The following is a 51,396-nucleotide window of genomic DNA, read 5'->3' as shown; positions in this document are numbered from 1 at the left end:
GGCGCACCCACGTTTGTCTCCGACCACCGCCCGTCCTCGCTGACCCCGGCTTTCAGCCACTTGCGGATCAGCCGCAGCACGCGGCGGTCACCGATCCTGTGCTCCAGAAACCTGATCATCCAGTCATGGTCGATCATGTCAAAGAAACCTTCGATGTCGGCGTCCAATATCCAGTTCACCCGTTTGCTGGTGATCCCAACAGTCAGCGCATCAAGCGCGTCATGCTGGTTCTTGCCAGACCGGAAGCCATAGCTGAATCCAAGAAAATCCTCCTCGTAGATTTGCTGCAACACCTCCGACACCGCAGCCTGAACAATCTTGTCCTCCAGCGATGCGATTCCCAGCGGTCGTTTCCGGCCGTCGGGCTTTGGTATCCAGCTTCTACGCGATGGTTTCGCCCGGTAGCTTCCCCGGTGTATCCGACCATGGAGGTCCTTCAAATTCGCCTCCAGATCGCGCTCGTATTCAAACCACGTCACCCCGTCCACTCCGACCGCCGCCGTCTTCTTCAACTTGAAGAAAGAGCGGTTCAGCAAGTCTTCATCGATATGATGCAACAAGGCCGTGAACTTGAGCTTGCTGTCCTTGCGGGCAGCTCCACGCACACCTTCCAGCCCCTTTGACCCGCCATAGATCCGGCTCTGCGTCCGGGGCATGGCAGGCTGGTTGGTGTTCCTCTCGACTGGGTCCCTTTTCTCCGCCCGCTCCGCCAGTGCTTCAGACACACCTTTGTTCGCGGACTTCGTCGATACTACGGACCCATCTGACTTCCTGACAGCGTGCGTCTGGTCATTCCCGTCTGAGACGTTGAACCAGCGGTCCGTTTTGAAGCCTCTTTGCGGAGGCAGATCATTGCGGACACCATCAGGATCTCCCGGTTCTCGCGCTTGGAATTTCGACACATGCCCAGGTTCTGCGACTCCGCCGTGTCCGCCCTCACCTTGCCTTGGCGGTGGGGACGATGTTGCCTTCCCCTTGTCAGTACAAGGTCGGCACACGGGAATCTGGATTTCGGAGCTCGATGGCTGGCCTGCGTCGCCACGCACCCATGCTACACCCGGAGCGTCACCGCTCCCAGCGTAGGGCTTGTGGCCAGAGCTACTGGCTAGGTTTTCTCTGTAAGACTCTTTCATTCTCTATTCCAAGCCGGTTTATCCCGGCGCTTTCACTGACCCCATTTCCTGTTTTCCATATCAAAAGTCGCGGTCAAAAAATCTCGAAAAAGCGGTCTGGAGAAAGTATTTCTCGTTTCTAAACTTTCATTTAAAATACTCATATATGGTAAAATCCCAGTATTTAGCGGTGTATTCTTTCCTTCAGCGTCTCAGTTTTCAGCCAAAGATCGCGGGGTCTCGGATGTTGATGGCGCTCAGGATGCTACTCACCATCGGATTATTTTTGGCCGTCACGGCAGATGCCGCCACACTGATGCCTTATTTTACCATTCGTAGTCTTGCTGATGTGCCGGCAGCTCATCAAAGGCCAGCGCTATCTGATCCTCGGCAACCAGCGGCAAGCAACTGCACTACAGCCGAACCCCGCAAGAAGCCACTCACTCCACCCGTAATCCCATGATGTTCCCGTCATTCACCCGGATCTTGAGCCTGATCCTTCTCACGCTTCTGCCGCAACCCGCATGGGCGCAGGACGCCGAAGTCCCCAAGCCCGGCGGCCACCTGTTCATCCTCTCCGGCCAGTCGAACATGACCGGCAATCTGAAGCAGGGCGAGTCCGACGCGATGCGCGACCTTGGCGCGGCCTACGAGCGCAGCTTCACGACGTTGGTCGGCAATCTGAAAAAGGAACTCGCCATCGGTGAGATGCGTTTCGTCATCGGCCGCATCAGCGACCACGGCCTCCACGGCGACCAGGCCGAGGGCTGGAAGAAGATCCGCGCGATCCAACAGAAGATCGCGGAAGACGATCCGCTGGGCGGCTGGATCGACACCGACGACCTCAACGGCGGCGACGAAACGAAGCCCCAGGGCGACATCCATTACCCGGGAGGGCAGGCGGTCATCCTCGGTGAACGATTCGCCCGCGCGGCGCTCAAGCAGCTGGGTGTCGCGGTGCCGGAATAGCCCCGATTGATGGGAATGGCTGCAAGTCCGCCAAGGGCACGGGGTGGCTGAGGAAGATCTCGCCCTCATCATCCGGAAAGAACTCTCATCGACTTTTTCATGCTTAGAGGCGGCCTTAAAATCGGAAAAGGAGCGCGTTCATGCTGAACGCTGAGTCTGGCGGACATACTGTCCGCCAGAATGGTCCCATGATTCCGATGCCGCCGATGCCGCCGACAGAATGTCGGCGGCCTGAAGTTTGGCCCCTGACTAGACAAGTTCACGGGGCGAGTTTGCCCAGCCCGGTCAATCGCTCAAATTTGCCAGGACATTAATCTAGTTATGTGAATAGATTTCCGCATGGGATTCCCAACAAAAGTCCAACTCATCAGCCGCAAGGCCAGCGAGCAGTATTACATCAACTTCCCTTCCGCCGTCGCCCAAGCCATGGAGCTCACCAAGGGCGAGACCGTCGAGTGGATCATCGCTGACAAGGGCCACCTCATCCTCGCCCGCAAGGACGTCCCGCCCAACCCCATCGACATTCAAAAAAAAACGCCACCCCGCTCCTGAACGAGCGCCTTCAACAACTCATCGGCTCCGCCAGCGACCTCGCCACCCCCACCGAAAGCTGCGCCGACAAGCTCGCCCGGCACATGCCCGGCACATTCACCGTCGCCGCCTACGCCCTGCTGCGGGTCGCGGCGCTGTTAGCCCGTGCGGAGAACCAGCCCCTCGCCTTCCTGCGCCCGCCGAAATGGCGCAAAGACCACCGCGAAACCGGCCGTCTTCCATCCACCGGCGACCTGCTCCGGTTGTTGCGCGCGGAAATCTGGGCCCGCGCGCTCAATCCGGGGGCTTTCGACCACTTCACGACCGCATCTCCCCCGGACGGGAGCGTCCAAAAACCCGCGCCAGATCTATCCGCCACTCTTTTCGCCGCCGCATAATCAACAACCGCCCGGACCTATCACGCACCTAACATTACATGTCGGGGCCAAACTTCAGCGGGCGGACAAAATGTCCGCCCCCCTTACGGCTGCGCCAGGCCGCCGCCCACCACTTGCGGTGCCCCCCAGCAACCCGTTCGCCGGCTTGATTCCGCCGCCGCGCGCCCTACACTCGCGACCATGTTCACCAAGCGCCACGGCCCGCCGGGATCGTCCCCCGCCACGCTCGTCCCCCATCTGGTCGATGGCAAGGGCCGCAAACCCGGAATCCAGATCATCGAATACGACAAGGACAGTCTCGATGAGCGCGAAATCACCGACCTCTCCGAGCTCGCCGCCCATCTCGACAACCGCAAGGTCACCTGGATCAACATCGACGGCCTCGGCGACGTGGAGGCCCTCGCAATCCTCGGTGAGAAATTCAACCTCCACCCGCTCGCCCTCGAAGACGTCCTCAACACCGGCCAGCGCCCGAAAGTCGAGCAGGCACCCGACTACCTCTTCGTCGTCGCCCAGATGGTCTATCAGGAAAACAGCCACACCATCTGCGGCGAGCAGGTGAGCTTGTTTCTCGGGAAAAACTTCATCATCACCGTGCAGGAGGAGGCCGATTACGACGTGTTCGATCCCGTCCGCGCCCGCATCCGCTCCGGCCGCGGCGCGATCCGCAAGCTCAAGGCGGACTACCTCGCCTACGCCCTGCTCGACTCGATCATCGACCACTACTACCCCGTGCTCGAAGACATCGGCGGAGCCATCGAGGAACTCGAGGACGAGCTGTTGGAAAGGCCGTCCCGCGAGATGGTCCACCTGCTGCACGAATACAAGCGGAGCCTCACCCAGATGCGGCGCTTCGTCTGGCCGCTGCGGGATGTCATCAACGGCCTTCTCCACGACTCCTCCGGCTACATCGCCTCCCCCACCAAGATCTTCCTGCGCGACTGCTACGACCACACCGTCCAGCTGATGGACCTGGTGGAAAGCTACAAGGAACTCACCGCCGGACTGATGGAGCTCTATCATTCCAGCGTCGGTCTCCGCACCAACGAGGTGATGCGCGTGCTTACCGTCATCACTTCCATTTTCATCCCGCTGACCTTCATCGTCGGCGTTTACGGCATGAACTTCGCCCCCGAATCCCCGGCCGGCGAAAAGCTCCCGCTCAACATGCCCGAGCTCTATCACCCGCACGGCTACGTCGGATTGATGGCCGTCATGGCCGCCATCGCCGTGATCCAGTTGATCATCTTCAAAAGAATGAAATGGCTGTGATCCACCGGGGATGAAAAACCACGGGCGTCGGATCCCTTGTTCCGACGCCCGTGGGCCCTTTGGGGGGCTGATGTGCTATCCCTTACGGAAACGAGAATGCCACAAACCGGCCATTCCGCCATACCGCGATCGCGTAGAAAACCCGCTCAGGCCGATTCGAGGATGATGTTGCCGTAAGGCGTCGGATCGCCGGTGCGGATCAGCCCGATGGCGTGCGGCACGCGCTTTTTGAAATCGACGTGCGCCTCGCGGGTCAGCGGGATTTCACCGAAGGATTTCGTGAAACGGGCCACGGCTTCCGGCGTGTTGGCCGCCACGAACTCGTCCGCCTGCCAGATCCGGCCGATTTTGAAAACGGGCGTCAGCAAATCGAGCACGTCGAGCACCGTCGGAATCCCGTGCGTCAGCGAAATATCGACCGTCTCGATTTCCGGCCAGAAGGGAAACGCCCAGTCCGCGATCACCAGCGTGTTGGTGTGGCGGACGCGGGCGAGGAGGTCGAGGAGATGCGGATTGAGAATGGCGGTTTGGAGCATGCGCGAGTTTCCCGCTCACGATCGTTTCGTCAATCCGCTTTTAAGACGTCCACTGCGGGTGCATCGACTGCCGGAAGCGCGACGGCGGGACGTGGTGGACGGATTTGAAAACGCGGGAGAAATGGAAGGCGTCCTTAAACCCGAGCATGGCGGCCACGGATTTCACCGAGGCGTCGCTTTCCAGCAGGATGCGCGAGGCGTGCTCCATCCGCAGGCGGGTTAGAAATTGATAGGGACTCTCGTCGTGAAAGCGGGCGAACAGGCGGCAGAGATAGGGCGCGTCCACTTCACAGGCTTTCGCAATTGCGTCCAGCGTGGTGTTTGTAAGGAAGTTCCGGCCGATGAACTCCCGGCAACGCGCGTAAGTCGCATATGCCGGAGTGTCGGTGCTGACCGGTTCGGCGGCGTCATCCCGGCACATCAACAGCAGTTGGCGGGTGATCGCGGCGCAGAGCGGGCGCGCCAGCTTGGACTTGCGGATGCCGCGGTCGATCAAGCTGTCGAAGGCCCGCCGGATCGGCTCGCCCTTGACGCAACGCGAGATGAATCCGGGCTGCAGGTCGTAACGCGCCAGAAACTCCCCGACCTCGGTGCCGGTGAATCCCACGAAATACTTGCCGAGCGGATTCTCCGGCGAGGTCTCGATCGTGTGGGGAACCGACGGCCCGTAAATGTAGAAACTCCCCGGTGCCAATTCCGCCTCAGCATCTCCCAACCGGAGCTTCCCCGAGCCGTGACTGACGAACTCCAGCGAATACCACGGGAAATCGCGCCGGTCGATCCGGTAATCCGCCGAGCACCGCTCGAAGCCGCCGAAGACCACCGCGAAAATCTCGTCCTCGATCGGATCGAGAAAAAACAACCGCGAGGACTCGACTTCGTGCGAGACGAAAGAAGTGGCGACCTGGGCGCTTTCCATGCCCGCGATTCATCTCAAATCCCCGGCCCGATTCAAGACAATAATCTACATTGGATCACAGAATCATCATGCGCGGAATCCGCGAGTCCCGGCGACACCCGGATTTCGTATTCATCGGAAATTTCAAGCTGACAAATCCTGCCACGCTGCCATATCTCCGCCCGATCGACCCATTCAAAAGCATTCTTATGAAGCCATCATCTTATCCAAAAATCGGCATTCGTCCGGCCATCGACGGCCGGCTCGGCGGCGTCCGCGAGTCACTTGAAGAACGCACCATGCAGCAGGCGCAGGCCGTCGCCACGCTGATCGCCGCCGAGCTGCGCTACCCGGACGGCACGCCCGTCGAGTGCGTCATCGCCGACACCTGCATCGGCGGCGTGAAGGAGGCCGCCGACTGCGCCGACAAATTCAAAGCCGCCAACGTCGGCGTCTCGCTAACCGTCACCCCCTGCTGGTGCTACGGCTCGGAGACGATGGACATGGACCCGCATTTGCCCAAGGCGGTCTGGGGCTTCAACGGCACCGAGCGCCCCGGCGCGGTCTATCTGGCCGCCGTGCTCGCCGGCCACACGCAGAAAGGGCTGCCCGCCTTCGGGATTTACGGCAAGGACGTGCAGTCCGCCACCGACACCGAGATCCCGGCGGACGTGCGCGGCAAGCTCCTGTCATTCGTCCAGTGCGGCCTCGCCGTCGCCCTGATGCGCGGCAAGAGCTATCTTTCGATGGGCGGCACCTCGATGGGTATCGCCGGCTCGGTCGTGGATACCGCGCTGTGGGAAAAATGGCTCGGCATGCGCGTGGAAGCCATCGACATGACCGAGTTCGTCGGCCGCATGAGCAAGGGCCAATACGACCCGGCCGAATACGAAAAAGCCCTCGCATGGGTGAAGAAGAACTGCCCGGAAGGAAAAGACTACAACTCCCCCACCACCACCCGCTCCCGCGAGCAGATCGACAAGGAATGGGAAGACAGCGTGAAAATGGCGCTCATCGCCCGCGACCTGATGGTCGGAAACCCCAAGCTCGCGGAAATGGGTCTCGGAGAGCAGGCGCACGGGCACAACGCCATCGCCTCCGGTTTCCAGGGCCAGCGCCAGTGGACCGACCACTTCCCTAACGGCGATTTCCTCGAAGCCATCCTCAACTCCTCCTTCGACTGGAACGGCAAGCGCGCACCTTACATCGTCGCCACCGAGAACGACGCGCTCAACGGCGCGGGCATGCTCTTCGGCCACCTCCTCACCAACACCGCGCAGATCTTCGCCGACCTCCGCACCTATTGGAGCCTTGAGGCGATCGAAACCGCAAGCGGCAAGAAAGTCAGCCACCCGCTCATCGGCGACGGCATCCTCCACCTCATCAACTCCGGCCCGGCCGCGCTCGACGGCACCGGCGAGCAGCAAACCAACGGCACCCCGACGATGAAACCGTTCTGGGAAATCACGGATGCCGAGGTTGAAAAATGCCTCAAGGCCACCACCTGGCACCCGTCCATCACCGAGTATTTCCCCGGCGGCGGACTCAGCACCCGCTACCGCACCCGCGGCGGCATGCCGGCCACGATGATCCGCCTCAACCTCGTCGGCGGCATCGGCCCCGCGCTGCAAGTGGCGGAAGGCTACACCGTGGATCTGCCGGAAGACGTGCATGACGCGCTCGACCAGCGGACCAACCCGACTTGGCCGACTACCTGGTTTGCACCGATCCTCACCGGCAAGGGCGCCTTCACCAGCGCCTACGAAGTCATGAACCACTGGGGAGCCAACCACTGCGTGATGACCTGCGGCCACGTGGGCCACCTCTATCTGACGCTCGCCTCGATGCTGCGCATCCCGGTTTACATGCACAACGTCGGCGAGGACCGCGTCTTCCGCCCGAGCGCGTGGACCTCCTTCGGCACCGCCGATCTCGAAGGCGCGGACTTCCGCGCCTGCGCGAACTACGGCCCACTCTACGGCAAGGCCTGATCCCGATCCAGGCTCTCCCCGTCATCATGAAGGCGCTTTACTTTCCAGCCAAAGCCCTTCCGTATTGACGGGGAAGCCCGCCTCCTCGCTTCCAAAAAATCCATATCCAAAAAACATCATGAGCAAACCCGGCATCTTCACGACTTCTGACGGAAAAAACCACCTCGTCACCTTCGCCCTCGTCAGTTCGCTGTTCCTCCTGTGGGGATTCTGCAACGGCATGATCGACGTGATGGACAAACACTTCCAACAGGAACTCCACCTCACGCTCGCCCAGTCCGCCTGGGTCCAGTTCGCCCACTACCTCGGTTATTTCCTGATGGCGATGCCCGCCGGTTGGCTCGCCAGCAAACTCGGCTACAAGGGCGGCATCATCGCCGGACTGCTCATGGTCGCGGTCGGCGGGTTCTGGTTCATTCCAGCCACCAAGATCGCCACCTTCCCCGCCTTCCTGCTGGGCGTCTGCGTGATTGCGTCCGGCCTGACCTTCCTGGAAACCGTCGCCAACCCCTACTCCACGGTTCTCGGCCCGAAGCGATACGCCGCCACCCGCATCAACCTCGCCCAGTCCTGCAACGGCATCGGCTGGATCTTCGGCCCCATCGCCGGCGCCGCCTTTTTCTACGGCAAGGACGCGAGCGGCCAGAGCACCGGATCGGAAACACTATGGATTCCCTACGCCGCCATCGGTGGGTTCGTGCTCGTCCTCGCGGTGATCTTCTCGTTTTGCAAACTGCCAGACATCAAGTCGGACGATGAATTCCACCTCGATGACGCCAGCCCCGCAGGCGATGCCCCGGTCGCCAACCGCGGCGTGGCCATGGGCTTGCTGTGGCTGAACATCGTCGTGCTTTCCGTCGCCATCGGCATGATTGTTTCCGCCGTCGTCGCCATTCCATCCGTTGGAAAATCGCTCGGCTTGACCGAATCCCAAGCGCTTTGGTCCGCCTCGGGCGTGCTGCTCGCCATCGGCACCGTGGTCTTCGCCATGAAGAACCGCGCCATCTCGAACCACAGCATCTGGAGCCACCCGCATTTCTCGGGAGCCACACTCACCCAGTTTTTCTACGTCGCCGCGCAGTGCGGGGTCTTCGCGTATTTCATCAACTACATGACCTCGCAGATTCCCGCCGTCCCGGACGCGTGGAGGGCCGGGGCATTCGGCAACTGGTTTGAAATTCACAAGAACGGCATCCTCGGCCTGAGCGACAAGGGCGCTTCCACCCTCGCCTCGGTGGGCTTCATCTTCTTCCTCGCCGGCCGTTTCATCGGTGCCGCCTTGCTGAGGAAATTCTCCGCTCACAAGGTGCTCGGCACCTTCGCCATCGCGGCCGCCCTTTGCAGCTTGATGGTTCTCCTCAAACTCGGCTGGGCTTCCGCCATCGCGCTGTTCCTGAGCTACTTCTTCATGTCCATCATGTTCCCCACGATCTTCTCGCTCGGCATCCACGGCCTCGGCAGTCGCGCGAAAAAGGCCTCGTCCTTCATCGTCATGGCCATCATGGGCGGCGCCATCATGCCCAAGCTGATGGGCCACATCGCCGACACCAGCAAGGACGGCATGTCCGCCGGATTCATCGTCCCGCTCGTCTGCTTTGTGTGGGTCGCCGCATACGGTCTGTCTTGGAGCAAACTCAGCGGTTCGGACGGCGTCCTCGGCGTGGATGCCACCAAGGGCCATTGATCCTCCTCACCTATCAAAAAGGGCGGGTCCACACGTGGACCCGCCCTTTTTGACACCTGATCAATTTGACCCGTCGCTCAGGGCCCCGTGGCGGCACCCAGCCAGTTTCTCGATGTGAGACGATAGAATTTCCGGGGGCCGCTGACGCTGACGGGCCATGAAAACAATAGGGTCTGCGAGTCGCCGCCGGTGGACTCTTCGGGTAGCACCGTACCGACCTGCGCCCACGTGATCAGGTCGTCACTCGCCTCGACGATGAACTCGGGCAACGAATCGAGCGCTGACGCGGGAAAGGACCAGTTCAATCCGGTCTGGCCCGAAGCGTTCGCGGAAATGCCCCCGTTCAACGGCAGCGGCGGCGGCGCGATTTTGACGACGAGTTCCGTCGAAAAGTCACTTTCGAGCCCGTTGCCGCCGATGCTCTTCACCGCGAAATAGTAGGTCTTCCCGAACTCCATGGCGGCAACAGAAAATTCGGGAGTCGTCCCCGCGTCGTAAATCTGGGTGTATTGCCGACTCGCCGTTCCAACGTAAACCTTGTAACCCTGTATCCCGGATTCAGGAACCGCATTCCATACCAGAGGGATCGTGTGAAATGTGGCTGCACCGGCCGCCGGGGCCATCCATTGCATCCCTGCCATCAAGGCGAAAAACCTGAGAATTCCTAATGGGTTCTTAAATGTCATGCCCAATTATCGTTATCGGCCCCCAAAGCAACAGGTGGGCAATTTCGGATTCTCAGGTAGTGCGGAACTCCGCCGCGGTGTCGGGCGTTATCCCTACAAGCCCCCTTCCGCCTTCTTCCGACTTGCCCTGACACCGGGGCGTTTAGCCGGGCAGCCTCGTTTCGGCCTTCACCAATTTCCACGCGCGGACCCAGTCCACCCGCATGGTGTTCCTGGCCGGGTCTTTCAAGGACTCGATGGTGGGCAGGCCGTCCCAGGTGAAAACCTCGGTGTCGAAAAACAAATACATCGTTTCAAGAAACTCGCCGCCGGTTTTCATCTCCGCCACCCTCGCGCCATTGTGATAGAACAGGAGGGTGTCCTTGTCCCTCCACCAGACGCCGTAAACGTGGAACTCGTCCGCCGCGCCCGTCGGCATCTTCCAGCGTTGCGGAGTCGCCTTGTCGTGATCCCACGTCGGCTTGAAGTAATGGCTGTTCATCAGCATCATGCGGCCCAGCTCCGGGTTTTTGACCGAGGCGCCCAACTGCTCCACCACATCGATCTCACTGTATTTCCCCTGAAACCAGAACGACGAGGTCATCGACAAGCGCGACGCCTTGATGCGGGCCTCGTAATAGCCATACGATGCCACCGGCTGTTTCGACGAAACGCAGGCCGAATTCACCCACACATCGGACTCGGGGTTCTTGACGTCCGCTAGATCCGCGACCTTCGGTGTGGAACGGAGCAGGAGATCCCCTCCGCTCACCGCGACATTCTTCGGCTCGAACTGACTCGGCTGGCGGCCCTTCCAGTAGGGCTGGTAAGGCAGCCATTTTTTCCCATCCAGTTCCTTGCCATCGAACTCGTCCGACAACTCGGGAACCGCCTGCCATTGGAATCCAGTCGGCGCGGGAGGCGGCGTTCCCGGAGGATTGGCCTCGGCCATCGCGCCCAGCGCGACGGACAGGATTGCGGCGGCATTTAAGAGATGCATCATGGTTTTCCTTTCGGCGGGGTGTTACGTCCGTTTTCCGAAAATGTTTCCACACCGGAAGAATTCCGGTGATTTCAAATGCCGGCATGCGCCAAAAAAGGTTTTTTCCTTTTGCCCGTGGCCGTTTGCAGGTGTTTTCTGGACGCGCTCATGAACATCGGCATCGCCCAAATCAACTCGGTCATCGGGGACTTCCCCGGCAACGTGAAACGCATCCTCGCCGCCTACCGGGAATGCCTCGAAGCCGGCGCGGACCTGGTGCTGACGCCCGAGCTGTCGCTGGTCGGCTACCCGCCGCGGGATCTGGTTTTCAAGTCGCAGTTCGTCCCGAAATGCCTGCAAGCGCTCGACTACCTCGCCGGCGAAATCCGCGAGGTCCCGCTGCTCGTCGGCTACGTGGACCACCACCATCCGTCGCGGCCGGGGAAACCGTTCCGCAACGCCGCGGCTTGGCTGGAGAACGGAAAAATCCAGCACCGCATCTGGAAAACCCTGCTGCCGACTTACGATGTCTTCGACGAGCGCCGCTACTTCGAACCCGGTGATGCCAGCGAACCGATCCTCTGGAATGGCCACCGCATCGGCGTGACGATCTGTGAGGACATCTGGACGGAAGACTACCTCCAGCGCCCGTTTTACGATCGCGATCCGGTCGATGAACTCTCGGCAAAAGGCATCGATCTGTTGCTCAATCTCAGCGCCTCGCCGTTCCATCTCGGCAAGCCTCTGCTGCGCCGCGCGATGATCGGCGGAATCGCCCGCAAGGCGAAAGTCCCGGTCGTCTATTGCAACGCGGTCGGCGCCAACGACCAGCTCGTCTTCGACGGCCACTCGCTGGTCACCGACGCCACCGGCGGCATCGCCACCCAGCTCGCGGGATTCGTCGAAACCTGCGTCGTGGTCGATCCGTTTTCTCCGGTGAAAAACGAAGCGTCGCTCGATTCCTGCGACGCGGAGGAACTCTATCAAGCCCTCGTCCTCGGCGTCCGCGACTACGTCACCAAGTGCGGATTCTCCAGCGTCTGCCTCGGCCTCAGCGGCGGGATCGACTCCGCCCTGACCGCCGTGATCGCCGCCGACGCGCTCGGCCCGGAGAACGTCCGCGGCCTCACGATGCCCAGCCCCTACTCGTCGCGCGGCAGCGTGGACGACTCCTTCGCGCTGGCGAAAAACCTCGGCATCCGCTGCGACGAGGTTCCTATCAAAAACGCCTTCGAAGCCGTCAAAGCCACGATGCAGCCGGTTTTCGAGGGCAAACCGGAAGACGTCACCGAGGAAAACATGCAGGCCCGCCTCCGCGGACTGATGCTCATGGCGCTTTCCAACAAGGAAAACCACCTGCTCCTAACGACCGGCAACAAGAGCGAGCTCGCCGTGGGCTACTGCACGATTTACGGCGACATGTGCGGCGGCCTCGCGGTCATTTCCGACCTGCCGAAATGCCGGGTTTACGAAGTCTCGCGCTGGATCAACCGCGAGCGGGAAATCATCCCGTGGAACACCATCGACAAGCCGCCGAGCGCCGAGCTCCGGCCCGACCAGAAGGACCAGGACACGCTGCCGCCCTACGAAATCCTCGACGCCATCCTCGAACTCTACGTGGAAAACCAGCTTTCCGCCGACGAGATCATTTCGCGAGGCTACGAGGAAGCCACCGTCCGCTGGGTGCAGCGCCGCGTGGACCTCAACGAGTGGAAACGCCACCAGGCCGCGCCCGGCCTGCGCGTGACCTCGAAGGCTTTCGGCATCGGCCGCCGGATGCCGATCGTGCAAAAATTCGTCGGCTGAAATCCCACACGCCATGAAGCTTCCGGATGCCCGCAAAATCCTCGGACTTGGTCCGGACGAGGATCCGCGCCCCCATCTCGCCGATTTCAAACAGGCCCGCGAGCACATCGCCGCGATGGTCCGCTCCGCGCCGAACGAAACCCTGGCGAATCGCTATCAGCAGGGACTCATCGAGTTCGACCAGGCGCTCGCCGCCGTCCAAGAGCATTTGGAAGCCGTCGGCCTCGCCGCTCCGCCGCTGCCTTCGAAAGTCATCGCTGAAATCCCCCCCGCCCCCGCCGCCAAGCGCGCCGCTTTCCACCTCGTCTGGCTCGTGGTTCTCCTAACCGGAATCGGCGGCGGGTGGATCTACCTGAAAAACGAGGAGGCCAAGGAACAACAACGCCAGGCGCGCATCGGATTCCTCGCAAACCAAGGCTCCATCATGGTCGAGAACCGCCGCTGGCAGGATGCGGCCGGCGCGTTTGCCGAGATCGAAGCGATCGATCCCGGCTCCGGTCTCGCGCAGCGCGGCCGCCGCAGCATCGAGGTCGGCATGGTGGAGGAGCAAACCCAGTTCATCGGCTACTGGACCGGCCAGGCCACCGCCGAGCTCGAGGCCGGACGTCTCGATGAAGCGGTCGCCGCCGCCCGCCAGGTGCTCGCGAAATTTCCCGCGGAAAAGGACGCCGCCGCCATTCTAGAACAAGTCGCCGCCGCCCGCGCCAATCAGTCGCGCACCGCCGCCATCGCTTCCGCCCGCCAGGCGCTCGACCAACGGCACTGGGACGACGCCATCGCCACGGCGCAAGGAATCCTCGCCAAGACGCCCGACGATCCGGACGCGAAATTGATCCTCGCCGACGCCACCGCCGCCGTGGAAAAGATCGCCGCGGACCAGGCGAAAGCCACCGAACTCCTGCAAATGGCCGTCGCCCGCGATCAAGGACAGTTCGACCAGCAGGCGCTCGACTGGCTCCGCGAAGCCAACTCGCTCACTCCCGGAAATCCCGAAATCGCCGCGCGGCTGGAAAAACTTTCCAGCTACGTTCGCAGCCTCCACGTCCCCGGCGATTTCGCCACGCCCGCGGAAGCACTCGCCAGCGCGCGCGACCGCGACCGCATCGTCCTCGGCATCGCGACCTGGAAAGGCCCGCTCGTCATCAACGCCGCGGTCGAACTGCAAGGCGCCGGATTCGCCGAAACCATCGTCGAGTGCGCGCCGGAAAGCGGCAGCGCGATTTCTATCGGCCCGGACGCCAAAGGCGCGCGGATCAGAGGCATCACCTTCCGCCACGAGTCGTTCGCCGCCGGCACCGACCGCTTTTCTGCCGCCCTGGTGCGCGGCGGGCAGGCCACTTTTGTCGATTGCCGCTTCACAGATGCCAGCGGCCACGGCCTCGCCGTGATCGAGGGCGGCCAAGCCCTTGTTAGTCGCAGCCGCTTCGCCAACAACGGCTGGAACGGCGTGGCCGCCATCGGCCAAGGCAGCACGCTTGAAGTCCGGGATTGCGAGTCGCTGGAAAATTTCGAGCATGGCATTGAGTCGTGGGACGGAGCCGCGGTCATCCTCGCCAACAACCGCTGCGAGGGAAACAGCCGCAACGGCATCCACGCCGACAACGGTCCCGCCTCCGCCACCATCGAGGGCAACCAGCTCATCGCCAACCGCGAGTTCGGGCTGGTTCTCGACTCTGCCGGCGGTGGCAAAATTTCCGGCAACACCGCCCGCGCCAATCTCCTCGGCGGCCTGGTGATCCGCTCCGCCGCAGCCGGCGTTCCGGTCACCTCGAACCAAGCCACGCTCAACCTCGGTCCCGGCCTGGTCTTGGAAAAAGGCCTCGTCGCCGCCTCCTACGCTGACAACTCCATCTCTCAAAACCACGGTCAGCAAACCTTCACGGACATCGATCTCGCCCCCGGTGAAAACCCCGCCCCGGAGGCCGAAAAAATCCCCCGAGCCTCGATCATCGCCGAGCCCGAACCCGCCCCATCACGCTGATTTCCCGCCCTCGCCCCGATTTGTTCGCCGATCCGCGTTGATCCGGCTTGCCCTAAGTCCTTAGCCGGGGCATGGAGGGGGGGTGAAGCGTGACCTATCAGCCAAACCGGCATGGCAGGAACAGGATCTGGGGCTGCCGCTTCCGGATTCTCCTCACGCGTGCTCGGTTTGCCTGCCGACCTGGGACTCCATCCTCGGCTACGAGGAAGGCCGCGAAAAAGTCCTTAAACGGATGCGCACCGGCTATCCCCGGTTTTTCAAACACCCGGTCGTGGAACGCCTGTTCGCCGCCGCGAAAGCCGAAGTCGCGGGCGAACACGAGGAAGTCATCGTCCTGCCCACCCGCGCCGCCGTGCAACGGGCGCACCGCTGGGTCGAGCGCCGCGCGGAAACCGCCGTGCGGATCGCCAGCTTCCACGGACTACAAGTGTTAGTCGTTCCAACCAAGGCCAAGCGCGAGGCCGACGAATACTGGCGCTTCGCCGGCGAGATCGTCAGCAGCAGGCAGGCACAGGATTTTCTGGACGGGAATTTGCGCGAAGGCTCGAAGTCGCATCTGATTTCCCGGTCGCTGGCCAAATTCAGCGGCGCCGCGCCGGAAGACACCTTTATTTTCACCAGTGGCATGGCCGCCATCACCGCCGTCCTGCGCGCCCTGCCGGGCATGCATGACGGCAAGAAGACCTTGCAGTTGGAATTCCCCTACGTGGACAGCCTGAAAGTGCAGGAACTCTTCGGCCACGGCGTGGTCTATCTGAACGACGCCACCGGGGAATCCTTCGACGAAGCCCTGATGCGCATCCGCCAGGGCGAGTTCGCCGGGGTTTTCACCGAGGTTCCCAGCAATCCCCTGCTCCGCACCATCGACCTGCATCGCGTGGCCAAAGCCTGCGAAGACAGCGGCACGCCATTCGTCATCGACGACTCCGCCGCCGGCCCGCTGAACGTCGATTCCCTGCGTTTCGCCGACGTGGTGACCGGCAGCCTGACCAAATGGGTTTCCGGCAAAGGCGACGTCATGGCCGGAATGGCGACCGTCCGCGCCGACTCGCCGGTCGCCAACGCCTTGCGCGAATCCCTAACCGCTGACTCGACCGAGAGCGCCCCGTTATACATCGGCGACGCCGAGGTTCTGCTCTCCAATCTCAAAGGCTACGCCAAGCGGATGGAGACCGTGAATGCCAGCGGCAAGGCACTCGCCGCATGGCTGGCCAATCATCCGGCCGTGGCGGAAGTCTGGCATCCCTCGCTGACCCTCAAGGCCAACTACGAGGCGGTCATGCACAAGGGCGCGGGCTACGGCGGCTTGCTTTCCTTCGTTTTAAAAAACCAAAAAAAGACCCCGAAGGTCTATGACGCCCTGCGCTTGAGCAAGGGCCCGAGCTTCGGCACGCCGTTCACCTTGGTTTGCGCCTACACCATGCTCGCCCACTACCACGAACTGGAGTGGGCCGAGGGCTGCGGAGTCTCGCCGAACCTGTTGCGCGTCTCCTGCGGCCTTGAGCCCATCGAGACGATCATCGCCGCGTTCGAGGAAGCGTTCACCCACGCCTGAGCCGCCGCTTCACAGCAATCCCGGAAAACCGGAATCGCTCGGCGGCCCCGCGAAGTTTTCCGCCAGAAACTTCCGCCAGACCTCGCGGCTTTGATCGGATAGACCCGCCGTCATCCTGCCGATGCACGGCTGGCAGACGAGCAGCGGCAGCGGTCCGGTGACGAGCGACCCGCCGGAATCGAACAACGCGGAAATCCCGAATCCCGCCAGCTCCTCCCGCGGCGTGCGGCAGGCGATGCACGCGGCGAAGCGCTCCGTCGGATCGTGCGAAAGCATGAATTCCCGCATCCGCGCCTCCCAGTCGATTTCCCGCTCCAAAAACCCACGCACCGCTTCCTTCGACACTTCCGAAAGCTTGTCCGTCACCCGGTCGCGGCACGGCTGGCAGATCGCGTATTCCAGCACGCATTCCCCGCGGGCGAACTCCTTGTTGACCAGCCACGGCTCGGCGATTTCCACCAGCGGCAGCTTGCAGCAAAGGCAGTGGGAAAACGGTTCCCCGGTCTCCTCCGATCCCAACCACTCGTCCATCGTCCGCATGCGGGAAGCGTAATCCGCTCCAACAGCCGGATGGAATCGCAAAAACAGCCTGTTTCAAACACCCGCGGCACGAACGCAAACAATCCCATGTCGCGGGTTGCGCGGTCAGCGCCCCCTGTTAAGATCGCGCGGTCCTCCCGTCCCTGCATGATCGGTCTCGCTCTCAAAATGCTCTTCGGCGACACGGCCAAGTACCTGATGCTCGTCGCAGGCTTGTTCTTCGCCACCTTCCTCATCGTCCAACAGGCCTCGGTCTTCTGCGGCCTGATGCGCTGGACCACGGCCACCCTGAAAAACGTCGGCGCTCCCATCTTCGTCGTCGAGGAGCGCGTCGAGCAGGTCAACGAAACCAACCCGATGCGCGACACCGACGTCGCCCGCATCCGCTCGGTGTCCGCCGTCCGCTGGGCCATGCCGCTCTACTCCGGCATCCAGCGCGTCCGCCTCGAAGACGGCAGTTTCAAAACCGTGCAGCTCATCGGCATTGACGCCGCCTCGCTCGCCGGCGCTCCCGGCCGGATGGTCGAGGGAAATCTCGAAGACCTCCGCCTGCCGAACACCGTCGTCATCGACGAACTCGCCACCACGCGCCTTTCCTCGAATCCGCGCGATCCCTCGAAGAAAATCAAGATCGGCGACCAGTTCGAAATCAACGACGTCGAAGCCCGCGTCGTCGGAATTTGCAAGGCGATGCGCTCCTTCACCGGCGGCCCGTACATTTGGACCACCTACGAGCGCGCGCTGCAATACACCCCGACTTCGCGGAAAATGTTAACCGCCGTGATCGCCGCGCCCATCGAAGGCATGACCACCGAACAAGCGGCCGCGGAAATCGAGAGAACCACCGGCCTGCGCGCCTACGTCAACCGCGACTTCGGCGACAATTCCAAGGATTTCAACACCGCGACCGTCTGGTGGTATGTGAAAAACACCGGCATCCCGATCTCCTTCGGCACCACGGTGGTCATCGGATTCATCGTCGGCGTAGCCATCGCCTGCCAGACGTTTTACGCCTTCGTGCTGGATAATTTGAAACACCTCGGCGCGCTCAAGGCGATGGGCATGTCGAATTTCCGCCTCAGCATGATGCTCCTTATCCAGGCGCTCACCGTCGGCTTCATCGGCTTCGGCCTTGGTTTGTTAGCCACCTCCGGATTCGCCATGGGAGCCATCAACAACGGCCAGCCGCCGTTCTACATGCCCTGGCAGATCCCGGTCGCCGCCTTTCTCGCCGTGCAGATCATCTGCATGCTCGCCGCGCTGATGGGCATCATCCGCCTCGGTCTTTACGAACCCGCCATGGTCTTCCGTGCCTGACAGAGGCAGTCAAAACTCCGATGGAAACTCGCAGGGAATCGTCCTTCGTCCCATGCGGCGGTAGGTGGAGAAGTCGTTGCGATCCACCGTCCAGATCCGGCATTTCGAGTGAAGCTCGCTCATGCGCACGAGGCAGGCATCCGCGAGGTCCATCGGGCGGTCGGCATATTTCGATGCCAGCGCGGCGAGATGGGATGCTTCGCTTGCGAGCGAGAAATCAGGGTCCACGATCAAGTCGCCGCGTGTGACCAGTTTGAGCACAGCCACTGGATCCGGACAGAAACTCGCGGCTTCGGCCAGCACCGCATCGCAGGTGAGGAAAGGCGCCTGTTTGTGAAAGGCCTCAAGTGCCCAGCTGTGGAACGGGTCGTTGCGGAACAGCAATGCCACAATCACCCCGAACAGCAATGCCACAATCACCCCGGTATCCGCGATTTCCTTCATGGCTTCCGGCGCATGCGCGCGCGGGTTTCGGAATTGGTCGCTGCTTTGCCAGTGCCTTCATACATCCCCGCCAAATCAGACGATGCGAAGCCGGAGCTGGTTTTCTTCCCGCCTGAGGCGAGATCCTCCTCGATCAGGGAGCGCACGTATTTCGCCCGGTCCACTCCCAACCGGGCAGCCCGCGCCTCGGCTTTTTCAAGCAGATCGGGTTCCATCCGGAGTGTCAGGACTTTTGTCATACGAAAACGAATACACCTCCGGCGAGGAGCGTCAAGGCGTCACCTTGGAAGATTTGAAAACGGCATGGAATTGGTCTGTCATACGGCTCCCCTTGGGCTCAATGGTTACGAAACACCTCCTCAGGTTGTATGCGGTGCGTTTTGATTGCCGACATCTCCGGTCCCACCACGCCGAAAAATACCGCGCCTCTGGACACCCGGTTGAAGCGGACCCGATATGAGGCCATGAAATCGCTCTCCACCTGGCTGCTCCGGTGGAGAGCTGCTTGCTTCAGCGGGCCTTCCCGTGATCCAGCAATGCACGATCATAGGCGCAGCGCCAGACCGGGATTGGATAGACGGCCTCGAAGCACTCGTAGCCGTATATTACCGACTCGAAGGCCTCCGGATATTGTCGTGTCACCTCGGCGATCACTGTCAATTCCGACATTGATGTTTTTCAAAATCTCACTTGAAAGTGACAGAATCAGGATCACTTCATCGCCAGCCAAAGTCGTTGATCTGATCTCTGGCATCGTGCTTGATCGCCTAATGGCCCACCTCTAAGTGCTCGACAACTGGTAACTCCTTGGCAATTTCAGCTTCCATCCACCTCGGTCTTTACGAACCCGCCATGGTCTTCCGTGCCTGACTCCTCTCCATCTCATCACATCGTGGTCGATGTCCGCGCCGTCGAAAAAGGTTTCGGCGAAGGGTCGGGCCGCATCCACGTGCTAAAACAGGTCCACCTCCAGGCGCGCAGCGGCGAGATCACGATGCTCGTCGGCCCTTCCGGCTGCGGCAAGACCACCCTGCTCAGCGCCATCGCCGGCACGCTCCGGATCGAGAGCGGCGAGATCAACGTCCTGGGCAACTCCCTGGAAAAAATGTCCGGCCACGCGCTCACCCGCTTCCGCGCGAAAAGCATCGGTTTCATTTTCCAACAGTTCAACCTCATCCCCACCCTCACCGTCGCGGAAAACGTCGGCATTCCCCTGCTCATCCAGGGCGTCTCCAGCGGCAAGGCACTCACCCGCTCGCGCGAGATTCTCGATAAAGTCGGCCTCGGCCCGCGTTGGAAGGAACGCCCTAACAAACTCTCCGGCGGCGAGCAGCAGCGCGTCGCCATCGCCCGCGCCCTCGTCCACGAGCCGCCGCTCGTCATTTGCGACGAGCCCACCGCCGCGCTCGACGCCCAGAACGGCGAGATCGTGCTCGACCTCTTCCGCCAGGTCGCCCGCTCGCCCGAGCGCGCCGTCATCATCGTCACCCACGACAACCGGATCTTCTCCTACGCCGACCGCATCGCCCGCATGGACGACGGCGAAATCATCGAGGTCAAGGAGCAGCTCCACCCCGAGAAACCCCACTTCGTCCACGAACACGCGCATTGAATCAATCCATGAACTTCTTCTCAAAACTCCTCCGTTACGGTTCCATCGCCGCCGCCCTTTTCGGCGTCGTCGCCATCGTCATGGTCTCCCGCACCCAGGCCCAGCGGCAGATGCCGCCGCCGGGCGACCCGCCGGTCATGCCGCCGCAAAAACCCTACAAGGAAGCCGTCGCCGCCACCGGCATCCTCGAAGCGCTGAGTGAGAATGTCGCCATCGGCGTCCCTCTCCCCGGCCTGGTCACCGAGGTCTTCGTCAAGGTCAGCGACGCGGTGAAAAAAGACCAACCGCTCTGCAAGCTCGACGACCGCGACCTCCGCGCCGAGCAGCTTTCCACCCAGGCCCAACAGGAAATCTCCCGCGCGCAGATCACCGTCAGCGAGGCCCAGCTCGCCAAGCTCGAATCCCAGCTCGCGCGCCTCAACGCCGTCACCGACAGCCGCGCCGTCAGCCTCGAAGACCTTGAAAACCGCAAGCAGGACGTCGCCGTTTCCCAAGCCCAGCTCGCCGCCGCCAAGGCCCAGTTCGCCGCTTCGGAAACCTCGCTCAAGCGCATCGCCCTGCTCATCGACCGCCTTACCGTCCTCGCCCCGCGCGACGGCACCATCATCCAGCTCAACATCCGCGCCGGCGAATACGCCGCCACCTCGCCCAGGAATCCCGCGATGATCCTCGGCGAGACCGACAAGCTCCAGGTCCGCGCCGACATCGACGAACAGAACGCCACCCGCATCCGCACGGGCCAGACCGCCTACGGCTATTTGAAAGGCGATCCCACCGTCACCTTCCCGCTCGAATTCATCCGGATCGAGCCCTATGTCATTCCCAAAGTCTCGCTCACCGGATCCAGCACCGAGCGGGTGGACACCCGCGTGCTGCAAGTGATTTATTCGCTAAACCGCCCGACCGATCCGCCGCTATACGTCGGCCAGCAAGTCGATGTATTCATCCAAGCCCCCGACCGCCTCCAGAAACCATGAAATTTCCCGCGCTCATCCTGCCTGCCGCGTTGCTCCTCGGGGCCTGCACCGTAGGACCGGATTTCCAACTCCCGGGAATGTCCGGCGGCTCGAAATGGAAACAATCCCAGGCCACCGCCGCCACCCGCCTGCCTGATCACTGGTGGCGGCTTTTCAAAGACCGCGAGCTCACCCGTCTGGTCGATCGCGCGCTCGCCGCGAACAACGACCTCGCCGCCGCCAAGGCCCGCGTCGACACCTCCCGCGCACTCGTCGGCGTGGACCGCGCGAAACTTTTCCCCACCCTCGATCTATCCGGCCGCGCCGGGATTTCCCGCAGCTCCGCCGACGCGCTGCGCGGAAACCTCCCGGCCGGCGCGGACATCGCGCTGGAATCCCAGAACTACCGCAGCACCTTCGACCTCGCCTACGACCCCGACCTCTGGGGCCGCAACAAGCGCGCCCTCGAAGCATCGTCCGCCCAAGCCGCGGCAAGCGAGGCCCTGCTAGACTCCCAGCGGCTCGGAGTCGCCACCGAAGTCGCCCGCCAGTATTTCCTGCTCCGCGGCCTCGATGCCCAGGACAGCGTGCTGCAAAGCACCCTCAAGAGCCGCAAGGAAGCGCTTGAAATCCAGAACTCGAAATTCAACGCCGGCCTGATCGACGGCCTCGCCTCCAGCCGCGCCCGCACCGAAGTGGAACTCGCCGACAACGACCTCGCCATCGTCCAGCGCCAGCGCGGCTCCGCGGAACACGCCCTCGCCGTGCTTTGCGGCGCGGCCCCTTCCAGCTTCTCCGTCACCCGCCGCGCCTCCAACAGCGCGCTTCCGGACATCCGCGCCGGACTCCCCGCCGAGGTCCTCAACCGCCGGCCGGACGTCCGCGCCGCCATCCAGGAACTCCGCGCCGCCAACGCCCGCATCGGCGTGGCGGAGGCCGCGTTCTATCCGAACTTCAGCCTCAGCGCCGGCGGCGGATTCGAGTCCATCGACATCAAGCGCTTCCTCGACTGGGAAAACCGGGTGCTCTCGCTCGGCGCCGGAGTCGCCGCGCCGCTCATCGACGGCGGCGCCAACAAGGCGAACTATCAGGCCGCCCGCAGCCGTTACGACGAAGCGCTGGCCAAATATCGCCAGACCCTGCTCATCGCCCTCCGCGAGGTGGAGGACGCGCTCGTCGATCTCAAGGGCCTCGCGAAATCCCGCAACGCGCTGCAACTCGCGCTCGACAGCTCGCAGGAAACCCGGCGGCTCTCCCAAGAACGCTACGACAAAGGCCTGACCAGCTACTTCGAGGTCGTCGATTCCGAGCGCGACGTGCTCCGGGTCCAGCTCGTCCTCAGCCAGCTCGAAGCGAACCAGCGCATCACCCTCGCCGCCCTCGCCAAGGCCCTCGGCGGCGGCTGGAGCGGGAAATAGGCCCACCGCGCGCTCCCGTCACTTGCCGGACGGACCGACGAACTGGGCGAAAGTCTCTTCCTGCAGGCCGTCGAGCGCCTTCTGGTGCATTTGAAGGAACGTGTCGTGCAACGGGCAATGCGGACCGTGGCCACACCAGTTAGGACCGAACGGACACATCACGCGGTCCGACGGATCTTCGAAAACCCTCACCACATCGAGCAAGGTGATTTCCCCCGCCGGGCGCGCAAGACGGTAGCCGCCGGTCGGCCCGCGGGTCCCCTCGACCAGCCCGGCACGGGACAACATCGTAAGCACCTTGGCGATCAACTGCCGGGAAATCTCACGGGCATCCGCGATCTCCGCGCTGCCTGCCAATCTGGATTCGCCGGAGACCGCCGCCAGATAACTGACAGCGGCGATTCCCGATTGGGCCAGTTTGCTATACATGAACACACCCCCAGAATGCAGATCAACGACTCGGAGTCGATGAAGGATTCAATTAACGAATGATTTTTCTTTAACATGCAGGAGAGAAGTGAAACATTGCCTCCAGTGACCACCATGAAACCCATCCATCATCCAATCCAGAGTTTCCGCCACAGTCTCGCAGCACTGCTTCTCGGCGCGGCCATCACCCTGCCCCTCAGTGCCGCCGGCGAGCCCGGGGCTGGCGCGCCGAAAGGTCCGACTGCCAAGGGCACCGACCCTGAAATCGTCGGCGAGGAAAAAGCCGTGCTCACCAGTCCGCCGATGGTGCCGCCACCGATCACCCGCAAGACCGCGACCACGCTGATCGTCAACCTTGAAGTCATCGAGAAGGTCAAGCGCATGGCCGATGGCGTGGACTATCTGTTCTGGACCTTCGGCGGAGACGTTCCCGGCAGCTTCATCAGGGTGCGGGAGGGCGACCTCATCGAGTTCCACCTCGGCAACCACCCGACGAGCAAGATGCCGCACAACATCGACCTGCACGCCGTCACCGGACCGGGCGGCGGCGCTGCATCGTCATTCACCGCGCCGGGCCACCGGTCGCAGTTTTCCTTCAAGGCGCTCAACCCCGGACTCTATGTCTATCACTGCGCCACCGCGCCGGTCGGCATGCACGTGGCAAACGGCATGTACGGACTGATCCTCGTCGAGCCGAAAGAAGGTCTGCCCAAGGTCGATCACGAATACTACGTGATGCAGGGCGATTTCTACACCGCCGGCGCGTTCGGCGAGGAAGGGCTCCAGTCCTTCGACCAGGCGAAAGCGGTCAACGAACAACCGAGTTATGTCGTCTTCAACGGCGCGGTCGGATCGCTGGTCGGCGACAAGGCGCTCAAGGCGAAGGTCCACGAAACCGTCCGCCTCTATGTCGGCAACGGCGGGCCGAACCTCTCCTCGTCCTTCCACGTCATCGGCGAGATCTTCGACCAGGTCTATCAGGAAGGCGGCACCGTCCCGACTCAGAAGAACGTCCAAACCACCATCGTCCCTCCGGGCGGCTCGGCCATCGTGGAATTCAAGACCGATGTTCCCGGCACCTACATCATCGTCGATCACGCGTTGTTCCGCGCCTTCAACAAGGGAGCACTTGGCATGCTGAAAGTCGAAGGCCCGGAAAACCTGCTCGTCTATTCCGGCAAGGAAGTGGACGAGACCTACCTCGGCAGCGCGATCCTCTCGCAGGATTCCACGGTCGAGGATCTTGAAAGAAAGAAGCGCGAAGCCATCAGCGCCGACCCGAAAATCGCCGGCCTTTCGAAGGAGATCCTGATGGAAAAAGGCAAGCGCGTCTTCACCCAGACCTGCTTTGCCTGTCACCAGATGAACGGTGAAGGCATCCCCGGCGTGTTCCCGCCGCTGGCAAAATCCGATTTCCTCATGGCAGACAAAAACCACGCGATCACGACGGTCATCAAAGGCTTGTCGGGCCCGATCAAGGTCAACGGCAAGGATTTCAACGGCGTGATGCCACCCGTGGCGATCAATGATGAGCAGGTCGCCCAGGTCCTCACCTACGTCCGCAACGAGTGGGGCAATACGGGCGACATCGTCACCGTGGACGAAGTCCGCAAGGTGCGCGCGGAATCCGCCCATTGACCCATGATCGCCCGCCCGTTCATCGCTCTTGCCGCGTTGCTGCTAGGCAGCGCCGTCGGCGCGGAGCTGGTGCCGGTGCCTGCCGGAATCTATCGGCCGTTGTTCGCGGGGGAAAACGACCTGAAGGAAATCCCCGTCGCCCGGTTCCAGCTCGCCGCCATGCCGGTGAGCAACGGCGAATTCCTCGACTTCGTCCGGGCGAACCCGCAATGGCAACGCTCGAAGGTGAAGCGGCTTTTCGCCGATGAAAACTACCTCAAGCACTGGGCCGGCGACACCGAACTCGGCCCCGCCTGCGATGCCGCCCAACCGGTGAGCTGGGTCTCGTGGTTCGCCGCGAAATCCTACGCCGCGTGGAAAGGCGGCCGCCTGCCGACCACCGCCGAGTGGGAGCTGGCGGCGGGAGTCGGATTCACCCAGGACGATGGATCGAAGGAGCCGGAGTTCAAGAAAGCCATCGCACGCTGGTATGGCACGCCCTCGCCCGCCGCTCTGCCCGCAGCGGGTTCCGGCAGGGCGAATCTCCATGGCATCCGCGACCTGCACGGCCTCGTGTGGGAGTGGACCAGCGATTTCAACTCCGCCATCGTCACCGGCGACGCGCGCGGCGACACCGGCCTGGAGCGCCAGCTCTTCTGCGGCGCAGGCTCGCTCGGGGCCAAGGACACCTCGAACTATCCCGCCTTCATGCGCTTCGGCTTCCGCTCCAGTCTGAAAGCCGGCTACACCGTTCACAACCTCGGCTTCCGCTACGCCAAAGACCCATGAAAACCCTCATCTCCATCATCCTGCTAACCGCCGGCCTCGTCTGCGCCGGAGAAAAGCCACCCTGCTGCCGCGAAGCCGCACCCGCCACCCCGCTGGCCGACAAATCGCTCTATCAACTCGAATCCACCTGGACCTCCGACGTCGGCAAGGACGTGAAACTCGGCGTGCTGCGCGGCCGCCCGCAGATCGTGGCGATGTTCTTCACCACCTGCGAATACGCCTGCCCGATCATCGTCGAGAACATGAAATCCATCGAACAGGCGCTGCCGGAGAACCTCCGCGACAAGGTGGATTTCCTGCTGGTGAGCTTCGACGTCGAGCGCGACACGGTGGAGGCGTTGAAAGCCTATCGGGCGAAGAAGCAGCTCGCCTCCGCCCGCTGGACGCTGCTCCGCGGCAAGGAGGACGACGTGCGCGAACTCGCCGCGCTGCTCGGCATCAACTATCAGCGCGACGCGAAAGGCCAGTTTTCCCACTCGAACACCATCAGCGTGCTCAACGCGGAGGGCGAGGTCTCCTTCCAACAAACCGGCCTGAACAAGGACGCCAAGGAAACCGTCGCCGCGATTGAAAAGATGCTTTCAGCCAAAACTCCATGAGCTTCCCCGCCTGCCGCCACGCCAAACGCAAAACCCAGCCCGCCGTCCAATCCCTCGTCTGGCTCGGCAGCGAACCTTACCGGCTGTTTTTTTTCAGCGGCATCCTGTTCAGCATCGCCGGAGTGGCGATGTGGCCGCTGTTTTTCTCCGGGCACTTCCCGTTCTATCCGGCCGTCAGCCACGCGCGGGTGATGATCGAGGCCTTCGGCGGCGCGTTCGTGGTCGGTTTCCTCGGCACCGCCGGGCCGCGGATGCTGTCGGCCCCCCGCTTGAAGCCGTGGGAGCTCGCCGCGTTTTTCCTGCTGCATCTCGCCAACGGCCTCTGCCACCTGCGCGGACTCACGACCTGGGGCGACGTCTTGTTTCTCGCCCTGCTCGGCGGATTCGCCCTCTCGCTGGGGACGCGGGTGATCTTCTTCCGCAAGGAATGGCCGCCGCCGGCGATGCTACTCGCGGCCACGGGTCTGGCCTGCGGAATCGCCGGCACCATCCTCTGGCTGAATCCGGCGTGGGTGGCGCGGCCGGAACTCCAGCGCCTCGCCGGACTGCTGCTCTATCAGGGACTCCTGCTGGGACCGGTGATGGGCGTGGGCATCTTCCTTTTCCCGAGACTGCTAGGTGGCGGGTTCGGCGAGGACGCCACCTTCCGCCGGATGGCGCTCGCCGCCATCGCGCTGCCCGCGAGTTTCGCGGTGGAAGTCTGGGTCAATCCCGCCGCCGGGCAGATTCTGCGGGCGGCGGCGCTTGTCTTCGCGCTCGCCCACGTCCGCTGGCGGCGCGGCAAGGATGCGGCATCGCCCGGCACGCTGGCCAACGCGCTGCGCTTCTGGTGCCTGCCGCTCGCGTTGATCGGACTGGTCGCGCCGGTGTTTTCCCCGTTACAACACATCGCGCTCGACCACCTGTTGTTCGTCAGCGGTTTCGGACTGCTTTGCCTGATCGCCGGAAGCCGCGTGCTGTTCGGTCACAGCGGGTCGCTGGAACTTTTCGCCAAAAGATCGTGGATCGCGCGCGGCATCGTCTTCGCCACCGTGCTCGCCGCGCTCACCCGCGCCTCCGCCAATTTCATGCCGAAAATCATGATTTCCCACTATGAATACGCCGCGTGGTCGTGGGCCGCCGGGGCCGCGCTTTGGACGCTTTGGCACGCCCGGAGGTTTTTCAAAAAGGACCCCGGCGAGGACTGAACGACGCCGCGGGCTTGTTCTTGCGCTTCGATTCCGCCGGTGCGAAACAGTCCGTGATGATCGTCCGCACGCGATTCGCTCCCAGCCCCACGGGACGGCTGCACCTCGGCCACGTGCTCGCGGCGCGGGTCGCCTTTTCACTCGCGCGCGATGCCGGCGGGTCCTTTCTGCTGCGACATGAAGACATCGACGCCCCCCGCGTGCGCGAGGAATTCTATCATGGCATCGAGCAGGACCTCGAATGGCTCGGGCTGGAATGGGACGGCGACGCGCTCCGCCAAAGCTCGCGGATCGCGGCCTACGAGGCGGCGCTCGCGTCGCTGCGCGAGCGGGGGCTCGTCTATCCATGCTTCTGCACCCGCCGCGAGATCCAGGACGAATGGGCGCGCATGGGAGCCGCCCCGCAAGGCCCCGAAGCCCCCGCCTATCCCGGCACCTGCCACAAGCTAACCGCCGCCGAACAGCAAGCCCGATTCCTCTCCGGCACGCCCTACGCCTGGCGGCTCGACTCGCGCAAGGCGCGCGAGCTCGCCGGCCCCCTCACCTTCCGCGACCTGCGCTTCGGAGAAATCCCCGTGGACCCGGACTTGCTCGGCGACGTCGTGCTCGCCCGCAAGGACATCGGCACAGCCTATCATCTCGCCGTCGTCGTGGACGACGCCTTCCAGCAAATCAGCCACGTCACCCGCGGCGAGGACCTGTTGTCATCGACCCACGTCCACCGCCTGCTACAGGTCCTGCTCGGTCTTCCCCAGCCTCTCTATCTCCACCACCCGCTGATGCTCGACGAGGCGGGGAAACGCCTCGCGAAACGAGACGACTCCCGATCCATCGCAGCACTGAGGGAAAGCGGCATGGCGGCCGCCGAGGTGTTCGCCATGACCGACGCGGCGATGCCTGACCGCCCAAAAACAGGGATTTCCAACATCTCAAGGTAGCTGGCGCGCCTCGCTCGGTGCCGGATCTCCGCGAAACCGCCCTCAACCGCGCGCCATTCGCAGGAATCCCCTCGCATCGCAGGATCACCGCAGCCCGCTTGACGTCCCGCGGGCCGGCCATGGCGGCGGCCCGCGGCGTTTCGATGGTTTCCTTTTGCGGTTTTGATTGCCAGCGGCGCGCTCGCCCGTGACTGTCTGCCCGTCCGGCTCCGGACCACTGCCGCATGAAAGTCGTCGCCATCGCCAACCAAAAAGGCGGCGTGGGTAAAACCACCACCGCCCTCAACCTCTCCGCCGCCCTCGCGCTGCGTGGCCAACGGGTGCTTTTGGTCGATCTCGACCCGCAGGCGAACTGCACCAGCGGCCTCGGCCTCGAGCCGCCGGACGGCTGCAGCATCTATCCCGTCCTGCTCGGCGACACCACCGTCGCCCAACAGATTTTACCCACCGGCCGCGAGAACCTCTCGATCCTGCCCTCGGAAATGGACCTCGCCGGCGTGGAGATCGAGCTCGCCCGCAGCGACGACCACCTCACCCGCCTGCGCTCGATCCTCCAGGCGCTCAAGCCGAACGACCTTTTCGAATACTGCATCCTCGACACCCCGCCCTCGCTCGGCGTGCTGATGACCTCCGCCCTCGCCGCCGCCGATGAAATCCTCATCCCACTCCAGTGCGAGTGGTTCGGCCTCGAAGGCCTGGCCAAAATCGTCCACGTCATCGACCAGATCCGCGGCTCCGACGCCAACCCCGGGATCAAGCTCGAAGGCATCGTGATGACGATGTATGACGGCCGCACCCTGCTCTCGCGCCAGGTCGTCGAGGAGGTTTCCAAGTTTTTCCCGGATCAGATGTATCGCACCATGATCCCGCGGACCATCCGGATCGGCGAGGCGCCCAGCCACGGCAAGACCATCTTCGAGCACGACCCTACCGGCCTCGGAGCCCAGGCCTACGGTGCCATGGCCGACGAGTTCCTGACCCGCCACGCCGCCGTCGGCCACTTGCAAGCCACGCCTTGATCGCCGGATTCCGGCGGAGGCTCCTCTTCACCCAAGAGTTCGCCCCAAGGGACGCAGTCAAAATGACGGTCGGCCACGCTCATGTCCACCATGAGGGTTTTGCCCGGATGCATGGTCAGTCCTGCTTCCGCCATCCACTCCCTTAACTTTTCCAGCGCGTTCCCGGCCTCTTCCTGACTGCGGCATAAGACGACCATGTCGTCGGCAACGTGCTCGCGCACCAGAGCCATCGGCCGGTCATGGGAATCGTGTCGAAGTAGCCCTTGATGTCCACGTCCACGACCTGCGTGTTCCCGGCACGAAGCAGTTCCTCCACACGCCGCAACGCATCCTTGCGACCGCGTCCGGGGCGATGCGTGAGGTGCGCAAACTCGCGCACATGCAGGTCAACAACCATGCTCCCGGCCGGATGCACGGCTATCAGGGCCGCGCCATCGGCGGGCCGACCGGCTACTCGGACTGGAGCGACGTGGGAATGGAGCGGCAGCGTCGCGGGCCGCTGCCGCTTCGGACCGCCCGGGTTGACGGGAAGTCGGCCCTCCATAGGATCGGCGCATGCGCCTCGACCGATTCCTCACCCGCCGCGGGACTCACCCGTGCAAGGAGATCGCCAGGATGTTAGGAGACGGCCGGGTGACGGTGGACGGAGCGCTGGAATCCAGCGGGCTGCGGCGGATCAGCCGGTTCAGCCGGATCGAGCTCGATGGTGAAGTCCTGCAAGCGCAGGAAGCTGTCTATCTGATGCTGCACAAGCCGGCCGGCTATCTCAGCGCGACGACGGACCCGCAGCATCCGACGGTGATGGCGCTGATCGACCACCCGCTGCGCGACGAGTTGCATCTGGCGGGACGGCTGGACCGGGCGAGCACGGGATTGCTGCTGCTGACCAACGACGGGCGCTGGTCGAAGCGCGTGACGGAACCGCTGGAGGAGATTTCGAAAGTTTACCGCGTGACCACGCGGGATGAGATTTCACTGGAAACGACGGCGGTCTTCGCGGCGGGTATTTATTTCGCCTACGAGGATCTGACGACGCGCCCGGCGGTCTTGGAAATCCTCAGCGAACGCGAGGCGCTGCTAACGATCCACGAGGGGCGCTACCATCAGGTGAAGCGGATGTTCCATGCGGTGGGCAACCAGGTGCTGAGCCTGCACCGCGAGAGCATCGGACCGCTGGTGCTGGATGACGCGCTGCCGCCGGGGAAGTTCCGGCCGCTGGGCGCGGCGGAGGTCGCGTTCTTTAACCGTTAGCTACTTCGGCAGGCCGCTGGCGGTCGTTTCCCAGCGCTGTTTGAAGGCCTGATTTTCCCGGGACAGGACGGATGCGGCCAGCAGCGCCCGCTCACGGTTTCCGGCGAGCCAGTCGAAGGAAATCGCGGACTCGTGGCGGCGCAACCGCTCCGACTCGCTCGTCGAGTTCTTCACGAAGATCCGGTGCAGGGCGATGACCGCGTCCGGCGAGAAATCCCCCCACTTGGCGGGAACGGACTTCTGGCTCGCATCCACGATGGTGATCACGCCGGCGGGATCGATGGTGATTTTGCCGACGACTTCTCCCGATTTCATCGGGAACTCGCCGCTGGCGGCTTCCTTGCGGAGGTCCTCCGCGAGATCGGCAAAGAGCGCGGCGGACGCATCGCTAACCGCCAGCAAGGAAGCCCGCGTCGCCCCCTCCGGATCGGCGGACAGGAATACCAGATAGGCGGAGGCGTCCGGGAAGCGGAAGTCTTTGGAGAACTCGGCGAGCTTCGCCATGACCGTGGCCAGGTCGGGCGCGGTGGATGCGGCGGGCGGGACGATCTGCGGGGCGGCCAGCAGCTTGGAATGCTTCGTCAGATCGAGCTGCCAGGCGCGCACGCTGTAACGGGCGCGGCCGCGGGTTTTCAGACCGCCGAGGATTTTCTCCAGCTCGGCAACGGCCGCGTTGCATCCGGCCACGTCTGCGGGAAACCCCTCAAACACCGGACTGGAGAGCGCCCGGTGGTCTGCGAGATAGTCGTTCGCCAGACTTTGGTAGATTTCGAGCCATCCGTCCGCTTCCGGAATCCTCGCGGACGCGACCGCGGCGAACCAGCCCGCCGCCTCGTCCGGCATTCCCTGTTCCCAATCCTTGAGTCCGGCGAGCATCCAGGCCAGCACGTGCGCCGCGCCGCTCCCGGAAGCATCGTGCTCCTTCGCGGGGATGGCGGGAAGCCTTCCTAACCGATCCATCGTCCGGATCAACCCCTCACCGATCCGCTGCTTTTCCGGCACGGACAATACGTGAGCGTGAGTCGCCCGGGCCTGGTTCCTCGCCTCGCCGGACTGTCCGTCGAGATAGTTGGCGACCACCGCCTCCACGCCGGCCCAGCTGCGGGTGGGCTCGTGCACGTCGGGATTTCCGCGCAGTTTTGCGAACCCGGCGGCCGCTTTCGCGAAATCGCGGGCTTCCACCGCGGCCCGCGCCTCGCGGTAGCTTTTCGCGATGTCGATGCCCGCCGTGGAAGCGGGCTCGGGAACGACCGGATCCACACTCACAATCACCGGCGCCTTCGGCTCCGGCGCGGGAGTCTCGCGGGTGATCCACCAGATGCCTCCCCCGACCAAGACCAACAAGACCAGGCCGGCGATCGAGAGGGCGATCCTTTCGTCCCGCTTCTTCTGCGCCCGCCGTTTCGCCGCGCTGCCGGAGGATTCCACGGCCTCGGGAGCGCCGGATTTCAAACGTTTCAGCGCGCTCTCCATCAGGCCTATCATTTCGTCGTAGGACGAGAAGCGGTCCTTCGGATCATAGGCCATCGCCCGTTCCACGATCCGGCAGACATCGGCGGGCAGCGACGGGTCGGCGATGCCTAGCGGCACCACTTTTCGCTTCGCCTCGCGCAGGATGTCGGTGGCCATCGTCTCCGCGCCGCAGGACGGCTTGCCGGCCAGCGCGTGATAGACGGTCGCCCCGAAGGCATAGATGTCGGAGCGCAAATCCTCGACATGACCTTCGATCGTTTCCGGTGGGACGTAGTAAGGAGTGGCCCAGACTTCCGTGGCCTGGGCTTTGCCGCCCTGGGTCACGAGGGCGAGGCCGAAATCCACCAGCTTCGCGTGGCCCTCCGCGTCGAGCAGGATGTTTCCCGGTTTCACGTCGCGGTGGATCAAGCCCGCGGCATGCGCCGCCTTGAGTCCCTGCGCGACCTCGATGGCGAGCGGCAGCATTTCCAAGACGGGGATTTTCCCGCGTTCGCGGATCTGATGCTCGAAATGCCCGCCCGGCACGAGCTCCATGGCGATGTAAAAGCGCCCGAAGGACCTTCCCGTCGTCAGCACGCGGACCACGTTCGGGTGGCTGAACGAAGCGGTGATCCTCGCCTCCTCCTCGAAGGCCTTGATCCGCCGCTCGTCCGCCGAGAAATCCTCACTGAGGATCTTCAACGCCACCTCGCGGTCGAGCGTCGGGTCATGCGCCACGAAAACCATGCTCATGCCGCCCACCGCATGCCGCCGGACCAGCGTGTAAGGGCCGAACTCGCACTTCACCCGCATGTGCTCGCCGCAAGCCGGGCAAACCACGTTGGCGAAAGGCGCCATCGACGACACGTCCATCGGACTCTCGCAAGCAGAACAATGGACGATGGTTTCGGCGCGCTCCGGCATGGGCAAAAGCTAGCGACGCGGCACTTGGGTGCAAACTTGAATCTTGCAGCACCTTTTCCCGCGGCGAGACTCCCGGCGTGGAGATCCTAGTTGAAGACAGTCCGGGCGAGCGCATCGACGCTTTTCTCGCCGCCCGCCTCGCGGACCTTTCCCGCTCGCGCATCCAGACGCTCATCCGCGAGCAGTTCATCCAGATCAACGGCCACCCCGCCAAACCGCGCGACGCCGTGAAACTCGGCGACCGGATCACCGTGGTCCTCCCCGAAGCCGTGCCGCTGCACAACGAAGCCCAGGATCTCGCGCTGGAAATCCTGTTTGAGGACGCCGACATGGTGGTCCTCAACAAGGGCTCCGGCATGGTCGTCCACCCGGCTCCGGGAAATCCCGATGGCACCCTGGTCAACGCACTGCTCCACCATTGCCGCGGGAAACTATCAGGCATCGGCGGCGTCGAGCGACCGGGCATCGTCCACCGCCTCGACAAGGACACGTCCGGCTGCATCGTCGTCGCCAAGTCCGACATCGCCCACCAGTCGCTCGTCGGCCAGTTCGCCGGCCGGACGATGGAAAAACTCTACCTCGCCGTCAGCCAGGGCATCCCCAAGCCCGCCAAGGACACGATCTTCACCCATATCGGCCGCCACCCGGTGAACCGCCAGAAGATGGCAGTCGTCAATCCTCCCGGCGGGAAAACCGCCATCACGGACTATGAAGTTCTAGCCGCCGATCCGGCCACGCTCACCGCGCTGGTCCTCTGCCACCTCCACACCGGCCGCACCCATCAGATCCGCGTCCACCTCCATCACAAGGGAGCGCCTCTCGTCGGCGATCCGATCTACGGCAAGCCCAGCAAGACCTCGGAACAAACCGGCCGCCTGATGCTCCACGCCTGGCGGCTCACGCTCGACCACCCGGTCACCGGCGAGCGCCTTCATTTCGAAGCCCCCATCCCCGCCGAGTATCAACCGTGGCTTGATCGAGTGGAAAATCTGGAAGCCCGGGCGTAAAAAAAGAAAGTGCCCCGACTGTCTCAGTCGGGAGCACCCTTCAAAAAATCCGGCTGAGACAGCCGGGACACATTTTCACTTCTTTTGCTCGTCCTGGTCTGCCGGTGGCACTGAGATCGACGGGGTGGTGGCGCTGACGGGCGGACGGGCGATCATGCCGCCTGGAAGTTGCTGGACGCCACCGGTGGGCGCGCCCTCGGCAGGTGGCGGGGTGGCCTTGGTGATGAGGGCGGCACGGTCCTTGAGCAGCGGATCGACGGTGCTCTTGGCGACTTCGAAGGTGATGCCGGCGAGGGCTTTTTCCTTGGCGAGCTTTTCGGTGAGGGCTTTTTGACGCTCGGCGAAGGCGGTGTCCTTGGCTTTGGCGTCCTCGGGTTTTTCTCCCTCGGCTTTCTTGCGCTCCTTGGGGATTTCCGCGGCGACTTCCACGGTGAGGAGGAAATTGTCGGTGGCGGCGGGTTCCGCATCGGGAGCGGCTGGGGCTGCGGGCCCTGGCTTGGTGGGCGAGATGTGGAGGGTGTAGGTGAATCCCTCGACCGTTTCGATGACCGCGGTGCGTTTGCCGTCGTCGGCGGCACGCTCGGCGACCTTGTTAGCGGGGACGACGTCCTCGAAACGGGCGTAGGAAAAGAGGCTCTTGAGCGGGCCGGTGACGGTGGTGTCGAGCACCTCGGTGGCGGTGGCGCCCTCGAGTTTGAATTCGGCGTTCTCGTCGTCGCGGGTGAGTTTCCAGGCGTTCTCGGACTTGCCGCGTTGGCTGAGGGTGATGGATTTGATCTTTTCGGGATTGATGAATCCGGAGTCGAGCCAGCGCTTGGCGTCGTCGCTAACGGACGGGAACATCTCGCTCACGGCGTAGAAGCCCGAGTCGTCGGCGTGGTTGCGGATATAGCGGCCGACGGCACTGCCGCCGCCCATGGGCGAGGGGGCCGAGCCGCTTTCGATGCTTTTGCCGAGGGAGACCTTGGCGATTTCCTTGCCGGCGGCGTCCTTGAAGGTGGCGGTCAGTCCGCGGTCCGCAGGCTTGGTGGCGGCCTCGTCCATGCCGAAGCGCGGGGCGAAGGACGGTCCGGCTTCGAGGCCGAGGGTGACCTTGAGCTCGCCCAGCGTGCGGATGAAGTCGTTGACGAAGGTGTTGTTAGCCGGATGGCCGTCGCGCTGGGCGACGACCCATTTGCCATCCTTCTTGGCGAGCGTCACGCTGCCGGCGGCACCTTGGATCTCGATGCTGGCCGCGTCGTTGGCCGGGAAGGATTCGAAAAGCGTCTGGCCCTGGCTGCGCTTGGTGGCGTTGCGGGTGGACTGGTTCTGACTGACTTTGACGGCGGTCACGGCCGCGCCGAGGGCGATGGCGATGACCCAGAGGATGATGACCTGGCGTTTGTTCATGGTGGCGGAAATTTGAGATTTGAAATTGAGGATTTGAAATCAGCGCGCGCGGGTGGCGCGGCGGCGGTTGATGAAAAGAATCAGGCCGATCAGGATGACCAACACCGGCATGGCGGCGACGTTGAGCAGGGTGATCTTTGCGGCGAGCTTGTCTTTCTGGCGGCGGAGTTCCTTTTCCTGCTCGCGGATGAGCTTGGAATACTCGACCTGTTCGGCTCGCAGCTTCTTGATTTCCTCCTCCTGCGCGGGCGACAGATAGAGTTCGGAGCCGCGGGATTTCTGGGCTTGGAGCTCGCTGAGTTTCTGTTGGGCGGCCTTTTGTTTCGCTTGGAATTCCTCGATTTTGACTCCGACGGTCTTGTTGAAATCCGACTCCATCTCCTGGACCACGGTGAACGGGCGGCGGATCGCTGAGCGGGAGCGCGAGCCGATCAAGTGCTTGGAGCCGGTGGCTTGGTCGAGCAGGTTGAGGAGCAGGGTGGCGTTGCCGTTGGAGGGTGAGGCCATTTGCTGGCCGCCGAAGTTTTGGACGTTGTAGGCGAAGCGGTCGTAGAAGGCGTCCACGTCGCCGATGAGGAAGACGTTGCCGGGAGCGGCGGCTTCTTTCAGGTAGACCGGCTTGGCTGCGTCCTTGTCTTTCGGCGTTTCGGCCGGGTCGGCGGGTGGCTTCGGTTTGCCGTCGGGGAAGGCGGTCTTGAAGGCGCCGGAGAGATGGGTGACGAGGTCGTAGGCGGTGCCGTTGGACTTGAGCGTGCGGGCGAGCGACGGGTCGAGCTGCGAGGCTTTGACCGAGTCGACGAAGCCGGCCTTGGTGGAGGATTTGATGAGCGTGTTCGCAGTCACTCCGTCCTTGCCGGTGATGGTGATGGCGCCGGGAAGGAAAAGCGTGACGGAGCCGAGATCCTTGGTGATGACGTTGTCCTTTTGCGGCATCGAGTCTTTTCCAAGTGTCAGCACGGCGAGGCCGAGACGGTCGCCGCCAAGCTTGGTGGCGAGCGCGGGATCTGCCAGAACCTGGCCGGATTCGAAGGAGACTCCCCATGCGGATAGAAGGGTCGGCAGGGTGGAGGTGGTGGGAGGCGGCGGTTGCTGGCCCATCATCGGATTCGACTGCGGCGCGGTCATTTGCGCGGCCACGGAGAACGGGTCGAGGCAGGCGACGACGGTGCCGCCGTTGAGGACGTATTGGTCCACGGCGAACTCCGCTTCCGGCGTGATGCCGGCGGGGTGGAACAGGAGCAGGACCTTGATTTCCTTCGGGTCGATGGTGGTGGCTTCCATCGGCACGTCCACCACGTCGAAGGACTGCTTGAGTTGTTGATAGATGACCCAGCCCGGAGTCGGTGGTTGGCCGGGCATCATGGCGGGCGCGCCTTGCAGGTCGAGGGCTGTCATCAGGCCGATCTTCGGCTTGGTCGGAGTGGTGACCTCGCCGATGGCTTTGGAGATGTGGTATTCCAACATCGTTTCGTCGCGCGGGTCCATGAATGGGATGACGCTGGTTTTATCGAGGCAGGAAATGGCCAGGCCGAAGAAGAGGTTCTGGTCGTTCATGCGCTGGCCGTTGATGCCGTCGAGGTTGGCGGAGTCCTCGGCATCGGTGTCGGGCTGGGGATCGAGGTTGTCGATGCGGAGTTTGCCCTTCGAGATGGAGGCGTATTCCTTGAGCAGGTCGTCGACGCGGCGCATGTGGAGCTTGAGGTCCTCCGGCATGTAGTCGGTGCTGCGGGAAGCGTAGTAACGGATGACGACGGGCGTATCGAGCTCGGTGAGGATGGCGCGGGTGCCGGAGGACAAGGTGTGGACCTTGTTCTCGGTGAAGTCCGCGCCGCGGTTGCCGAGCGGGGTGAGTGAGACGAGCCAGTTGGCTAGCAGGGCGATGACGACGAGCGCTGCGACGCCGAAGGCTGCGCGGGTGACCGGGTGGTTGGTTTTCATGAGGAAATTTGAGATCTGAAATTTGAGATTTAAAACCGATCAGGCGCGCTTGGAGGAGAGGATGGCGCTGGTGCCGAGCAGGCAGACGAAGATGATCGAGCCGAACCAGACGAAGTCCTTCAGCCGGAACAGGCCGCTGTTGAGCGAGCTGAAATGGTCCCAGACGCCGAAGGCGACGATGCCTTCGAGCACGCCCGGAGAAACGATTTTCGAGAGCTCGCGGGTGACCGGATCATAGCCGCAAAGCAGGATCAGCACGCAGATGGAAACCGAGACGATGAGGCAAACGACCTGGTCGCGGGTGCAGGCGGAGACCAGCATGGTGATGGCGAGGAAGGTGCAGCAGACGAGGAAACTTCCCAGATAGCCCGAGAAGATCGCGCCGTTGTCGGGGGTTCCGAGGTAGTTGACCGTGAGGACGATGGGGAAGGTGAAGGCGAGGGCGATCAGCCAGACGGTGGCGGCGGCGAGGAACTTCCCGATGATGGCGCTCCAGGTGGAGACGGGGAAAGTTCCTAGCAGTTCGATGGTGCCGGTGCGTTGCTCGTCGGCCCAGAGTTTCATGCCGACGGCCGGAGCCAGCAGCATGTAAACCCACGGGTGCCAGAAGATGAACGTCCACTCCAGCGAGGAGTCGCCGACGCGCATGAACTCGCCGAAGGTGAAGGTGAGTCCCAGCGAGAACAGCAGGAAGATGACGATGATCGCGTAGGCGGTGGGCTGCGAGAAATAGCTGGAGAGCTCGCGTTTGTAGATGGTGCAGGAAGACATGGTGAGGAAGAAAGTTAGGTTTTCCGGGATCAGGCGGCGGCTTCGGTGTCGCGGGAGGTGACTTTGCGGAACAGGTCGGTGAGCGAGCCGGTTTCGGACTGGGCGAGCAGTTCGGCGGGCGTGCCGTCGGCGACGATTTTCCCGCGGTCCACGATGACGGCGCGGGTGCAGGCGGCTTCGACCTCTTCGAGGATGTGGGTGGAGAAGAGGATGGCCTTGGTTTTGCCGAGCCGCTTGATGAGCTGGCGGACTTCGAATTTCTGGTTCGGGTCGAGGCCGTCGGTCGGCTCGTCGAGGATCAGGACTTCCGGGTCGTGAAGCAGCGCCTGGGCGAGGCAGGTGCGGTGGCGGTAGCCTTTGGAAAGCGTGTCGATGGACTGCTTGGCGACGGTGCCGAGGAAGCAGGTGTCGATGGCGCGCTCGACGGCGTCGTTTTTCGCGGTGCCCTTGAGGCCGCGGATGGCGGCGCAGAATTTGAGGAAACCGATGACCGTCATGTCATTGTAAAGCGGGGCGGATTCCGGCAGGTAACCGATCTTGGTTTTCGCCTCGCGGGGTTTGTCGATGATCGAGATTCCGCAGACTTTGGCGTCGCCGGAAGTGGGCGGGATGAATCCGGTGATCATGCGCATGGTGGTGGACTTGCCGGCGCCGTTGGGTCCGAGGAATCCGAGGACCTCGCCTTTTTTCACCGTGAACGTGAGATGGTCCACGGCGCGTTTGGTTCCGAATTGTTTGGTCAGGTTTTCGACTTCGATCATGGGATGAAATGAGGTTGTTCGGCGATACTCGCGTGAAGCGGCGTCGCTCGCGCTGCTTGTTTGAAAAAACGGTTTCGGAGAGATTTTCAAGCCAATAACGGGTTTTTCCCCGAATCAATCGGTCTTGCATCGGGCGGATGCGGGTGGTTCGATGCTCGCGAAATGGCCAGTATCCACCTTCCCGATCGCTGCGGCGTGATGCTTTTGCCCGACTGCACGCTGTTCCCGCACGGTGGGCTGCCGCTATACATTTTCGAGCCGCGCTACCGGAAAATGTTGGAGGACGCGCTGGAGGGGGATTGTTTTTTCGCGGTCGCGCGCCTGCTGGGAGAAGAGGAAGGCGACCCTGCGGATTTCGTGGCTCCGGTGGGCACCATCGGCCTGGTCCGGGCGTCGCGCGAACAGGACGACGGCACCTCGCAACTGCTGATCCACGGAGTGATGCGGGTGCGTTTCACCGAGTGGCATGACGGCCATGATTATCCGTATGCGAGCATCGAGCCGGTGGTTTCGGTTTTCACGCCGGAGAAACAGGCGGCCGCGGCGATGAAGACCCTGCGCGGAGCCGTGGAGGACGCGGTGCGACCGTTGCCGGAAGAGGTGCAGAGCGGGGTTTTCGCCCTGCTCGACCGGGCGGACGAGCCCGCGCTGATGACGGACATCATTTGCCAACAGTTCATCCACGAGGCCGACCTGCGGCAGCAGCTGTTGGAAATGGCGGCGGTGGGAGACCGGATTCCGGTGATCTGCGACTACTTGAGCAAGGCGCGCCTGGTGTCCGAGGACTGATTTCCATCAAAAATTGGGGGTGGCGCGGGGCCCACTCGGACCATCCGCACCACCCCCGGTTTCCCCCTCCTGTCTGGAGAATTTTTCGTTACGCGCCGAGCCGGAGGGCGGCTTTTGGCGTGGCGCTTTCCATATCAAATTGCCGGGCGGGAAGGGATGGTTTGGAATTTTCGGTCCTGCGAGGCTCAAGTCGCTCCTTTGCATGGCGCGATTTCTGCAATTACCCTGCCACCTTGGGATCAATCAGTATGCCGTTTTCGCCCGTTGCTCCGCAAATCCTCTGATCCATCCCCCCTCACTCCCCAAACCTCCCACACTCTGTCCTATCCCGTAATCAACGACCAGTGGGAGCGCGTCCTCGTCCAGAAACCCTGCAACCCTGCAACCCTGCAACCCTGCAACCCTGCAACCCTGCAACCCTGCAACCCTGCAACCCCGCCACCACGCCTAGATGTTTCGGGATTGTGGATGTGTCGCTGCCGTAGTTTTAAGCTTCTTACTCGTTTCCCCGTCTCCGCCACTTCCGCCATCAAATCTCCGATGAAAGCCTCCAGAAAGTTCGTCCTCGCGCTACTCCTTGCCTGCACTCCGTCGCTCCATGCAGCCGCGCCTGTGGGCAAACCCCAGCAAATCACCTCGCCCGACCAAGTGCCGGAGGGGCTCGCGAAGTCCGACTGGTCGAGTATCCGCGCCGCCTACGAGGGCGGGCGATATGCTGCGCATCGACAGGAAAACGGCACCCTCGTCGCCCGCAATCCCGGCCAGCAATGGCGCACGGAATTCGATGGCAAAGGCTTCACCTCCACCCCCGATGCCGGCGGCTGGACCTGGGGCCTCGAATTAACAAGCTATGGAGAGCGGAGATCATTGTCCGCTTCTTATCCCATCACTCAGGAAGGCGGGAATCACGTAATCGAAGGCAATCAGCTCCGCCAAGAAGAGGTGTTCTTCGATAAGATTTTGAGTTTCCATGCTGATTCGTCCGGTGGGCAATTAGTGCCGCCAAATGCCTATCGAATGGACGCACGAATAGCCACTGAGAATAACGAATTATTGGGAAACCAGAAGACCGTTGTTTGAGGAAGAGAATGAGGCCGGAAAGCGTCAACTTGGGTGCGGAAGCCGGGAGACGAGACGTCTCAGTGGCAGCGCTGGATCTTTTCGGCGGCAAGGGCCTGCGTTACAAGGACTTGGTCGCCTGGAACCGGCGCAGGGCGTGAGTATGCGGGAAAGCGGTTGCAGGTTCCGCACGCACTGTCTTAGGCTCGCTGCGTGCCTCACTTGGATATGCAACCTTTCGCCGACGGAGTGGTGATGAACCGCGATTTCCTGAGGTCGGTGTTTCAGTCGATGCTCCGCGCGAGGATTTTGGAAAACAAGCTTTCGAGCCTCTACAAAGCCGGCAAAATCGTCGGCGGCGTTTATCTCGGACGCGGCCAGGAAGCGGTCAGCGCCACGCTCGGCACCGCCTTGATCCAAGGCACGGATTTCTTCGCACCGCTGATCCGCGACCAGGCGGGACGCACCGCTTTCGGCGAGTCGATGCTCGATTGCACAAGGACATATCTCGGCTCAGTCGAGGGTCCGATGCGCGGGCGGGACGGCAACATCCACCGCGGCCGGCCGGAAATGGGCATGCCGGCGATGATTTCCCACCTCGGCGCGCAGGTGCCGGTGATCGCCGGAATGCTTTTTGCAAAACGCCTGCAAGGCACGCTGGCCGGCCGCGTCGGCGCGACCAGCATCGGCGACGGCGCGACTTCGACCGGCGCGTTTCACGAAGGCTTGAACCTGGCGGCGGTCGAGCGCCTGCCGATGGTGGTCGTGGTGGGAAACAACCAATTTGCCTACTCGACGCCGAACCACCGCCAGTTCGCCTGCGCGGATCTGGTGGAAAAAGCCCGCGGCTACGGCATCGGCGGATTCTCGGTGGATGGCACGGATTTGCTGGCCTGCGCGTCGGTGATCGGCGAGGCGGTGCGGCGGGCGCGCGAGGGCGGCGGGCCGCAAATGGTCGTCGCGCATTTGCTGCGGCTGTCCGGCCACGGCGAGCATGACGACGGCTCCTACGTGCCGGCGGAAATCCGCGGCGGCCACTACGGGCGCGACTGCATCGAGGTGGCGATGCGCCAACTCGTGGAAAACAACCTCGCCACCGTGGAGGAAATTCTCGCCTGGCAGGACCAGTTCGCCAATGAAGTCCAGCGTGCCGTGGCCCAGGCCCAACAGGAGGCGGTGCCCGATCCCTATCACGAAGACTGGACCGCGCTGTCCACCCGTTTTCCCCTTTCCGAGTCCATTTCCCAGTCAACCGCCCAGTGAGTGTGACCTACATCGACGCCATCCGCGAGGCCCAGGAGAAGCTCCTGCGCGAGGACGACCGCGTGTTCCTTTACGGCCAGGACATCGCCACCTTCGGCGGCGCGTTCAAAGCCACCAAGGGCCTTGCCGAGCAATTTCCTAACCGCGTGTTCGACGCGCCGATCTCGGAAGACGCGATGATCGGCATGGCGGTCGGCGCGGCCATCGAAGGCATGCGGCCGATCGTGGAAATGCAGTTCGCGGATTTCTCGTCGGTGGCGTTCAACCAGATCGTCAACCAAGCGGCGACGCATTTCTATCGGACCGGGATGCCCATCCCGATCACGGTGCGCCTGCCCTCCGGCGGCACTCCCGGCTCCGGCCCGTTCCACAGCCAGAGCATGGAGGGAATCTACGCCCAATATCCCGGCCTCGTGGTGCTGACTCCGGCGACCGTTTCCGACGCCTATCACATGCTGCTCGACGGCGTGGCGCTCGACGATCCGGTCATCTACTGCGAACACAAGTTTCTCTACCGGTGGCTCAAGGCGAAGTCGATCAACGGCGACCACCTGCCCATCGGCCAGGCGCGGATCACCCGTCCCGGCAAGCACGCGACCGTGGTGGCCTACAGCGCGATGGTCCACGAGGCCGTCCGCGCCGCCGAGCGACTCCAACAGGACGGCTGGGAAATCGAAGTGGTGGACCTGCGCTCGGTGAAGCCGCTGGACCTCGACACCATCCTGGCATCCGTCGCGCGGACCGGGCGCTTGCTGGCGGTGGGCGAAGCATTCCCTTGGGGTGGCGTCACCGCGGAAGTCGTCGCGCGTGTCACCGAGGAGGGGTTCCACCTGTTGGACGCTCCGCCGCAGCGCTTGAACGCCCGCGACACGCCGGTTCCCTATCATCCCAAACTCTGGGCCGCCCATCGGCCGACGCCCGAATCCATCTGCGAGGCGCTCCGCAAACTGCTTTCCTTCTAGTTTCAGCATTTCAGTATTTCAGGTTCTCAGCTTTTACCCAAATGCCCACCGTTCCCATTTTCATGCCCCAACTCGGCGAATCCATCGCAGAGGCCACCGTCGTCCGTCTTGGCATCCAGGTCGGCGACTCCGTCCGCACCGACCAGGAAATCATCGAGGTGGAAACGAACAAGGCGGTCATGGGCGTGACGACGCTTTGCGACGGGGTCGTCTCCGAACTGCGGGCGCAGGAGGGGATTTCCTACTCGGTCGGCACGCTGCTAGGACTGCTGGACGTGACCGATGAAGAGGTCGTCCGCACCGGCGTGGAGTCGTTGGAATCCATTGAGGAAAAACGCGCGGCCAGCAGCCAGTCCAACAGCCCCGCACAAGCGGAGGCGAACCTGCATTTCGCCTTGGACGACGACGCCTACGAGGAAGCCCCCGCCGTGGTGCCCAGCGTGAAAGGCCTGCCCGTGCCGACCGGCGTGATGGGCGCCCACTACATTTCCCCGCGGATGCGGGCACGCATGGACGACCTCGGAATCCGCGAGGCGGACATTTCGGCGATCGCCGGAACCGGAGCCGGCGGGCGCGTCACGGTCGAGGATCTCGAACGCTTCCTCGACTATCTGGACACCTGGCCGAGCTCCGCAGCCTCGCCGATGCGCCTCGCCGTGGCCGACGCCATGCGCCGCAGCTGGACCCGTCCGCTGGCGACGGTGGGACGCCCCGTCCTGCTGGACCGCACCTTCGACCACCGCCGCGACCAATCGCCCAAGCCGGGTCTGACGCTCTATCTGCTACGCGCCTTCGCCCTCGCGCTGACGGAAAACCCGACCACCGCCGGTTATCTCATCGGCGACAAGGTCGTCCACCCGCGCTCGTTCGACATCGGCGTGGCCGTGCAGGTCGAGGACGGCGTGGTCGTCCCCGTCGTCCGGAAGGTGGACCAGAAATCCCTGCGCGACCTCATTGCCGAATACGACGATCTGGTGGACCGCGCCCGCCGCCGCCGTCTCACCGAGCAGGATTGCAGCGGCGGCATCGCCACTGTCACGAACTTCGGCACCTTCGGCCTCACCACCGGCACGCCCATTCCCCTGCCGAACGAAACCCTCATCCTCGGCATCGGCGCCGGGGTGAAAAAGCCGGTCTGGAGCCCGCAGGTCGAAGCCTTCCTGCCCGCCACGGAAGCGGATCTGCTACTCACCTTCGACCACCGCGTCGTCGATGGCGGCGGTGCCGGAGTCCTGCTCAACCGGGTTTCCGCGCTGCTCCAGAAGCCCGAGGACCTCTAACTTCACGATCCCAGTGGAACCTCCCGAAAAAGCCGCCAGGATCGACATCCCGAAAAAGGCGATCTACCGGCTTTCGATCTATCATCGCTGCCTGCAGAAGCTGCATGACAACGGCGTGGAAACCGTCAGCTCCACCACCCTCGCCCGCGCGGCCGGGGTGAAGCCCGCGCAACTCCGCAAGGACCTCGCCTACCTCGGGCAATTCGGCACGCGCGGCCTCGGCTACCCGGTCGAAACGCTTTCCTCGATCATGCGCGAAACGCTCGGCCGCGAGCACCTGCAGCCGGTCATCCTCGTCGGCGCTGGAAACCTCGGCTCCGCGCTGCTCCGTTACCACGGGTTCGAAAAGGAAGGCTTCGAGGTCGTCGCCGCGTTCGATGCGAATCCCGAAGCCGCCGTCGCCCGCGGAGTCACCATCCCGGTATTCCCCGACTCGAAGCTGGAAACATTCATCTCCGAAAATTCCGTCAAGCTCGCGATCCTCTGCGTGCCCGTCGAGTTCGCCCAGGCCGTCGTCAACCGCCTCGTCGCTGCCGGCATCCAGGGCGTGCTGAATTTCTCACCGATCATGCTCGAAGTTCCTCCCGACGTCACCGTGAACAACGTCGATCTCGCGCTCGAACTCGAGCACCTCAGCTATTTCATCCGCTGACATGCCGGAAGCTTCGGAAAATTTCCCTAAGGTCCCGGCGGTCTCGTCCGTTGCTACTGGGAATCCAGCCTGCCCGCTCACCTGGGAGAAATTCATCGGGCAGGCGATGGCGGATTACGAATCCCCGCTCATCGGCTATGCCTCCTCCATTCTCAACGACATCGAGCTCGCCCGCGACGTGGTCCAGGACACCTTCATCCGGCTCTGCCAGCAGGACATCGCCAAGGTCCGGCACGGCCTCAAGTCCTGGCTCTTCACCGTCTGCCGGAACCGCGCCCTCGATATCCTTCGCAAGAACCAGCGCGCCAAACCGCTTGATGAAATCCAGTGGCAGAAAGTCGCCGGCCCCGGACCCCAGCCCGACGAACAGGCAGACCAGCAGGAGCTCTCCTCCCGACTTGAAACCTATCTCGACCGCCTGAGCGCCAACCAGCGCGAAGTCATCCTCTTAAAATTCCAACAAGGACTCACCTACCAGGAAATCCAGGAAATCACCGGACTCAAGACCGGCAACATTGGATTCCTCATTCACGCCGGCCTCAAACGCCTGCGTGAAATCCTGCCCGCCGACATCCGCTTCTGAAACCAACTTTCCCCATGCAACTCCAACCTGAAGATCCCCGGCTCACCGCCTACGTCCTTGGCGAACTCGGGCCGGAAGACACAGCCGCCGTCGAGCTTGCCGTGGCTGCCGATCCAGCGCTCCAAGCCAAGGTCGCGGAAATGAAAGACATTCAGCGGATCCTAACAAATAGGCTGGTCCAGCCAACGGACAAACTCCTGCCGCGCCAGCGCGAAAACATCCGCCGCAGCGCCCGCCAGGCGGACGCCGCCACAAAGGTCATTCCTTCCGCCTCGCTGCAACCCTGGCTCATCCCGGCAGCCGCAGCCGCCGTCCTCGCCCTGGCCACTTTCATCCTGCTTCGCATGCCTGCGGACAAGCCTCTTCCGACCGCCAGCGACCGGCCGGCCCCGCGGGAAATCGCGCAAGCCCCGGCCCCGGCTCCTGTCGCGCCCCCCGCCCCGGCTCCTCCCGCGTGGTTTCTGCCAGACAACGCCGCCGCCCTGCCGGCGCTCGACCTGCCGGTCACATCCGCGAAAGCCAATTTCGCCGTGATTTCCAAATCGATTCATCAAGGCCGCCAGCTCCCGTCTCCCCAAGACGTCCGCCTTGAGGAAATCCTCAACAACTTCCCCCTCCGCCTGCACGGAGTCACCGCCATCGCGCGCGGCCCCGCTGCCGTCTGGCATCCGGACGAACGCGCCAACGGCATGACCCGCCCCATCGCCACGCTTTCCACCGAAATGATCCCTTGTCCGTGGAAGCCCTCCGCCACCCTGCTCCTCGTCTCCCTCCGCGGGAACGACCAAAAGGACTGCGATGTCAAAATCACCTTCCGCCCGGATCCGTCTAACGTTTTTCACTGCCGGCTCCTCGGCTTCCACCCCGTCGAAGGCCGGACACCGGGAGATTTGCCCGCCAAGCTGCCCGCAAATTCCACCTCCACGCTCGCCCTCGTGATCGAGCCGTCCACCCCGGCCGGCAACCTGGGCTCGCTCGAATGGTCCGCCGACGGCAAGGCCGCGCCCGCCATTCCCCTTGTCCGCAAAAGCGACGCGGAGCCCTCCGACGATGCCCGCTTCGCCGCGCTGGTCTGCACCTATGCCGAGTGGCTTGCCGCCGGGCAGGACGGCGTGATCGATGCGGAAATCGTCGCCGCGCTCGCCCGGGAAACCGCCTCCACCACGCTCCCCGCCGACCGTTCGGATTTCCTCACTCTCATCGACCGCTCGCTGCACCTCTAGCCGCTTGTGATTTGCATTTGCACCGAACGGAACCCCGGCCCAAACTGCATCCTCATGGAAAAACGACTGCCGAAAATCATTCGGTTCGCCAGCCGCGTGCTGCGCGACTTTTTCCTGCGCAATCACGGCCTGCTGCTCACCGCCGCCGTCGCCTATAACATGATGCTCTCGCTGATTCCCCTCTCGGCCGTGCTCATGGTCATCTTCTCGCACTTCATCGACGAGTCGCTGCTGATGGAAACCATCACCGCGGAAATCTCCCTCCTCGCCCCGGGATTCGCCCCCACCCTCACCGAGGTGCTCACCGGATTCCTGCGCACCCGCGAGCTGATCGGCTGGGTCGGCGGCATCTCGCTGCTGCTCTTCAGCTCGCTCGCCTTCCGCGTCATGGAGGACGCCATCTCCATCATTTTCAACCGCCCGCTGCCGACCCTGAAACGCAAGTTCTGGGTCTCCGCGCTGATGCCCTACCTCTTCATCCTCATCGTCGCCGGCGGACTGATAGGAATCACCGCCGTCAACGCCGTCATCGACGCGCAGGACCAGAGAAACCACCAGTTTCTCGGTATCGACGCGCTGCTTCACCAGCATGTGAACCACCTCATCTACCTGATCGGGGTCCTCGGGCTGGTCCTGCTGTTCACGCTCTTCTACAAGATCATGCCAGTGGCGAAAGTCTCGTTCCGGCGCGCCCTCGCCGGTGGTCTGACCGCCACCATCCTCTGGGAAATCGTCCGCCACCTTCTCGTTTCCTATTACACCAAAATCTCCGTGGTCAACGTCCTCTACGGCTCGATGGCCACCATCATCATCGTCCTACTCACGCTGGAAGCCGTCGCCCTCATCCTGCTGCTGGGAGCCCAGGTCATCGCCGATCTCCAGCGCAGCGCGAACGCCGGCATCCCGTGGCACGAAGATCCGGACGGCGAGCGTGGCGGAGATCACCGGTCGCCGCGAAGCTCATCAAACAGCAACCTCGGCGACCGGTGATCGCCTCCACACCCCATGAAACCCGTTAGCGACATCCACGTCAGTTCCAACCTCGTCCTGCCATCCCCGCTCGACCTGCTCGCACAGCTGCCGCCCAGCGACAGCGACACCGACTTCATCTTCCAAAGCCGCCGCGCGATCCGCGAAATCATCTTCGGAAACGATCCGCGCCTGCTCGTCATCGCCGGACCGTGCTCCATCCACGACATCGCCGCGGGCCGCGAATACGCCGAACGCTTCGCCAAGCTCGCCGACCAGGTGAAAGACCAAATGCTGCTGGTCATGCGCGTCTATTTCGAGAAGCCCCGCACCACCGTCGGCTGGAAAGGCCTCATCATGGACCCGCGGCTCGACGGCAGCAACCGCATCGCCGAAGGGCTCCACATCGCCCGCCAATTCCTGTTGGACATGATCCGTCTCGGCATCCCCACCGCCACCGAGCTGCTCGACCCGATCACCCCGCAATACATCGCCGACCTGATCAGCTGGTCGGCCATCGGCGCGCGCACCACCGAATCCCAGACCCACCGCCAGATGGCCAGCGGTCTCTCGATGCCGCTTGGATTTAAAAACGGAACTCTGGGAAATCTCGAACCCGCCATCAACGCGATCAAAGCCGCCGCCCAGCCGCAGACCTTCCTCGGCGTGGGCATGGACGGCCGCGCCTCCGCCGTCACCACCACCGGCAATCCCGACTGCCACATCATCCTGCGCGGCGGCGAAAGCGGACCTAACTACGACGCAAAGAGCGTGATCGAAACCCGCGAGATGCTCGTCAAACACGGGCTCAAGCCCGCCATCATGATCGATGCGAGCCACGGAAATTGCGCGAAGGACCACCACCTCATGCCCGCCGTATTCGAGGAAATCGTCCGCCAGCGCGCCGCCGGAGACAGCTCCATCATCGGAGCCATGCTCGAAAGCCACCTCGTCGCCGGCGCCCAGAAATTCCCCCAGCCGCTCGACCAGCTCGTCCACGGCCAAAGCATCACCGACGCCTGCATCGGCTGGGAAACGACGAAGAAGCTGCTCCTGCAAGCCGCCACCTGCTGATTCAAAAGTTGACAACTTGACCACATCGAGCAGGCTCTTTCCATGAAAACGATGACCATCGCGGAATTCAAGCGGCACCTCCCGACCCTCTTGGGAGAGGTCGCCAAGGGTGAAAGCATCATCCTACAAAAAGGCAGGAAGCGCGAAAATGTCGCCATGCTCACCCCCTTCAAGGCCGAGCCGGCCAAGGCCCGCGAACTCGGCCTGCTCGCCAAGCGCGGCAAACCCGTCTTCAAAGACTGGTCCATCAGCGAAGAAGACTTCCTCGCATCCCGCTAACCCATGGCCTGGCTGCTCGATACCCACGCCTTGCTCTGGGCCTTGTTCGAACCCGACAAACTCGGCCGTAAAACCCGCGCCATCCTCAAGGACCCGGCGAACGAGGTTCTCGTCAGCCCGCTCAGCTATTGGGAAATCAGCTTGAAATTCGGCCTCGGCAAACTCGTGCTACCGGAGACCGACCCATCGGAAATCCCCAGCGCCGCCCACCAACTCGGATTCATCGAAGAACCACTGGCCCCCGAGATCCTCGCCACCTTCCACCGACTTCCCTACGCGCCGGACCGCCGGGATCCCTTCGATCGGTTACTGATCTGGCATGCCATCCGCCGCAACCACACGCTTCTGAGCAAAGACCGGGCGATGCCGTTTTTCAAAGCCCACGGCTTGAATTTCACATGGTGACCCAGGAATAGCTCCGTCGCCATCCGCCGCGAATGGGTGCGGGACAACAAAGTCACGAACGGCGAAACGCGTTCGCCGTGGGCTTTTCTCTTCGTCTCCCCGATTTTCACCTGTCGGATTCAGGGGCGATTTATGAAAAAGCCATTGCTCCATGGAATTGCCGCCTGTCTCTGGCTCAGTCTCTTCACGGCTGCTCACGGCCAGGCCAAACCCTTCGAAGTCGAGTCCGGCGATGAATCCGGCGCACGGATGAAACAGATCCGCGTCCAGGTCGAGTTCATCGATGTCTCCCACGAGCAGTTCACCGAGTTGATGTTCGGCCCCAAGCCCCCGGCCAACGACGGGGACCTCCGCCAGCAGGTGGCCCGGCTCATCAAGGACGGCCAGGCGAAACTCATGGAAACCTGCATGTTGGTGTGCCGCAGCGGTGAGAAAGCCACGCTTGAGTCCATCCGCGAGGAGATCTATCCGACGGAATACCAGCCGCCGGGGCGGCCATGCGGAAATCCTTCGAATGGCCGTCTCGCATCCGATCCTCCCATCAATCCGGCATTCCGGGCTCCCACCGCATTCGAGACACGCAACACGGGCGTCACTTTCGAAGTCGGGCGTCACTTTCGAAGTCGAGCCCCTCTTGGAATCCGATGGCACCATTGATCTCCGGCTGAGCCCGGAAATCGTCAACCGGCTGCGACTTGAGACCTGGATGGAGCACGTGGATCAATGGGGCGACGGATCGATCCGCATGCCGATTTACGAAAGCTGGAGGTTCAACACCTCCGTCAGCGTGGCACCCGGCAAGTTCGAACTCATCACCGCCCTCACACCAAAGACAAACGCGCCGGCCCCGGCGGTAACCCGCAAGATCCTCGTCTTCGTCCGCGCCGACGTCCTGCCGGCTCCCTGATTGACCATTGGTTTGCCAAATGGATTTTTACCCGCACTCGCGGTTAGGCGGAAGAGCCGCTGAGGCGCGCGGCTACTTTTGCGGCGGCGCGTCTTTCGCGGGCACGTAAACCAAGCCGCCGCCGTTGATGCAGTAGCGCTGGTCGGTGGGGGTGCCGTAGCCCTCGCCCTTGAAAACGTGGCCCAGGTGGCCGCCGCATTTCGCGCAGGTGACTTCGGTGCGGACCGTGCCCAGCGAGCTGTCTTCCTTGAGCACCACGTTCTCGGCCTTGGCCGGGTCGTAGAAGGACGGCCAGCCGCAGCCGGAGTCGAACTTGTGGTCGGAGGAGAACAGCAGGGCGTCGCAACCGGCGCAGTGATAGGTGCCTTTGCCCTGGTGTTTGAACTCCTTGTAAACCTCGCCGTTGGCACGCTCGGTGCCGGACTCGCGGAGGATGTGGTATTGCTCGGGCGTGAGCAGTTTCTTCCACTCGGCATCGGTCTTGACGACTTTTCCAGCGGGTTCGGCGGGGACTTCGGCGCGGGTTTCCATGACGTTTTTTTTATCTTCGGCGGAGCACGCGGCGAGGGTGAGCGAGAATGCCAACGTGGAAATGGAGCGGATGGAGATCATGATTCGAATGGGGATGAGCCGCATGCTAGAGCATCCAAAGCCGATCCTATTCCATCCATTCGCCAACGGCTTCAGGCGAACTGCTCGAGCAGCACGGCCTTGGTGTAGTCGCGGTTGAGGCGGGCGATGTGATCGACGCTGATTTCCTTGGGGCAGGCGGCCTCGCACTCGTATTGGTTGGTGCAGTTACCGAAGCCCTCGGCGTCCATCTGGCGGACCATCGCGAGCACGCGCTTCTGGCGCTCCGGCTGGCCTTGCGGGAGGTGGCCGAGGTGGGAAACCTTGGCGGCCACGAACAACATCGCGGAGGCGTTCTTGCAGGAAGCCACGCAGGCGCCGCAACCGATGCAGGCGGCCGCGTCGAAGGCGGTGTCGGCATCGCTCTTTGAAATCGGCAGCGTGTTGGCATCGACGCTCGATCCGGTGCGGACGTCGATGTAGCCGCCGGCGGCGACGATCCGGTCGAAGGCCGAGCGATCCACAATCAAGTCGCGGACGATCGGGAAAGGATTGGCGCGGAACGGCTCGATCCAGATGGTGTCGCCGTCGGAAAATTTGCGCATGTGGACTTGGCAGGTGGCAGTCGCGCGCTCCTTGCTGT

The 51,396-nt window shown here is 63.0% G+C and carries 53 protein-coding genes; 35 read left to right on the top strand and 18 right to left on the bottom strand.

Features of this window, described 5'->3' with window-relative positions:
• Positions 1 to 725: reverse transcriptase domain-containing protein (locus AC4DF4_RS02225; protein WP_490046483.1), on the bottom strand; the 725-nt coding region annotated here is incomplete at its 3' end.
• A gap of 873 nt (positions 726 to 1,598) precedes the next feature.
• On the opposite strand from AC4DF4_RS02225, the gene AC4DF4_RS02220 reads away from it, so the two are divergent.
• From AC4DF4_RS02220 to corA, 4 genes are all read left to right on the top strand, one after another.
• Positions 1,599 to 2,081: a sialate O-acetylesterase gene (locus AC4DF4_RS02220; protein ID WP_490046482.1), complete on the top strand. Its 483-nt coding sequence runs from the start codon at positions 1,599 to 1,601 to the stop codon at positions 2,079 to 2,081.
• A 339-nt stretch (positions 2,082 to 2,420) separates the two neighbouring features.
• Positions 2,421 to 2,633, top strand: coding sequence for a hypothetical protein (locus AC4DF4_RS02215; RefSeq protein WP_490046481.1), 213 nt, complete (start codon positions 2,421 to 2,423; stop codon positions 2,631 to 2,633).
• Between the two features lie 83 nt (positions 2,634 to 2,716).
• The gene (locus tag AC4DF4_RS02210) at positions 2,717 to 3,010 is read left to right on the top strand and encodes a hypothetical protein (protein ID WP_490046480.1); all 294 of its coding nucleotides are present in this window, start codon (positions 2,717 to 2,719) and stop codon (positions 3,008 to 3,010) included.
• Between the two features lie 180 nt (positions 3,011 to 3,190).
• A complete protein-coding gene (corA, locus tag AC4DF4_RS02205; protein ID WP_490046479.1) occupies positions 3,191 to 4,282 on the top strand; it encodes a magnesium/cobalt transporter CorA in 1,092 nt (363 codons plus the stop codon).
• A gap of 146 nt (positions 4,283 to 4,428) precedes the next feature.
• Here corA and AC4DF4_RS02200 read toward each other — a convergent pair whose 3' ends face one another.
• The gene (locus AC4DF4_RS02200) at positions 4,429 to 4,818 is read right to left on the bottom strand and encodes an RbsD/FucU domain-containing protein (protein WP_490046478.1); all 390 of its coding nucleotides are present in this window, start codon (positions 4,816 to 4,818) and stop codon (positions 4,429 to 4,431) included.
• A 40-nt stretch (positions 4,819 to 4,858) separates the two neighbouring features.
• A complete protein-coding gene (locus AC4DF4_RS02195) occupies positions 4,859 to 5,737 on the bottom strand; it encodes a helix-turn-helix transcriptional regulator (protein ID WP_490046477.1) in 879 nt (292 codons plus the stop codon).
• Between the two features lie 188 nt (positions 5,738 to 5,925).
• Between AC4DF4_RS02195 and AC4DF4_RS02190 the strand changes: the two genes are divergently transcribed.
• Both AC4DF4_RS02190 and AC4DF4_RS02185 read left to right on the top strand, forming a co-directional pair.
• Positions 5,926 to 7,707 carry an L-fucose isomerase gene (locus AC4DF4_RS02190; protein WP_490046476.1) on the top strand — a complete coding sequence of 594 codons (1,782 nt, stop codon included), beginning with the start codon at positions 5,926 to 5,928 and terminating at the stop codon, positions 7,705 to 7,707.
• A gap of 118 nt (positions 7,708 to 7,825) precedes the next feature.
• The gene (locus AC4DF4_RS02185; protein ID WP_490046475.1) at positions 7,826 to 9,391 is read left to right on the top strand and encodes an MFS transporter; all 1,566 of its coding nucleotides are present in this window, start codon (positions 7,826 to 7,828) and stop codon (positions 9,389 to 9,391) included.
• A 77-nt stretch (positions 9,392 to 9,468) separates the two neighbouring features.
• Here the strand turns inward: AC4DF4_RS02185 and AC4DF4_RS02180 are convergent, their stop codons facing one another.
• A complete protein-coding gene (locus AC4DF4_RS02180; protein WP_490046474.1) occupies positions 9,469 to 10,077 on the bottom strand; it encodes a hypothetical protein in 609 nt (202 codons plus the stop codon).
• A gap of 142 nt (positions 10,078 to 10,219) precedes the next feature.
• Complete coding sequence (locus AC4DF4_RS02175) at positions 10,220 to 11,059, bottom strand: family 16 glycosylhydrolase (RefSeq protein ID WP_490046473.1); 840 nt, start codon at positions 11,057 to 11,059, stop codon at positions 10,220 to 10,222.
• A gap of 147 nt (positions 11,060 to 11,206) precedes the next feature.
• Between AC4DF4_RS02175 and AC4DF4_RS02170 the strand changes: the two genes are divergently transcribed.
• The 3 genes from AC4DF4_RS02170 (at position 11,207) to AC4DF4_RS02160 (ending at position 16,380) form a co-directional block, all read left to right on the top strand.
• Positions 11,207 to 12,844 (top strand): NAD+ synthase, encoded by a 1,638-nt coding sequence (locus AC4DF4_RS02170; RefSeq protein ID WP_490046472.1) that lies wholly within the window; start codon positions 11,207 to 11,209, stop codon positions 12,842 to 12,844.
• Positions 12,845 to 12,857: 13 nt separating this feature from the next.
• Positions 12,858 to 14,825 (top strand): right-handed parallel beta-helix repeat-containing protein, encoded by a 1,968-nt coding sequence (locus AC4DF4_RS02165; protein WP_490046471.1) that lies wholly within the window; start codon positions 12,858 to 12,860, stop codon positions 14,823 to 14,825.
• An 82-nt stretch (positions 14,826 to 14,907) separates the two neighbouring features.
• On the top strand, positions 14,908 to 16,380 hold the full coding sequence (locus AC4DF4_RS02160; RefSeq protein WP_490046470.1) for a PLP-dependent transferase: 1,473 nt from the start codon (positions 14,908 to 14,910) through the stop codon (positions 16,378 to 16,380).
• A gap of 9 nt (positions 16,381 to 16,389) precedes the next feature.
• On the opposite strand, the gene AC4DF4_RS02155 is transcribed toward AC4DF4_RS02160, so the two are convergent.
• The gene (locus tag AC4DF4_RS02155) at positions 16,390 to 16,920 is read right to left on the bottom strand and encodes a hypothetical protein (RefSeq protein WP_490046469.1); all 531 of its coding nucleotides are present in this window, start codon (positions 16,918 to 16,920) and stop codon (positions 16,390 to 16,392) included.
• Between the two features lie 147 nt (positions 16,921 to 17,067).
• On the opposite strand from AC4DF4_RS02155, the gene AC4DF4_RS02150 reads away from it, so the two are divergent.
• Positions 17,068 to 18,237 (top strand): ABC transporter permease, encoded by a 1,170-nt coding sequence (locus tag AC4DF4_RS02150; protein ID WP_490046468.1) that lies wholly within the window; start codon positions 17,068 to 17,070, stop codon positions 18,235 to 18,237.
• 9 nt (positions 18,238 to 18,246) lie between these two features.
• Here AC4DF4_RS02150 and AC4DF4_RS02145 read toward each other — a convergent pair whose 3' ends face one another.
• From AC4DF4_RS02145 to AC4DF4_RS02135, 3 genes are all read right to left on the bottom strand, one after another.
• Positions 18,247 to 18,681, bottom strand: a complete 435-nt coding sequence (locus AC4DF4_RS02145; RefSeq protein WP_490046467.1) for a type II toxin-antitoxin system VapC family toxin — start codon at positions 18,679 to 18,681, stop codon at positions 18,247 to 18,249.
• Positions 18,678 to 18,920, bottom strand: a complete 243-nt coding sequence (locus tag AC4DF4_RS02140; RefSeq protein ID WP_490046466.1) for a hypothetical protein — start codon at positions 18,918 to 18,920, stop codon at positions 18,678 to 18,680. The genes AC4DF4_RS02145 and AC4DF4_RS02140 overlap by 4 nt, the downstream gene beginning before the upstream one ends.
• A gap of 271 nt (positions 18,921 to 19,191) precedes the next feature.
• Positions 19,192 to 19,350 carry a hypothetical protein gene (locus AC4DF4_RS02135; RefSeq protein WP_490046465.1) on the bottom strand — a complete coding sequence of 53 codons (159 nt, stop codon included), beginning with the start codon at positions 19,348 to 19,350 and terminating at the stop codon, positions 19,192 to 19,194.
• Between the two features lie 193 nt (positions 19,351 to 19,543).
• On the opposite strand from AC4DF4_RS02135, the gene AC4DF4_RS02130 reads away from it, so the two are divergent.
• The 3 genes from AC4DF4_RS02130 to AC4DF4_RS02120 are packed head-to-tail and all read left to right on the top strand — an operon-like array spanning position 19,544 to position 22,667.
• On the top strand, positions 19,544 to 20,293 hold the full coding sequence (locus AC4DF4_RS02130; RefSeq protein WP_490046464.1) for an ABC transporter ATP-binding protein: 750 nt from the start codon (positions 19,544 to 19,546) through the stop codon (positions 20,291 to 20,293).
• An 8-nt stretch (positions 20,294 to 20,301) separates the two neighbouring features.
• Positions 20,302 to 21,270: an efflux RND transporter periplasmic adaptor subunit gene (locus AC4DF4_RS02125; RefSeq protein WP_490046463.1), complete on the top strand. Its 969-nt coding sequence runs from the start codon at positions 20,302 to 20,304 to the stop codon at positions 21,268 to 21,270.
• Complete coding sequence (locus AC4DF4_RS02120; protein ID WP_490046462.1) at positions 21,267 to 22,667, top strand: efflux transporter outer membrane subunit; 1,401 nt, start codon at positions 21,267 to 21,269, stop codon at positions 22,665 to 22,667. Before AC4DF4_RS02125 ends, AC4DF4_RS02120 begins: the two co-directional genes overlap by 4 nt.
• An 18-nt stretch (positions 22,668 to 22,685) precedes the next feature.
• Here the strand turns inward: AC4DF4_RS02120 and AC4DF4_RS02115 are convergent, their stop codons facing one another.
• Positions 22,686 to 23,096, bottom strand: coding sequence for an RrF2 family transcriptional regulator (locus AC4DF4_RS02115; RefSeq protein ID WP_490046461.1), 411 nt, complete (start codon positions 23,094 to 23,096; stop codon positions 22,686 to 22,688).
• Between the two features lie 114 nt (positions 23,097 to 23,210).
• On the opposite strand from AC4DF4_RS02115, the gene nirK reads away from it, so the two are divergent.
• The 6 genes from nirK (at position 23,211) to AC4DF4_RS02085 (ending at position 29,245) form a co-directional block, all read left to right on the top strand.
• Positions 23,211 to 24,734, top strand: coding sequence for a copper-containing nitrite reductase (gene nirK, locus AC4DF4_RS02110; protein WP_490046460.1), 1,524 nt, complete (start codon positions 23,211 to 23,213; stop codon positions 24,732 to 24,734).
• Positions 24,735 to 24,737: 3 nt separating this feature from the next.
• Positions 24,738 to 25,502, top strand: coding sequence for a formylglycine-generating enzyme family protein (locus AC4DF4_RS02105; protein WP_490046459.1), 765 nt, complete (start codon positions 24,738 to 24,740; stop codon positions 25,500 to 25,502).
• Positions 25,499 to 26,101, top strand: coding sequence for an SCO family protein (locus tag AC4DF4_RS02100; RefSeq protein ID WP_490046458.1), 603 nt, complete (start codon positions 25,499 to 25,501; stop codon positions 26,099 to 26,101). The genes AC4DF4_RS02105 and AC4DF4_RS02100 overlap by 4 nt, the downstream gene beginning before the upstream one ends.
• Entirely contained in the window at positions 26,098 to 27,288 is a 1,191-nt protein-coding gene (locus AC4DF4_RS02095; RefSeq protein WP_490046457.1) for an NnrS family protein, read from the top strand. The genes AC4DF4_RS02100 and AC4DF4_RS02095 overlap by 4 nt, the downstream gene beginning before the upstream one ends.
• Positions 27,289 to 27,308: 20 nt before the next feature.
• The gene (gene gluQRS / locus AC4DF4_RS02090) at positions 27,309 to 28,226 is read left to right on the top strand and encodes a tRNA glutamyl-Q(34) synthetase GluQRS (protein ID WP_490046456.1); all 918 of its coding nucleotides are present in this window, start codon (positions 27,309 to 27,311) and stop codon (positions 28,224 to 28,226) included.
• A 224-nt stretch (positions 28,227 to 28,450) separates the two neighbouring features.
• Positions 28,451 to 29,245, top strand: coding sequence for a ParA family protein (locus AC4DF4_RS02085; protein ID WP_490046455.1), 795 nt, complete (start codon positions 28,451 to 28,453; stop codon positions 29,243 to 29,245).
• Between the two features lie 142 nt (positions 29,246 to 29,387).
• Here the strand turns inward: AC4DF4_RS02085 and AC4DF4_RS02080 are convergent, their stop codons facing one another.
• A complete protein-coding gene (locus AC4DF4_RS02080) occupies positions 29,388 to 29,642 on the bottom strand; it encodes a hypothetical protein (protein WP_490046454.1) in 255 nt (84 codons plus the stop codon).
• Between the two features lie 158 nt (positions 29,643 to 29,800).
• On the opposite strand from AC4DF4_RS02080, the gene AC4DF4_RS02075 reads away from it, so the two are divergent.
• On the top strand, positions 29,801 to 30,496 hold the full coding sequence (locus tag AC4DF4_RS02075; protein ID WP_490046453.1) for a pseudouridine synthase: 696 nt from the start codon (positions 29,801 to 29,803) through the stop codon (positions 30,494 to 30,496).
• On the opposite strand, the gene AC4DF4_RS02070 is transcribed toward AC4DF4_RS02075, so the two are convergent.
• Entirely contained in the window at positions 30,497 to 32,872 is a 2,376-nt protein-coding gene (locus tag AC4DF4_RS02070; protein ID WP_490046452.1) for a serine/threonine-protein kinase, read from the bottom strand.
• A gap of 77 nt (positions 32,873 to 32,949) precedes the next feature.
• On the opposite strand from AC4DF4_RS02070, the gene AC4DF4_RS02065 reads away from it, so the two are divergent.
• Positions 32,950 to 33,879 (top strand): RluA family pseudouridine synthase, encoded by a 930-nt coding sequence (locus tag AC4DF4_RS02065; RefSeq protein WP_490046451.1) that lies wholly within the window; start codon positions 32,950 to 32,952, stop codon positions 33,877 to 33,879.
• A 75-nt stretch (positions 33,880 to 33,954) separates the two neighbouring features.
• Here the strand turns inward: AC4DF4_RS02065 and AC4DF4_RS02060 are convergent, their stop codons facing one another.
• From AC4DF4_RS02060 to AC4DF4_RS02045, 4 genes are read right to left on the bottom strand one after another with little or no spacing between them, the layout of a single operon-like run.
• The gene (locus AC4DF4_RS02060) at positions 33,955 to 35,268 is read right to left on the bottom strand and encodes a DUF4340 domain-containing protein (protein WP_490046450.1); all 1,314 of its coding nucleotides are present in this window, start codon (positions 35,266 to 35,268) and stop codon (positions 33,955 to 33,957) included.
• A 39-nt stretch (positions 35,269 to 35,307) separates the two neighbouring features.
• Positions 35,308 to 37,206, bottom strand: coding sequence for a Gldg family protein (locus AC4DF4_RS02055; RefSeq protein WP_490046449.1), 1,899 nt, complete (start codon positions 37,204 to 37,206; stop codon positions 35,308 to 35,310).
• A 39-nt stretch (positions 37,207 to 37,245) separates the two neighbouring features.
• Entirely contained in the window at positions 37,246 to 37,977 is a 732-nt protein-coding gene (locus AC4DF4_RS02050; RefSeq protein ID WP_490046448.1) for an ABC transporter permease, read from the bottom strand.
• Between the two features lie 29 nt (positions 37,978 to 38,006).
• Positions 38,007 to 38,738, bottom strand: coding sequence for an ABC transporter ATP-binding protein (locus AC4DF4_RS02045; RefSeq protein ID WP_490046447.1), 732 nt, complete (start codon positions 38,736 to 38,738; stop codon positions 38,007 to 38,009).
• 162 nt (positions 38,739 to 38,900) lie between these two features.
• On the opposite strand from AC4DF4_RS02045, the gene AC4DF4_RS02040 reads away from it, so the two are divergent.
• The 14 genes from AC4DF4_RS02040 (at position 38,901) to AC4DF4_RS01975 (ending at position 50,183) form a co-directional block, all read left to right on the top strand.
• The gene (locus tag AC4DF4_RS02040) at positions 38,901 to 39,527 is read left to right on the top strand and encodes an LON peptidase substrate-binding domain-containing protein (protein ID WP_490046446.1); all 627 of its coding nucleotides are present in this window, start codon (positions 38,901 to 38,903) and stop codon (positions 39,525 to 39,527) included.
• Between the two features lie 540 nt (positions 39,528 to 40,067).
• On the top strand, positions 40,068 to 40,607 hold the full coding sequence (locus AC4DF4_RS02035; RefSeq protein WP_490046445.1) for a hypothetical protein: 540 nt from the start codon (positions 40,068 to 40,070) through the stop codon (positions 40,605 to 40,607).
• Between the two features lie 207 nt (positions 40,608 to 40,814).
• Positions 40,815 to 41,849 carry a thiamine pyrophosphate-dependent dehydrogenase E1 component subunit alpha gene (locus AC4DF4_RS02030; protein ID WP_490046444.1) on the top strand — a complete coding sequence of 345 codons (1,035 nt, stop codon included), beginning with the start codon at positions 40,815 to 40,817 and terminating at the stop codon, positions 41,847 to 41,849.
• Positions 41,846 to 42,811 carry an alpha-ketoacid dehydrogenase subunit beta gene (locus AC4DF4_RS02025; protein WP_488259759.1) on the top strand — a complete coding sequence of 322 codons (966 nt, stop codon included), beginning with the start codon at positions 41,846 to 41,848 and terminating at the stop codon, positions 42,809 to 42,811. The genes AC4DF4_RS02030 and AC4DF4_RS02025 overlap by 4 nt, the downstream gene beginning before the upstream one ends.
• Positions 42,812 to 42,852: 41 nt before the next feature.
• The gene (locus AC4DF4_RS02020) at positions 42,853 to 44,091 is read left to right on the top strand and encodes a dihydrolipoamide acetyltransferase family protein (protein ID WP_490046443.1); all 1,239 of its coding nucleotides are present in this window, start codon (positions 42,853 to 42,855) and stop codon (positions 44,089 to 44,091) included.
• A 13-nt stretch (positions 44,092 to 44,104) separates the two neighbouring features.
• Positions 44,105 to 44,743 (top strand): redox-sensing transcriptional repressor Rex, encoded by a 639-nt coding sequence (locus AC4DF4_RS02015; RefSeq protein ID WP_490046442.1) that lies wholly within the window; start codon positions 44,105 to 44,107, stop codon positions 44,741 to 44,743.
• Position 44,744: 1 nt separating this feature from the next.
• On the top strand, positions 44,745 to 45,326 hold the full coding sequence (locus AC4DF4_RS02010) for an RNA polymerase sigma factor (RefSeq protein WP_490046441.1): 582 nt from the start codon (positions 44,745 to 44,747) through the stop codon (positions 45,324 to 45,326).
• Between the two features lie 14 nt (positions 45,327 to 45,340).
• Positions 45,341 to 46,549 (top strand): hypothetical protein, encoded by a 1,209-nt coding sequence (locus AC4DF4_RS02005; protein WP_490046440.1) that lies wholly within the window; start codon positions 45,341 to 45,343, stop codon positions 46,547 to 46,549.
• 54 nt (positions 46,550 to 46,603) lie between these two features.
• Positions 46,604 to 47,539 carry a YihY/virulence factor BrkB family protein gene (locus AC4DF4_RS02000; protein WP_490046439.1) on the top strand — a complete coding sequence of 312 codons (936 nt, stop codon included), beginning with the start codon at positions 46,604 to 46,606 and terminating at the stop codon, positions 47,537 to 47,539.
• A 15-nt stretch (positions 47,540 to 47,554) separates the two neighbouring features.
• Positions 47,555 to 48,592, top strand: coding sequence for a 3-deoxy-7-phosphoheptulonate synthase (locus AC4DF4_RS01995; RefSeq protein ID WP_490046438.1), 1,038 nt, complete (start codon positions 47,555 to 47,557; stop codon positions 48,590 to 48,592).
• Between the two features lie 42 nt (positions 48,593 to 48,634).
• Entirely contained in the window at positions 48,635 to 48,871 is a 237-nt protein-coding gene (locus AC4DF4_RS01990; RefSeq protein ID WP_490046437.1) for a type II toxin-antitoxin system Phd/YefM family antitoxin, read from the top strand.
• 3 nt (positions 48,872 to 48,874) lie between these two features.
• Complete coding sequence (locus tag AC4DF4_RS01985) at positions 48,875 to 49,276, top strand: type II toxin-antitoxin system VapC family toxin (RefSeq protein ID WP_490046436.1); 402 nt, start codon at positions 48,875 to 48,877, stop codon at positions 49,274 to 49,276.
• 132 nt (positions 49,277 to 49,408) lie between these two features.
• Positions 49,409 to 49,933, top strand: a complete 525-nt coding sequence (locus AC4DF4_RS01980) for a hypothetical protein (protein WP_490046435.1) — start codon at positions 49,409 to 49,411, stop codon at positions 49,931 to 49,933.
• Positions 49,911 to 50,183: a hypothetical protein gene (locus tag AC4DF4_RS01975; RefSeq protein WP_490046434.1), complete on the top strand. Its 273-nt coding sequence runs from the start codon at positions 49,911 to 49,913 to the stop codon at positions 50,181 to 50,183. Before AC4DF4_RS01980 ends, AC4DF4_RS01975 begins: the two co-directional genes overlap by 23 nt.
• 72 nt (positions 50,184 to 50,255) lie before the next feature.
• On the opposite strand, the gene msrB is transcribed toward AC4DF4_RS01975, so the two are convergent.
• The gene (gene msrB / locus AC4DF4_RS01970) at positions 50,256 to 50,795 is read right to left on the bottom strand and encodes a peptide-methionine (R)-S-oxide reductase MsrB (protein WP_490046433.1); all 540 of its coding nucleotides are present in this window, start codon (positions 50,793 to 50,795) and stop codon (positions 50,256 to 50,258) included.
• A 71-nt stretch (positions 50,796 to 50,866) separates the two neighbouring features.
• The coding region (locus AC4DF4_RS01965; RefSeq protein ID WP_490046432.1) for a succinate dehydrogenase/fumarate reductase iron-sulfur subunit at positions 50,867 to 51,396 on the bottom strand (530 nt) is incomplete at its 5' end.

The organism is Luteolibacter sp., from assembly GCF_058122085.1.
Note: the sequence above shows the minus strand (reverse complement) of the source record. Positions and strands in the feature narration are given on the sequence as shown.

Coding starts and splice junctions, on each gene's coding strand:
- AC4DF4_RS02215 (WP_490046481.1), top strand. CDS start 2,421: ATGGGATTCCCAACAAAAGTCCAACTCATCAGCCGCAAGGCCAGCGAG.
- AC4DF4_RS02210 (WP_490046480.1), top strand. CDS start 2,717: ATGCCCGGCACATTCACCGTCGCCGCCTACGCCCTGCTGCGGGTCGCG.
- corA (WP_490046479.1), top strand. CDS start 3,191: ATGTTCACCAAGCGCCACGGCCCGCCGGGATCGTCCCCCGCCACGCTC.
- AC4DF4_RS02200 (WP_490046478.1), bottom strand. CDS start 4,818: ATGCTCCAAACCGCCATTCTCAATCCGCATCTCCTCGACCTCCTCGCC.
- AC4DF4_RS02195 (WP_490046477.1), bottom strand. CDS start 5,737: ATGGAAAGCGCCCAGGTCGCCACTTCTTTCGTCTCGCACGAAGTCGAG.
- AC4DF4_RS02190 (WP_490046476.1), top strand. CDS start 5,926: ATGAAGCCATCATCTTATCCAAAAATCGGCATTCGTCCGGCCATCGAC.
- AC4DF4_RS02185 (WP_490046475.1), top strand. CDS start 7,826: ATGAGCAAACCCGGCATCTTCACGACTTCTGACGGAAAAAACCACCTC.
- AC4DF4_RS02180 (WP_490046474.1), bottom strand. CDS start 10,077: ATGACATTTAAGAACCCATTAGGAATTCTCAGGTTTTTCGCCTTGATG.
- AC4DF4_RS02175 (WP_490046473.1), bottom strand. CDS start 11,059: ATGATGCATCTCTTAAATGCCGCCGCAATCCTGTCCGTCGCGCTGGGC.
- AC4DF4_RS02170 (WP_490046472.1), top strand. CDS start 11,207: ATGAACATCGGCATCGCCCAAATCAACTCGGTCATCGGGGACTTCCCC.
- AC4DF4_RS02165 (WP_490046471.1), top strand. CDS start 12,858: ATGAAGCTTCCGGATGCCCGCAAAATCCTCGGACTTGGTCCGGACGAG.
- AC4DF4_RS02155 (WP_490046469.1), bottom strand. CDS start 16,920: ATGCGGACGATGGACGAGTGGTTGGGATCGGAGGAGACCGGGGAACCG.
- AC4DF4_RS02150 (WP_490046468.1), top strand. CDS start 17,068: ATGATCGGTCTCGCTCTCAAAATGCTCTTCGGCGACACGGCCAAGTAC.
- AC4DF4_RS02145 (WP_490046467.1), bottom strand. CDS start 18,681: ATGAAGGAAATCGCGGATACCGGGGTGATTGTGGCATTGCTGTTCGGG.
- AC4DF4_RS02140 (WP_490046466.1), bottom strand. CDS start 18,920: ATGACAAAAGTCCTGACACTCCGGATGGAACCCGATCTGCTTGAAAAA.
- AC4DF4_RS02135 (WP_490046465.1), bottom strand. CDS start 19,350: ATGTCGGAATTGACAGTGATCGCCGAGGTGACACGACAATATCCGGAG.
- AC4DF4_RS02125 (WP_490046463.1), top strand. CDS start 20,302: ATGAACTTCTTCTCAAAACTCCTCCGTTACGGTTCCATCGCCGCCGCC.
- AC4DF4_RS02120 (WP_490046462.1), top strand. CDS start 21,267: ATGAAATTTCCCGCGCTCATCCTGCCTGCCGCGTTGCTCCTCGGGGCC.
- AC4DF4_RS02115 (WP_490046461.1), bottom strand. CDS start 23,096: ATGTATAGCAAACTGGCCCAATCGGGAATCGCCGCTGTCAGTTATCTG.
- nirK (WP_490046460.1), top strand. CDS start 23,211: ATGAAACCCATCCATCATCCAATCCAGAGTTTCCGCCACAGTCTCGCA.
- AC4DF4_RS02105 (WP_490046459.1), top strand. CDS start 24,738: ATGATCGCCCGCCCGTTCATCGCTCTTGCCGCGTTGCTGCTAGGCAGC.
- AC4DF4_RS02100 (WP_490046458.1), top strand. CDS start 25,499: ATGAAAACCCTCATCTCCATCATCCTGCTAACCGCCGGCCTCGTCTGC.
- AC4DF4_RS02095 (WP_490046457.1), top strand. CDS start 26,098: ATGAGCTTCCCCGCCTGCCGCCACGCCAAACGCAAAACCCAGCCCGCC.
- AC4DF4_RS02085 (WP_490046455.1), top strand. CDS start 28,451: ATGAAAGTCGTCGCCATCGCCAACCAAAAAGGCGGCGTGGGTAAAACC.
- AC4DF4_RS02080 (WP_490046454.1), bottom strand. CDS start 29,642: ATGGTTGTTGACCTGCATGTGCGCGAGTTTGCGCACCTCACGCATCGC.
- AC4DF4_RS02075 (WP_490046453.1), top strand. CDS start 29,801: ATGCGCCTCGACCGATTCCTCACCCGCCGCGGGACTCACCCGTGCAAG.
- AC4DF4_RS02070 (WP_490046452.1), bottom strand. CDS start 32,872: ATGCCGGAGCGCGCCGAAACCATCGTCCATTGTTCTGCTTGCGAGAGT.
- AC4DF4_RS02060 (WP_490046450.1), bottom strand. CDS start 35,268: ATGAACAAACGCCAGGTCATCATCCTCTGGGTCATCGCCATCGCCCTC.
- AC4DF4_RS02055 (WP_490046449.1), bottom strand. CDS start 37,206: ATGAAAACCAACCACCCGGTCACCCGCGCAGCCTTCGGCGTCGCAGCG.
- AC4DF4_RS02050 (WP_490046448.1), bottom strand. CDS start 37,977: ATGTCTTCCTGCACCATCTACAAACGCGAGCTCTCCAGCTATTTCTCG.
- AC4DF4_RS02045 (WP_490046447.1), bottom strand. CDS start 38,738: ATGATCGAAGTCGAAAACCTGACCAAACAATTCGGAACCAAACGCGCC.
- AC4DF4_RS02040 (WP_490046446.1), top strand. CDS start 38,901: ATGGCCAGTATCCACCTTCCCGATCGCTGCGGCGTGATGCTTTTGCCC.
- AC4DF4_RS02035 (WP_490046445.1), top strand. CDS start 40,068: ATGAAAGCCTCCAGAAAGTTCGTCCTCGCGCTACTCCTTGCCTGCACT.
- AC4DF4_RS02030 (WP_490046444.1), top strand. CDS start 40,815: ATGCAACCTTTCGCCGACGGAGTGGTGATGAACCGCGATTTCCTGAGG.
- AC4DF4_RS02020 (WP_490046443.1), top strand. CDS start 42,853: ATGCCCACCGTTCCCATTTTCATGCCCCAACTCGGCGAATCCATCGCA.
- AC4DF4_RS02010 (WP_490046441.1), top strand. CDS start 44,745: ATGCCGGAAGCTTCGGAAAATTTCCCTAAGGTCCCGGCGGTCTCGTCC.
- AC4DF4_RS02005 (WP_490046440.1), top strand. CDS start 45,341: ATGCAACTCCAACCTGAAGATCCCCGGCTCACCGCCTACGTCCTTGGC.
- AC4DF4_RS02000 (WP_490046439.1), top strand. CDS start 46,604: ATGGAAAAACGACTGCCGAAAATCATTCGGTTCGCCAGCCGCGTGCTG.
- AC4DF4_RS01995 (WP_490046438.1), top strand. CDS start 47,555: ATGAAACCCGTTAGCGACATCCACGTCAGTTCCAACCTCGTCCTGCCA.
- AC4DF4_RS01990 (WP_490046437.1), top strand. CDS start 48,635: ATGAAAACGATGACCATCGCGGAATTCAAGCGGCACCTCCCGACCCTC.
- AC4DF4_RS01985 (WP_490046436.1), top strand. CDS start 48,875: ATGGCCTGGCTGCTCGATACCCACGCCTTGCTCTGGGCCTTGTTCGAA.
- AC4DF4_RS01980 (WP_490046435.1), top strand. CDS start 49,409: ATGAAAAAGCCATTGCTCCATGGAATTGCCGCCTGTCTCTGGCTCAGT.
- msrB (WP_490046433.1), bottom strand. CDS start 50,795: ATGATCTCCATCCGCTCCATTTCCACGTTGGCATTCTCGCTCACCCTC.